The sequence below is a fragment of the Nocardia sp. NPDC004568 genome, assembly GCF_040609955.1.
Lineage (GTDB): Bacteria > Actinomycetota > Actinomycetes > Mycobacteriales > Mycobacteriaceae > Nocardia.
In genome coordinates, this window is record NZ_JBEXLL010000065.1 from 1 (window position 1) to 43,458 (window position 43,458).

45 protein-coding genes are annotated in these 43,458 nt (G+C 67.1%); 21 read left to right on the forward strand and 24 right to left on the reverse strand.

What is annotated here, in order from left to right; genetic code table 11:
• Positions 1 to 183: 183 nt before the first annotated feature.
• Positions 184 to 507 carry a hypothetical protein gene (locus ABZV91_RS24740; RefSeq protein WP_355246114.1) on the reverse strand — a complete coding sequence of 108 codons (324 nt, stop codon included), beginning with the start codon at positions 505 to 507 and terminating at the stop codon, positions 184 to 186.
• A gap of 67 nt (positions 508 to 574) precedes the next feature.
• On the reverse strand, positions 575 to 1,030 hold the full coding sequence (locus ABZV91_RS24745; protein ID WP_355246117.1) for a hypothetical protein: 456 nt from the start codon (positions 1,028 to 1,030) through the stop codon (positions 575 to 577).
• Positions 1,031 to 1,395: 365 nt separating this feature from the next.
• Between ABZV91_RS24745 and ABZV91_RS24750 the strand changes: the two genes are divergently transcribed.
• The gene (locus tag ABZV91_RS24750; RefSeq protein ID WP_355246120.1) at positions 1,396 to 2,631 is read left to right on the forward strand and encodes a helix-turn-helix transcriptional regulator; all 1,236 of its coding nucleotides are present in this window, start codon (positions 1,396 to 1,398) and stop codon (positions 2,629 to 2,631) included.
• 38 nt (positions 2,632 to 2,669) lie between these two features.
• Complete coding sequence (locus ABZV91_RS24755) at positions 2,670 to 3,269, forward strand: NUDIX hydrolase (protein ID WP_355246123.1); 600 nt, start codon at positions 2,670 to 2,672, stop codon at positions 3,267 to 3,269.
• A 458-nt stretch (positions 3,270 to 3,727) separates the two neighbouring features.
• Here the strand turns inward: ABZV91_RS24755 and ABZV91_RS24760 are convergent, their stop codons facing one another.
• The 5 genes from ABZV91_RS24760 to ABZV91_RS24780 all read right to left on the reverse strand — a co-directional run bounded on the left by ABZV91_RS24760 (position 3,728) and on the right by ABZV91_RS24780 (position 6,602).
• The gene (locus ABZV91_RS24760; protein ID WP_355246126.1) at positions 3,728 to 4,327 is read right to left on the reverse strand and encodes an exonuclease domain-containing protein; all 600 of its coding nucleotides are present in this window, start codon (positions 4,325 to 4,327) and stop codon (positions 3,728 to 3,730) included.
• Between the two features lie 100 nt (positions 4,328 to 4,427).
• Positions 4,428 to 5,018, reverse strand: a complete 591-nt coding sequence (locus ABZV91_RS24765) for a DUF4352 domain-containing protein (RefSeq protein WP_355246129.1) — start codon at positions 5,016 to 5,018, stop codon at positions 4,428 to 4,430.
• A gap of 252 nt (positions 5,019 to 5,270) precedes the next feature.
• The gene (locus tag ABZV91_RS24770; RefSeq protein ID WP_355246132.1) at positions 5,271 to 5,927 is read right to left on the reverse strand and encodes a hypothetical protein; all 657 of its coding nucleotides are present in this window, start codon (positions 5,925 to 5,927) and stop codon (positions 5,271 to 5,273) included.
• Positions 5,928 to 5,955: 28 nt separating this feature from the next.
• Positions 5,956 to 6,249, reverse strand: coding sequence for a hypothetical protein (locus ABZV91_RS24775; protein WP_355246135.1), 294 nt, complete (start codon positions 6,247 to 6,249; stop codon positions 5,956 to 5,958).
• 14 nt (positions 6,250 to 6,263) lie between these two features.
• Positions 6,264 to 6,602, reverse strand: coding sequence for a hypothetical protein (locus ABZV91_RS24780; RefSeq protein ID WP_355246138.1), 339 nt, complete (start codon positions 6,600 to 6,602; stop codon positions 6,264 to 6,266).
• 186 nt (positions 6,603 to 6,788) lie between these two features.
• Between ABZV91_RS24780 and ABZV91_RS24785 the strand changes: the two genes are divergently transcribed.
• From ABZV91_RS24785 to ABZV91_RS24805, 5 genes are read left to right on the forward strand one after another with little or no spacing between them, the layout of a single operon-like run.
• Positions 6,789 to 8,807, forward strand: a complete 2,019-nt coding sequence (locus tag ABZV91_RS24785) for an N-6 DNA methylase (protein WP_355246141.1) — start codon at positions 6,789 to 6,791, stop codon at positions 8,805 to 8,807.
• Positions 8,804 to 10,789, forward strand: a complete 1,986-nt coding sequence (locus ABZV91_RS24790; protein ID WP_355246144.1) for a class I SAM-dependent DNA methyltransferase — start codon at positions 8,804 to 8,806, stop codon at positions 10,787 to 10,789. The genes ABZV91_RS24785 and ABZV91_RS24790 overlap by 4 nt, the downstream gene beginning before the upstream one ends.
• 8 nt (positions 10,790 to 10,797) lie before the next feature.
• Entirely contained in the window at positions 10,798 to 12,030 is a 1,233-nt protein-coding gene (locus ABZV91_RS24795) for a restriction endonuclease subunit S (RefSeq protein ID WP_355246230.1), read from the forward strand.
• The gene (locus ABZV91_RS24800) at positions 12,027 to 15,236 is read left to right on the forward strand and encodes a type I restriction endonuclease (protein WP_355246147.1); all 3,210 of its coding nucleotides are present in this window, start codon (positions 12,027 to 12,029) and stop codon (positions 15,234 to 15,236) included. Before ABZV91_RS24795 ends, ABZV91_RS24800 begins: the two co-directional genes overlap by 4 nt.
• Before the next feature lie 52 nt (positions 15,237 to 15,288).
• Positions 15,289 to 16,872, forward strand: coding sequence for a protein kinase (locus tag ABZV91_RS24805; RefSeq protein ID WP_355246149.1), 1,584 nt, complete (start codon positions 15,289 to 15,291; stop codon positions 16,870 to 16,872).
• A gap of 463 nt (positions 16,873 to 17,335) precedes the next feature.
• Here ABZV91_RS24805 and ABZV91_RS24810 read toward each other — a convergent pair whose 3' ends face one another.
• Positions 17,336 to 17,839 (reverse strand): restriction endonuclease, encoded by a 504-nt coding sequence (locus ABZV91_RS24810; protein WP_355246152.1) that lies wholly within the window; start codon positions 17,837 to 17,839, stop codon positions 17,336 to 17,338.
• Between the two features lie 674 nt (positions 17,840 to 18,513).
• Here ABZV91_RS24810 and ABZV91_RS24815 point away from each other — a divergent pair.
• The 3 genes from ABZV91_RS24815 (at position 18,514) to ABZV91_RS24825 (ending at position 19,591) form a co-directional block, all read left to right on the forward strand.
• Positions 18,514 to 18,750, forward strand: coding sequence for a hypothetical protein (locus ABZV91_RS24815; RefSeq protein ID WP_355246155.1), 237 nt, complete (start codon positions 18,514 to 18,516; stop codon positions 18,748 to 18,750).
• 35 nt (positions 18,751 to 18,785) lie between these two features.
• Entirely contained in the window at positions 18,786 to 18,959 is a 174-nt protein-coding gene (locus ABZV91_RS24820) for a hypothetical protein (RefSeq protein ID WP_355246158.1), read from the forward strand.
• Positions 18,960 to 19,207: 248 nt separating this feature from the next.
• Complete coding sequence (locus ABZV91_RS24825) at positions 19,208 to 19,591, forward strand: VOC family protein (RefSeq protein ID WP_355246160.1); 384 nt, start codon at positions 19,208 to 19,210, stop codon at positions 19,589 to 19,591.
• 21 nt (positions 19,592 to 19,612) lie between these two features.
• On the opposite strand, the gene ABZV91_RS24830 is transcribed toward ABZV91_RS24825, so the two are convergent.
• The 3 genes from ABZV91_RS24830 to ABZV91_RS24840 all read right to left on the reverse strand — a co-directional run bounded on the left by ABZV91_RS24830 (position 19,613) and on the right by ABZV91_RS24840 (position 22,749).
• Entirely contained in the window at positions 19,613 to 20,992 is a 1,380-nt protein-coding gene (locus ABZV91_RS24830) for a prolyl oligopeptidase family serine peptidase (protein ID WP_355246163.1), read from the reverse strand.
• 6 nt (positions 20,993 to 20,998) lie between these two features.
• Entirely contained in the window at positions 20,999 to 21,580 is a 582-nt protein-coding gene (locus ABZV91_RS24835; protein ID WP_355246166.1) for a helix-turn-helix domain-containing protein, read from the reverse strand.
• Between the two features lie 419 nt (positions 21,581 to 21,999).
• Entirely contained in the window at positions 22,000 to 22,749 is a 750-nt protein-coding gene (locus tag ABZV91_RS24840) for an NAD(P)H oxidoreductase (RefSeq protein WP_355246169.1), read from the reverse strand.
• 73 nt (positions 22,750 to 22,822) lie between these two features.
• Between ABZV91_RS24840 and ABZV91_RS24845 the strand changes: the two genes are divergently transcribed.
• Complete coding sequence (locus ABZV91_RS24845) at positions 22,823 to 23,758, forward strand: AraC family transcriptional regulator (protein ID WP_355246172.1); 936 nt, start codon at positions 22,823 to 22,825, stop codon at positions 23,756 to 23,758.
• Positions 23,759 to 23,842: 84 nt separating this feature from the next.
• Positions 23,843 to 24,274 (forward strand): hypothetical protein, encoded by a 432-nt coding sequence (locus ABZV91_RS24850; protein WP_355246175.1) that lies wholly within the window; start codon positions 23,843 to 23,845, stop codon positions 24,272 to 24,274.
• A gap of 167 nt (positions 24,275 to 24,441) precedes the next feature.
• Here the strand turns inward: ABZV91_RS24850 and ABZV91_RS24855 are convergent, their stop codons facing one another.
• The 3 genes from ABZV91_RS24855 to ABZV91_RS24865 form a co-directional block, all read right to left on the reverse strand.
• A complete protein-coding gene (locus tag ABZV91_RS24855; RefSeq protein ID WP_355246178.1) occupies positions 24,442 to 25,467 on the reverse strand; it encodes an alpha/beta hydrolase family protein in 1,026 nt (341 codons plus the stop codon).
• Between the two features lie 271 nt (positions 25,468 to 25,738).
• Positions 25,739 to 26,278: a carboxymuconolactone decarboxylase family protein gene (locus tag ABZV91_RS24860; RefSeq protein WP_355246180.1), complete on the reverse strand. Its 540-nt coding sequence runs from the start codon at positions 26,276 to 26,278 to the stop codon at positions 25,739 to 25,741.
• A gap of 17 nt (positions 26,279 to 26,295) precedes the next feature.
• Complete coding sequence (locus ABZV91_RS24865) at positions 26,296 to 26,883, reverse strand: peroxiredoxin (protein ID WP_355246183.1); 588 nt, start codon at positions 26,881 to 26,883, stop codon at positions 26,296 to 26,298.
• A 131-nt stretch (positions 26,884 to 27,014) separates the two neighbouring features.
• On the opposite strand from ABZV91_RS24865, the gene ABZV91_RS24870 reads away from it, so the two are divergent.
• Together ABZV91_RS24870 and ABZV91_RS24875 are read left to right on the forward strand one after the other, a co-directional pair.
• Entirely contained in the window at positions 27,015 to 27,923 is a 909-nt protein-coding gene (locus ABZV91_RS24870; protein ID WP_355246185.1) for a hydrogen peroxide-inducible genes activator, read from the forward strand.
• 349 nt (positions 27,924 to 28,272) lie between these two features.
• Positions 28,273 to 28,881, forward strand: a complete 609-nt coding sequence (locus ABZV91_RS24875; protein WP_355246188.1) for a LysE family translocator — start codon at positions 28,273 to 28,275, stop codon at positions 28,879 to 28,881.
• Here ABZV91_RS24875 and ABZV91_RS24880 read toward each other — a convergent pair.
• Positions 28,790 to 29,134 carry a CAP domain-containing protein gene (locus tag ABZV91_RS24880; RefSeq protein ID WP_355246233.1) on the reverse strand — a complete coding sequence of 115 codons (345 nt, stop codon included), beginning with the start codon at positions 29,132 to 29,134 and terminating at the stop codon, positions 28,790 to 28,792. The two genes, ABZV91_RS24875 and ABZV91_RS24880, sit on opposite strands and share 92 nt — an antisense overlap.
• Before the next feature lie 29 nt (positions 29,135 to 29,163).
• Positions 29,164 to 30,606: an MFS transporter gene (locus ABZV91_RS24885; protein ID WP_355246191.1), complete on the reverse strand. Its 1,443-nt coding sequence runs from the start codon at positions 30,604 to 30,606 to the stop codon at positions 29,164 to 29,166.
• A gap of 100 nt (positions 30,607 to 30,706) precedes the next feature.
• On the opposite strand from ABZV91_RS24885, the gene ABZV91_RS24890 reads away from it, so the two are divergent.
• On the forward strand, positions 30,707 to 31,096 hold the full coding sequence (locus tag ABZV91_RS24890; protein WP_039828319.1) for a MarR family transcriptional regulator: 390 nt from the start codon (positions 30,707 to 30,709) through the stop codon (positions 31,094 to 31,096).
• Positions 31,097 to 31,277: 181 nt separating this feature from the next.
• On the opposite strand, the gene ABZV91_RS24895 is transcribed toward ABZV91_RS24890, so the two are convergent.
• Positions 31,278 to 32,168 carry a LysR family transcriptional regulator gene (locus ABZV91_RS24895; RefSeq protein WP_355246194.1) on the reverse strand — a complete coding sequence of 297 codons (891 nt, stop codon included), beginning with the start codon at positions 32,166 to 32,168 and terminating at the stop codon, positions 31,278 to 31,280.
• 79 nt (positions 32,169 to 32,247) lie between these two features.
• On the opposite strand from ABZV91_RS24895, the gene ABZV91_RS24900 reads away from it, so the two are divergent.
• From ABZV91_RS24900 to ABZV91_RS24915, 4 genes are all read left to right on the forward strand, one after another.
• On the forward strand, positions 32,248 to 33,198 hold the full coding sequence (locus ABZV91_RS24900; protein ID WP_355246197.1) for an EamA family transporter: 951 nt from the start codon (positions 32,248 to 32,250) through the stop codon (positions 33,196 to 33,198).
• Positions 33,195 to 33,827: an NAD(P)H-binding protein gene (locus ABZV91_RS24905; RefSeq protein ID WP_355246200.1), complete on the forward strand. Its 633-nt coding sequence runs from the start codon at positions 33,195 to 33,197 to the stop codon at positions 33,825 to 33,827. Before ABZV91_RS24900 ends, ABZV91_RS24905 begins: the two co-directional genes overlap by 4 nt.
• 17 nt (positions 33,828 to 33,844) lie before the next feature.
• Positions 33,845 to 34,765 carry a superoxide dismutase gene (locus tag ABZV91_RS24910; RefSeq protein WP_355246203.1) on the forward strand — a complete coding sequence of 307 codons (921 nt, stop codon included), beginning with the start codon at positions 33,845 to 33,847 and terminating at the stop codon, positions 34,763 to 34,765.
• Between the two features lie 107 nt (positions 34,766 to 34,872).
• Positions 34,873 to 35,664 (forward strand): metalloregulator ArsR/SmtB family transcription factor, encoded by a 792-nt coding sequence (locus tag ABZV91_RS24915; RefSeq protein WP_355246207.1) that lies wholly within the window; start codon positions 34,873 to 34,875, stop codon positions 35,662 to 35,664.
• A gap of 25 nt (positions 35,665 to 35,689) precedes the next feature.
• On the opposite strand, the gene ABZV91_RS24920 is transcribed toward ABZV91_RS24915, so the two are convergent.
• Positions 35,690 to 36,301 (reverse strand): TetR/AcrR family transcriptional regulator, encoded by a 612-nt coding sequence (locus ABZV91_RS24920; protein WP_355246209.1) that lies wholly within the window; start codon positions 36,299 to 36,301, stop codon positions 35,690 to 35,692.
• 76 nt (positions 36,302 to 36,377) lie between these two features.
• On the opposite strand from ABZV91_RS24920, the gene ABZV91_RS24925 reads away from it, so the two are divergent.
• Complete coding sequence (locus ABZV91_RS24925; protein ID WP_355246212.1) at positions 36,378 to 37,151, forward strand: nuclear transport factor 2 family protein; 774 nt, start codon at positions 36,378 to 36,380, stop codon at positions 37,149 to 37,151.
• Positions 37,152 to 37,158: 7 nt separating this feature from the next.
• Here ABZV91_RS24925 and ABZV91_RS24930 read toward each other — a convergent pair whose 3' ends face one another.
• The 6 genes from ABZV91_RS24930 to sucB all read right to left on the reverse strand — a co-directional run bounded on the left by ABZV91_RS24930 (position 37,159) and on the right by sucB (position 42,630).
• Positions 37,159 to 37,446 carry an antibiotic biosynthesis monooxygenase gene (locus tag ABZV91_RS24930; RefSeq protein ID WP_355246215.1) on the reverse strand — a complete coding sequence of 96 codons (288 nt, stop codon included), beginning with the start codon at positions 37,444 to 37,446 and terminating at the stop codon, positions 37,159 to 37,161.
• 123 nt (positions 37,447 to 37,569) lie between these two features.
• Positions 37,570 to 38,667, reverse strand: a complete 1,098-nt coding sequence (lipA, locus tag ABZV91_RS24935) for a lipoyl synthase (RefSeq protein ID WP_355246217.1) — start codon at positions 38,665 to 38,667, stop codon at positions 37,570 to 37,572.
• Positions 38,664 to 39,443 (reverse strand): lipoyl(octanoyl) transferase LipB, encoded by a 780-nt coding sequence (gene lipB, locus ABZV91_RS24940; protein ID WP_355246220.1) that lies wholly within the window; start codon positions 39,441 to 39,443, stop codon positions 38,664 to 38,666. Before lipB ends, lipA begins: the two co-directional genes overlap by 4 nt.
• Positions 39,440 to 39,964, reverse strand: a complete 525-nt coding sequence (locus ABZV91_RS24945) for an N-acetyltransferase family protein (protein ID WP_355246222.1) — start codon at positions 39,962 to 39,964, stop codon at positions 39,440 to 39,442. Before ABZV91_RS24945 ends, lipB begins: the two co-directional genes overlap by 4 nt.
• Positions 39,961 to 40,851 (reverse strand): TIGR01777 family oxidoreductase, encoded by an 891-nt coding sequence (locus ABZV91_RS24950; protein WP_355246225.1) that lies wholly within the window; start codon positions 40,849 to 40,851, stop codon positions 39,961 to 39,963. Before ABZV91_RS24950 ends, ABZV91_RS24945 begins: the two co-directional genes overlap by 4 nt.
• A 12-nt stretch (positions 40,852 to 40,863) precedes the next feature.
• Positions 40,864 to 42,630, reverse strand: coding sequence for a 2-oxoglutarate dehydrogenase, E2 component, dihydrolipoamide succinyltransferase (gene sucB, locus ABZV91_RS24955; RefSeq protein WP_355246228.1), 1,767 nt, complete (start codon positions 42,628 to 42,630; stop codon positions 40,864 to 40,866).
• 255 nt (positions 42,631 to 42,885) lie between these two features.
• Between sucB and ABZV91_RS24960 the strand changes: the two genes are divergently transcribed.
• On the forward strand, positions 42,886 to 43,239 hold the full coding sequence (locus ABZV91_RS24960) for an oxidoreductase (protein WP_355246236.1): 354 nt from the start codon (positions 42,886 to 42,888) through the stop codon (positions 43,237 to 43,239).
• The last annotated feature ends 219 nt before the right edge of the window (positions 43,240 to 43,458 follow it).

Sequence of the window (43,458 nt, forward strand, 5' to 3'; positions counted from 1 at the left end):
CGCATCGGTCACTACCTCGTCACCCACGCTGGGATTGTCAAACACGCTGCGGGGCAGCGCAAGCTGTCACCAAAACTCATTCTGAACTGATCTCTTATGGCTTGTCTCGGCGTTCGGGCAGTGTCACCGCCAGGATCAGCACGGCCAGTGGCAGGCCGATCGCGATGGCGAATCCGAGCGTGATCACTGTTCGAGCCTGGTCTGTGTGGTGGGTGCCGACCACAGGGGGTAGTGCTGTGTCGCGGTGATCAGGTCGGTGGCTTGGGTGACCACCCACCACGGGGTGCGGGGTTCGAGGGCGCCGAGGTGGGGGATCACGACCGCGTCCGCGGCGTGTTCCAGGGCGTGCTGGACGGCGATCAGCGCGGACACGACGGCGACGGCGTCGGTGTGGATGGTGTAGACGATGTTCAGGCGGTGTTTGCGCGTCAGTGCTTCGTAGGTGGCCGGGTCGTGGGTGCTGTGCAGCAGGGCTATAGCTCGTGTCGGTGGGTCCGGTTCCGTCACAGTGCCGGCCCTTCCCCGATTCGAGAGGGGTGGACCGCGACCGAGGCGCACGCCCTCGGACCGGCGGTCACTGGTGGGCCTCGATGTACTGTGCTGCGAGCTGGAAGCGGGGGCAGTTGTGTTTGGTGTGGTCGGCCATGAGGTGGATGGCGTGTGCTCGCCCGCGGATGGGGTCGGTGTTGGTGCAGGCTGCTGGGTGGTCGAGGTGGCGGAGGCCGGTGGCGACGCGTTCGAGGAGGTCGAGGTTGCGGGTGTGCCAGAGCCGCAAGGTGGCCGCCATCGACTGGTTGTGTGCGCGTCTGGTGGGGAGCTTTGGTAGTTCCTGACGGGGGTGGTCGTCGACCGGGGTGGTACTGACCGGGGTCGGATCCGCTCCGGTCGGCTCGCTGGCGCTGGATTCGGCCACGGTGTCGGTGTACAAGGTGTGGACGATCTCCCACTGGGGGGCGAGTGATTCGCGCTTCGCTGGGGCATCTTCGCTGTGCAGCAAGGCGACGGCTCGCCACGGACGGTCGAGGTACATTCCTACTCCTTTGCGCTCGAATGGCTCTCACCTTGACCGCGCCGGAGCGGAGGCTGTATGCCCAAATGGTTATGGGGGATACGGCTTGGGTTATATCCCCATCTCAGATCGCATGGTTTGCCTAGGCTCAGCAGACGGGAACGCGTACACCCGATCATCGCGATACAGGGGGAATGTTGGGAACGACCGAGGGCAACCCACGACCGTGCTGCCGCTCGTGCCGTCGGCAGTTGGCTGCCGACAATGCCACCGAATTGTGCGGATCCTGTACAACTGCGTCCCGCGACCGTCTATCCGAACCTCCGACCCTGTCGCCGGAATTCTGGGGCCATCCGCCGCTCAAACAGGCACTGGCGGAGAGGCATATGGGAAGGATCATCGCCGCCTACCGCCGGCACCCCGATCATGGTGCCGTTGTGCGTCAAGCCGACGTTGCACGCTGGGCCGGGATCAGTCAGGTTCGCGTCAGCCGCATCGAAAACGGCCCGCCGATCCGGCAAATAGACAGCCTCGCGTACTGGGCAAAGCTGCTCGGTATTCCATACAACCTGTTGTGGTTCCAGATGCCCGGACACACCTACCTGATGCCTGTGGCACCACACCCGGCGGCAGCATCTTCTCTGAGCACCAGTCCATATCGGCTACTGCGATTGGGTAGGCATCTCACGGCCGACCAACGCGATATAACGGTTGTCGAATCCTTACGGTCAGCAGATCTCACCATGGGCGGCGGCCATCTCTACGGCGAACTGACCCGCTACCTTACGAACGAACTCGGCCCTCGCCTGTTTTTCGGCGATGTCGATCCCGCGTTGTTCGTTGTTGCCGCCGGACTGGTTGAGATGTCCGGGTGGATGGCGCACGACGCAGGCCACGACGAGCGGGCTCACCGCCAATTCGCGCGAGCCCGCGAATTCGCCAAGCTGGGCTCCGACCGGCAGTTACCGGTGCACATCCATACCAGCCTCAGCCATCTCGATTTACACCGCGGTCATCCGAAGCGTGCGCTCCGGCACGCCTACGAAGCGGAATCTGCCCTGTCGAAAGCACCGGCCAGCCCCGAACTCCGGGCACGGTTGCTCGCGATGCAGGCCCGCGGGTTTGCCGCCCTCGGTGAAGCCCGCCAAACACACGCCACGCTCCAACGTGCGGCAGACGCGCTCGATGCTTCCGCGGAATACCCTCTGTCGCCATGGGTCAGTCGATTCGATCGCGGCAGCCTCGCGACGGAAGCCGCGCGATGCGCCAGGCAACTCGGTGAGCGGACCCGTGCCGCCGAGTATGCACAACAAGTGATCGACCTCCGCCCACCCGAGCGAGTTCGGTCGCGTGCTCTCGCTCAACTGATTCTGGCGATGACCCTCGCGGACCAGGGACATCCCGAACAAGCCTGTGCAATCGCATCCGATGTTATCGCCGATACCGCCGACCTGGCCTCTCATGTTGTCGTTCGCCACCTGCATGAGCTACATGAACGTCTGGAACCTTTCCGCGGGAACCGCACGGTCATCGCCTTCTTGGAACACTTGTGGGAAGCCATCCGCGCCCGGACTTGGATCCCCGCCATGGTCGCGAACCAGCCGGACCGCGTGCAGGGATAGGCTGAGGAACTCGGCGACGGCGAGATTCCGATCCCATCATGTGCGAAATCGAGCGGAAGAGTGATGTCATGAGTGGTGTGGAGAAGCCTCTGTACGAACGTGACCCCGATGCCTACGCGGCGCATATCGCCGAAGGCAACGCCACCTTGCCGCGCAAACTGGTCAGTGCCGACGTACTCCTGTTCGACCAGCAGGGGCGAATCCTGCTCGTTGATCCGAGCTACAAGCCCGGATGGGATTTGCCTGGTGGCAATGTGGAGGCGAACGAACCTCCGGACGTCGGAGCGTTACGTGAAGTACGTGAGGAACTTGGGCTCGAACTTCCGACGGATCAGTTGGACATGCTGTGTGTGGACTGGGTCTCGCCTCACAGCAGCTGGGACGACTGGCTTAAATTCATTTTCGGTGGCCCCGAACTGACAGAGCAGCAGATTCTACGGCTGCGGATCGGCAACGGCGAGCTCTCCGATTTCGAATTCTGCTCGCTCGGCCAGGCCCAGCAGAAACTTGGAAAGAAGCTCTGGGCTCGAGTCGACGCAGCTCTCGATGCCCGCCGAACCGGCCGAGCCGCGTATCTACACGACGGCGAGCCCTTGCTGAGTGGGTCCACCGTGAATCCGACACAACGGGCGATATAGCTGCTGGCTCACCGCCGGTTGACACGAATAGGAGCATCAGTTTCGGTCACGCGGCCTGACATCGCGGAACGTCGGCGCTCCGCGGGGCCACCATGGGACGCTCGGATTGCGTGGCCTGGGCGATGGTCGAACTCTCGATCATTGGGGAAGTCCGCCCCGATAGACGTGGACATAATTTGTCGAGAAGGGTGTTTCTGTTGGACGAGGTTTCCTCTTGGGCTTGCCCTTACATCGCTGGCAGACACCTGAACCTCGCCGAGGTAGCACTGAAATGTGGCATTTTACGCAGATTTTTCCAACGCTCAATCCGTGCGCTCCCTCTCGAGAAGTATGGCCGAAGGCAGATCAGCCAGTCCTAAGGGTGTGGGGTAACCCGTGAGTGCGAACTCATGGACATATCGATGATGCCGCCCAACATGTTTCAATGGAAACCACTGAGCGGCACCCTGCTTCGAGAGTCAGCGGCAGCCGGTGTTGCCGTTGGGGCCGAGTGAGCCGAGGCGGGTGCCGGTGGCCTTCGCCAGGGCTGCCAGATCGTGGGCGCCGACCCGGGTGGCGATCGTGAGGGCGATATCCGCGGCCGCGGCCGCGTCGGCGCCGGCCTCGTGGTGCCGGTCGAGGCGGGTACCGAGTGCTGCGGCCACGTCCTTCAACCCGTGCCGGGGCAGGTGCGGCAGGTGCTGCTTCGCCCACCGTCGGGTGCAGCCGTACTGCCAGCTCGGGACCGGTATCCGGCTGTGTCCGCACGCCTGTACCAGGGCTGCCATATCGAAGGCGGCATTGTGCGCGACCACCGGGAGTCCGTCGATCGCCGTCACCGCTTCCTGTAGTTGCTCGGCGAAGGATGGTTGGCCCGCGACCATTGCCGGGGTGATGCCGTGGATTCGGATGTTCACGGGACTGAAGTTGTGGACCGGTGCGGGCGGTCGGCAGAGCCATGTACGGGTATCCACGCGGATTCCGTTGCGGACGATCGCGATGCCGATCGCGCAGATGCTGCCGTATTTCGGGTTCGCCGTCTCGACGTCGAAGGCGGCGAAGTTCAGGGTGGTGGTCATCGACCTGCTTTCGGAGGTGATGGGCGTGGCCGTGCCGCGCCCAGCGGGATGGGTGTGGTGAGCGATTCGGTTGGTGTGTGAAGTCGGCCGGATCAGCAGGTCATCGCACCGCGACCTGGACGCCGCCGGAGAATGCCGAGTCGTGGAATTCCAGGGCTGCTGGTTGGGCGCTGGCGGGGACGTCGAAGGCGAGGATCACCGAGAACTTGTTGCCGGGGTTGATATCGGTGAAGACGTCGTCGTTCAGGTAGATCTCGGCCTCGGTGTCGTTGGTGAATTCGCGGCCCTGGGCGTCGATGAGTTTCTGGTTGCTGCCGAAGTAGGACTGCGGCTGGTCGCTGGTGTTGGTGACGTCGATGTGGACGAGGACGAATTCGCCCTGGGCGGCTTTGCCCAGGTAGTCGCCGCCGACAGACTTGACCGGCGGGTCCACCTGGGTGACGACGAACCCGAATTTGCCGTCGCGCACTTCCGATCCGGCGGGGGCGAGGCGGTCGCCGTCGTCCTGGGCGGGGCCGGCGGCGATGCTGGTGCCGGGGGAGTCCGCGTCGTCGGCGCTGGTGGCGACGAGCCCGGCACAGCCGCCGCAGAGCAGGATGAAGAAGCCGAGAATACCGAGGACGATCCAGAAGCCGGTGCGGCTCTTGCGCGGGGGCTGCGGGTGGGGGAGGGGATAGTGGGGGTTGGTCATCGGACCGGGCTCCTTGGTTCGAAGTGATTCGGGCATGCGGGATCTACGCCCCGGCGTGGACCGGCGGGCTTGTGTCTGTGATGTGGGATCGGGCCTGCCGGTGCCCGTGGTATGGGTGGCGCGCCGGTGCTCGGCGGCGGTAGGTACGGGAATCGACCCTGGGGCGGCACCCGCACGGGTCGGTGGCGGCGATACGTGCCGACCCGTGCGGAATCGCTGCTTGCTGCGGACTGATCCGGCATCGGCCGTGGCCTACCAGCAGTAGCGGTGGTCGCCGATGTACTCGCATTCCTCCTGGTAGTCCCACTGGTCCGGGATATCGGAGTTGGGGGTGGCGGCACCGGCAGCGCCGCCGAGCGCCATCCCGCCGAACAGGCCGGCGAGCAACCCGATCGGCAGGCTGATCGGGAGCAGCAGACCCCCAGCGGCGATTCCGACGACCATGCCGACGAACAGACCGGCGAGAGCGCCCGCCCCACCGCCGATCCCGACACCGGCTTCGATACTGCGCTGGCGCGGCGAGGTCTTGCGCCAGTAGCCGATGTCCTGCGTGGCGACATCGGCGATCAGTTTCGTACCGTTCGCTTCGACGCGCGGCGCCAGCGTGAGAACCTGCTCGCCGACCCGCACCGCCCGCGGGACGCTCGCGATGCGGTTGCCGTTCCCGGTGACGATGTCGATCGAATCCGCGGTGATCTCGAAAGATCCTCCGCTGAGTTCGGCGGCGAGAGTCCGCCCGTCGCGGCCCACGAGATACCCGACGCCCTGTTCGGTGTGCTGGGCGCTGCGCGGGACCGCGTGGGAGATTTCCGCGGTGGTGGGCTGCGGGGCGGCGACGGCAGTGTTCTCGACAACGCCCAGCGCGGCGACGGCGAGCGCGGCCGCGACGGTGAATTTCTTGATTATCATGGTGCTCGTTTCTCCGTGATCAGAGTGGCTACGAGAGCCCGTCGAAACTGCCCGTGGCCATCAGGGCCAGCAGGTGCAGCGGGATCTCGCCGTGGGGCACCACCGAGAGGCGGTAGCGGCCGTTGTTCAACCGGTCGCACAGCACGACCGCGCCGGGGACAGAGCCGTAGGCGGTTTTGTCGGCGTTGCAGGCCCATTCGGCGTCGTAGCCGGAGTAGTGCCGGACGTGGGTTTCGGCGTTGGCGGTGCCCGCGCCCAGGCCGGCGGTGAGCGCGGTGGCGGCGGCGAGGACGGAAGCGGTGATTCGAGTGCGTAGCGACACGCGGACTCCTGGGGTCAGGCCAGCGGCTCGGGGCCGGTGGCGGGGTCGTTTCCGCTGTTGCGGGGCTGGCTGGTGAGGTGCCAGCCGGCACATTTCGGGCATCGGTAGGCCCGCTGCTCCCGTCTTCTGGGGTTGTCGGGGTTGAGGCCGGCCAGGATCAGCTCGGCGGTTTCGGGGTCGAAGTAGCGGATCTTCCCGGTTTCCACGCAGCGGCTGCGCCGGGGGAGCGGCGGCAGGCCGCGGAGGTCGTCGCCGTGCCGGATGCGCAGCGGCCGGTGTCCGCGGGCCGCGAGGCGGCGCCGGTAGCCCTTGTCGCGGCGGTAGTCGATGAGCTGGTCGCGGTGATCGGACATAGCGGGACTCCTTGCAGCGCAGAGGGGTTGGGGTTGAGGGCCGGCGCTCCGGGATGTGGTCGCCGTGTGCCGAGAACGCTAGACGACATTCCGCGGCTGCGCAAGTGAAAACATTGTCAAACAACAAACTGACGGTTGACGAGTGTGCCCCAATGCCCTAGGTTGTTGTTTGTCGAAAGGAGGCGTATGCCCGAGACCGCCTCACTGGTTACCGCCGCGGAGATATCCCGGCTGGCCGGTGTTACCCGAGCGACCGTCAGCAACTGGCGTCGGCGGCATCCCGGCTTCCCGTCTCCGGCGGGCGGCAGTGAAGCACGACCGGTATTCGACCTGGCCGAGGTCCGGCAGTGGCTCGGTGAACACGGGAAAGAATCCACCGAATCCCCATTGCAGGAACTGCGCACAGTGCTGCGCGCCGAGGTGGCACCACAGGAGATTCCGCGGCTCCTGGAGGCGCTCGACCCCCACACAGGCGTGGTCGGCGCTCCCGGGGATGCCGATGAGAACGCCGAGGTGTGGCGCCTCGTACGAGCAGCTGTCGCCGAAGCCGGACTGGGCGCGACCGTCGATGCGCTGGCCGAGCGCGGTTTGGAAGAAGGTCCCACCACCGGCGTTTACAACACCCCGGACGAGGTCGCGGAACTGATGGCCGACCTTGCCCGCGCTACCGGACCGATCGAAGCGGTTCTGGATCCGGCGTGCGGTCGCGGTGGACTGCTCGCCGCGGCCGTCCATGAGGCGACCAAGGAGTTCTATGGTCAGGACGTTCTCCCCGTGCAGGCGCGACGGGCCGCCTTGACCGTCGCAGCGGCGGGCTCACCCGATATCGAGGTGGATACCCGGGTGGGGGACAGTCTCCTCGCCGACGCCTTCGCCGACCTGACGGTCCACGCGGTGCTGTGCAATCCCCCATCTGCACAACGTGATTGGGGTGCCGACGAGCTTGCCCTGGACCGCCGCTGGACCTACGGCGTGCCGCCGCGCGGTGAATCGGAACTGGCGTGGGTGCAGCACGCGTTGGCGCATCTGGAGCACGGCGGTACCGCCGTATTACTTCTTCCGCCTGCGGTGGCGTCCCGCGGTTCCGGCCGGCGGATCCGGGGCGAGCTGCTGCGGCGGGGGGTGTTGCGCGCGGTGATCGGGCTCCCGGCCGGTGCCGCGCCGCCCCGCCACCTGGGATTGCAGGTGTGGGTGCTCGTCGTTCCCGACCCGGGAGAAACACCGGACGAGGTGCTTTTCGTCGACACGGCCGCGCTCGCACAACCAGTGGACACGGGCGATCAGATCGACTTCGCGGCCGTGCGCGAGACGGTGCTCCGCGCCTGGCTCGTTTTCACAGGTAGCGAATCGGGCCCGCTGCCCGATGTAGCCGCTGCGGTTCGCGTGATGGACGTTCTGGACGAGGATGTCGACCTGACTCCGGGTCGGCATGTCCGGGCCGTCGTCGATGCCGACCGCACCGCCGATGCCGTCACCGCCGGGGTGCTCGAGCTGGCGGGTGAGATCGGCGAACTCGGTGTCGCCTACCAGAACCTGCCCGGGTTCCGCGGCGTCGAGGCACGCACCTGGCGCACCGCGACGGTCGCCGACCTCGCCAAGGGCGGTGCCCTGGAGATACTGATGCCGCGCCCGCGCCGCGACGAAGACCTGACCTCGGACGATCCGGATCGCGGCAGGGCCGTACTCACCACCCGTGACCTGCTCGCCGGCACCGCGCCCTCCGGAACCGCGGAAGCCGACAGGGCCATAACTTCTGTCGTCATCAAATCCGGCGATGTGGTGATGCCGACCCTGCGCGGTCTCCGCGACGAGCATCCTGGCGCCCGGGTGGCGGGCGCCGACGAGGCGGGTGCCCTGCTCGGGCCGAATATGTTCCTCCTGCGCCCGGCCCCCGGCCGACTCGACGCCTGGTTCCTCGCCGGTTTCCTCACCAGCCCGGACAACGCGGCCGCCGCGATGGGCGCGACGACGATCCGGGTCGTCCCCAGCCGCCTCCGCGTCCCCCTGCTGCCACTGGAACAGCAAGAGCACTACGGTGCAATGTTCCAGCGGCTGCACCGATTACGCACCGCCGCCCGCCGCGCCGAACGCGCCGCAGCGCAACTGACCGGCCTGATCCACACCGGCCTCACCGCCGGCGCCCTCGAACCACACGACCCACCCGCCGACGACACGCGAACCACCTCCCCGAAAGGCAGGAAGTGAACACCGATAAGCACACCGAACTGGCCAACCACGCATGGTCGGTCGCCGACCTACTGCGTGGCGATTACAAACAGTCCGACTACGGCAAGGTGATCCTGCCGTTCACGGTGCTGCGCCGGTTGGAGTGCGTCCTGGAACCGACCCGGGATCGGGTGGCCGAACAGGCGGCGCAACTGGCCGATACCGATATCGACCCCGACCCGTTCCTGCGCGCCGCCGCCGGAACCGAGTTCTACAACGCCACCGATATCACCTTGAAAAAGGTGCTCGCGGACGCCTCCCACGCCAGGAAGAACCTGCTCACCTATATCGGGGGGTTCTCGCCCAACGCCGCCGAGGTGCTGGAGAAGTACGAGTTCGCCCAACAGGTACGCAAACTCGACAGCGCGGGCCTGCTATACCAGGTGGTGGGAAAGTTCGCCGATCTGGATCTGCACCCGGACCAGGTGTCGAACCACAATATGGGTTACGTCTTCGAGGAACTGATCCGGCGCTTCGCCGAACAGTCCAACGAGACCGCCGGTGAACATTTCACCCCGCGCGAGGTGATCGAGCTGATGGTGAACCTGCTGCTCGCCCCCGACGAGAACAAGATCTACCGCCCCGGCGTCACCCTCCGCGTCCTCGACCCCGCCTGCGGCACCGGCGGCATGCTCAGCGCCGCCGAGGAACACATCACCAAGCTGAACGCGCAGGCGCGGGTAGAGGTATACGGCCAGGAACTGAACCCGGAATCCTGGGCGATCTGCCGCTCCGACCTGATGATCAAGGGCCAGAACCCGGACAACATCGTCTTCGGCAACACCTTCAGCAACCCCGGCCACGACGAGATCCGCGCCGACTACCTTCTCGCCAACCCGCCGTTCGGGGTGGAGTGGAAGAAGGTGAAGGACGAGGTCGAATGGGAGCACAAGAACCTCGGTGACGCCGGGCGCTTCGGTGCCGGCCTGCCTCGCGTCAACGACGGGTCGCTGCTGTTCCTGCAGCATATGATCGCCAAGATGAAACCGGCGTCGTCCGGCGGTAGCCGGGTAGCGATCGTCTTCAACGGGTCACCGCTGTTCACCGGTGCGGCGGAATCCGGTGAATCGAATATCCGCAAATGGATCATCGAAAACGACCTCCTCGAGGCCGTGGTCGCCCTGCCGGACCAGCTGTTCTACAACACCGGTATCTCCACCTACTTCTGGATCCTCACCAACCGGAAATCCCCCGAGCAACAGGGCAAGGTGATCCTGCTCGACGCCCGCGACTACTGGCAGAAGATGCGGAAATCCCTGGGCGACAAGCGCAAGATGGTGTCGCCGGAGCAGATCAAGGACATCACCCGTATCTACGGCAACGCGCTCTCCATCGCCGCCGACCCGGAGGATACCGACCACAGCAAGGTGAAGGTATTCGCCAACAGCGGTTTCGGATACCGCCGGATCACGGTCGAACGCCCTCTGCGCCTGCGCTTTGAACTCACCGAGGAAGCGTTGGACAAGCTCGCCGCGGCAGCACCGATCAAGAAGACGTACTTGGATCCTGGGATCTTCCGGAAACTGCTGCAACCTCTCGTCGGGTCGAAGTGGTCGGCCAAGACCGACGCGATCGCGGCACTGAAGGACGCTGTGGTAGGCGCCGGTGAACCGTGGCCTACGGGGGCACCGTTCGCGAAACTCCTTCGTGACGCACTCGGGATGCGTGATCCCGAGGGAGAACTGCAGTTGGTTAAAGGCCAACCGGAACCGGACCCCGAACTCCGCGACTACGAAAACGTTCCGTTGGACCAGGATGTGGACGAATATCTGGCGCGCGAGGTGCTGCCCCATGTGTCGGATGTGTGGATCGACTACTCGAAAACGAAGATGGGATACGAGATCCCGTTCACCCGGCAGTTCTATGTCTACACACCTCCGCGACCGTTGTCGGAAATCGACGCCGAGCTTAAGGCGCTGGAGTCGGAGATTCAGGAGCTCCTGGGTGAGGTGACAGGGTGACGAACACCATGGCGATCCGCCGGGTATTTAGAGTTGTCAATGGTGGAACCCCGACGGCTGACGCAGAAAACTGGGGAGGGGCAATCCCCTGGGCAACTCCGGTAGATTTCGGCGAAACTCTAACTGAACTCACCGCGACTAGACGAACTTTGACAGCCCGTGGAGTCAAATCGGGGTCTGTCAGTGTTCCTGCTGGATCCATCTTGGTATCCACTAGAGCGCCAATCGGTTATGTAGCCTTGGCGGGTCGTGAAATCGCATTCAATCAGGGCTGCAAAGCCCTCGTGCCTACCAGGGCGATAGTCTCAAGATTCTTCGCCTACCAGATCGAATCTTTGAGAACGGAACTGCGGTCTCGGGGATTCGGTGCAACATTCACAGAACTATCTTCAGAGAACCTGGCCTCCGTATCGATCACGGTGCCGGACGTGGAGGAGCAGCGCCGAATCGCCGATTTTCTCGACGCTGAAACCGCCCAAATAGATATGCAGGCGGCGAAGCTGAACCAGTTCGACAGTCAACTTGTTGAACGTGAAGGTGCAGTACTTCAAGATCTCTTAGGCTGCGATGCGGTTGCTCCAGGGAATGCCCTTCCTGATGGCTGGCGTTGGACACCGCTACAGCATCTGACTGACCCTGTCCGGCCAATAATGTACGGGATCGTGCTGCCGGGTCCGAACGTCGATGACGGGGTGCCAATTGTAAAAGGCGGCGATGTAGCAGGACGTCGGCTGTCCGTGGAAAAACTGAACAAGACAACGCGCGAGATCGAATCCCGCTACACGCGCTCTCGCCTGAAGGGTGGTGATCTGGTTATCGCAATCCGAGGCAGCGTCGGCGAAGTCGAGTTTGTTCCGAATGAGCTTAGCGGAGCTAATCTCACCCAAGACGCCGCTCGAATTTCCGTTGGTAGCCGCACGCATCCGAGCTGGCTTCGTCTGGCCTTAGAGATACCGGTTGTCGTGCACCAGATTCAGGCACGCGTTACCGGTGCGACCATCAAGGGAATCAACATATGGGATCTCAAGCGGATTTATATTCCAACGCCCACCCGTGCGCAGCAGCAACGTCTAGCGGAAACTGCGCAACGGTCTGTCGATAGGCATGAGGCGATTAGGTCGCGGGTTGCGCAACATCGCATCCTACTGGCCGAACGCCGCCAGGCCCTCATCGCCGCCGCCGTGACCGGCCAGTTCGACGTCTTCACAGCTTCAGGCAGAAACACCACTCAGGGGGTATGACAACGATGAGCCCGGTCCACCACGAGATCGTCTTCGGCGATGCCATTGTCGCCTCCATGCTGGAATCCGGCTGGCGGCAGGGCAACCCGCACGAGTACCGCCCCGAACTCGGTGTGGACGCGGGCGAATTGTTCGCCTTCATCGGCGCGACCCAGCAGCCGGAGTGGACCGATCTGTGCACCTACTACGGCGAAGACCCCAGCGACGAATACGACGACGCCAACCCGAGCGACGCCCAGCGAGGTTTCCTGAAAGTCCTCGACCAGCAGCTCAGCAGTAAGGGGCTCATCGAGGTGCTGCGGTCGGGCGTGAAGGATCACGGCGTCCGCATTCACCTCGCCTATTTCAAACCGAACCTGGTCACCTCCGAGGCCGCCCTCGCCGATTACCGCGCCAACCGGCTCACCGTGGTTCGCGAACTTCCGTACGCCACCAAGTACACCGATCAGCGCCACCGTCTCGATCTCGCGCTGCTGCTCAACGGCATCCCCGTCGCCACTGCCGAACTGAAGAACCCCCTCACCGGCCAGACCGTCGAACACGCCAAGAAGCAGTACCGCGAAGAACGCGACCCCACCGAACCCATCTTCCGCAACCGGGTGGTCGCCAATTTCGCCGTCGACCCGAACCTCGTCTTCGTCACCACCCAGCTGCGCGGCAAGAACACCCGGTTCCTCCCGCTCAACACCGGGTCGGAAGGTCCGGGGCAGCCCGGCGGCGCCGGCAACCCGCCACCCACCGGCGGCCACACCTATGCCACGTCCTATCTGTGGGAGCAGATCTGGCACCCGGACAACTGGCTGGACATGCTGGAACGGTTCGTCCACACCAGCACCACCAAGGGTCCGTCGGGCAAATCCACCCGCACCACGATCTTCCCCCGCTACCACCAGTGGGATGTGGTCAAGAAACTCACCGCGCACGCCGCGACACACGGCGCGGGCCACAACTATCTCGTGATGGCGTCCGCCGGTTCGGGTAAGTCGAACACCATCGGCTGGCTTGCCCACCGTCTCACCGATCTGCACACCCCCACCGATCCGGACGAACTCGACCCCGCAGCCCGAGCGGCCGGCCTCCAGCCGGGCACGCCCGTGTTCGACAAGGTCATCATCATCACCGACCGCCGCAACCTGAATTCTCAGCTCCGCGATACCGTCGGTGGCTTCGAGCGGGTGCAGGGCCTGGTGGTGGAGATCGACGAGAAGCGTGGCGCCAAATCCGCGCAACTGGCCGATGCCCTATCGAAACAGCAGGGCAAGATCATCCCGATCACCCTACAGACCTTCCCCGCGCTGATCGATTTCCTGAAGAAGAACCCCGCCGAACTGCTGGGCGGCCGGTTCGCAATCATTGTGGACGAGGCGCATTCCTCGCAGTCCGGTGACGCCGCGACCGCGGTCCGGGCGGTCCTGCGCGATTTCGGCCTGGACTCCGACGACGAGGAGGGCGGCGCGGTCGAACTCACTGTCGACCAGCGGCTCGAGCGCAAAGCCGAAGCGCGGGGGCAGGCGAAGAACCTCTCCTATTTCGCATTCACCGCCACCCCGAAGGCGAAGACCCTGGAGGCGTTCGGTACCCGCGACGGCGACCGCTACGTCCCGTTCCACACCTACTCCATGCGCCAGGCCATCGAGGAAGGTTTCATCCTCGACCCGCTGCGCAACTACGTCACCTACAACACCTACTACCGGCTCGTGAACGAGAACCCCGACGACCGGGAGGTCCCGGAGTCGAAGGCGAAGGTGCTGCTGGCACGGTTCGCGATGACCCACGACGCGACCGTCACACAGCAGGCCGAGGTGATCGCCGAACACTTCGTGAGCCACACCCGCCCGCTGCTGGGCGGGCGCGCGAAAGCGATGGTGGTCACCGATTCCCGGCGCAGCGCGGTCGCCATGGCGCGAGCCATCCGGGAACACCTCGATATCAGCGGGCACGCTGCCGCGTATCCGGATGTCGGTGTGCTGGTGGCGTTCTCCGGCACCCTCGACTACAAGGGCGAGGAGACCAGCGAGGAGAAAGAGAACGGGCTCGCCGAAAGCGAACTGCCCGCCGCCTTCGCCTACACCCGCGCCGACGATATCGCCACCCGCTCCGGCGGTAAGGGGCAGCGGGAGTACCGGATCCTGGTGGTCGCGGAGAAATACCAGACCGGCTTCGATCAGCCGCTGCTCACCACCATGTATGTGAACAAGAAGCTGAAAGGGATCGCCGCCGTCCAGACCCTGTCGCGGCTCAATCGCACCCATGAGCGCAAGGGCCAAGACGATCTGGTGGTGCTGGATTTCGTCAATGACGGCGAAGACATCCAGAATTCGTTCCGGCCGTACTACGAACTGGCCGAAGCGATGCCGACCGACCCCAACCTGCTCTACCTCGCCCAGGACCGGGTGCTGGCCGCGCCGATCCTGCTCTCCCACGAGATGCGGTCCTTCGCCGACGCCTACACCCGCGCCGAAGAGAAGGCCGCCGGCTCCGCCACCGCCTGGCAGAAACTGCACGCCGACCTCTACCAGCACCTCGAGCCCGCCAAGATCCGGTTCGCCGCCCTGCTGCACAGCGACAACACCGACGACTACGACACCGCCGAGGAGTTCCGCTCCGGTCTGCGCGACTACGTGCGCAAATACGGGTTTCTCGCGCAGATCGTGCCGTATCGGGACGCCGAACTCGAAATGCTGCACCTGTTCGGCAAGCATCTGCTGAACGTCCTGCCGCGGCTGGCGGACGGCGGAGTCGATATCGGTGAAGTCGACCTCAGCTATCTGCGGGTGCAAAAAATGGGAGAGCAGGACCTCAGCCTGGTGCCCGAGGGCGCTCAGACCCTGCCCGGTTTCGGTGACGGTTCCGGCGGGCCGCAGGAGCCGGAGAAATCGCTACTGTCGGAACTGATCTCGGCGTTCAACGACCGGTTCGGCACCGAATTCACCGAAGCCGATGTGGCCAAACAGTTCCAGGAAACCGTCGAGGACGAGGGCGTGCAGCTGGCCGCGGCCGGCAACGAGAACCAAGAGGATTTCCAAGGGAAGTTCGCCGAAGTTTTCCAAAAGAAGATGATCGAGAACTACGCCACCCAGCAGGACCTCGGCCGTCGCTACTTCAGCAAATCCGATCCCGAGTTCAAGGAAACCCTGAACAAACAGCTCGGTCGCGCTGCGTGGCGACTGCTCAGAAAGCAACACGGCATCGGCGGGGCAGCCTGAACGACGAACGGACCGCGCTCGCACAGTGCGGTGAACGACAGCAGGGGACGATATGGGGAAACTGATCGCCGGACGCTATGAGCTGACCCAGCCGATCAGCTCCGGCGGCATGGGTTCGGTATGGCGCGGCTACGACAGCGTGCTGGACCGCCCGGTCGCCATCAAACGGATCCGGGTCGACCAGGTGGACACCGGGGAAGAGGCCGAGGAATTCGCCGACCGCTTCCGGCGCGAAGCCCGGGTGACGGCCCGCATCCGCCACCACGGCGTACCGCAGGTCTTCGACGCCGGGCTCGACGTCTCCTACGAACACGTCTTCCTCGTGATGGAACTGATAGACGGCGTCCCGCTGCTCGACTACCTCGACCCCGGCTCCGGCCTGCCGCTGTCGTGGGTGGCCTCGGTCGCCGCCCAGATCGCCACCGTCCTCTCCCACGCCCACGCGCTGCCGGTGGTGCACCGCGACCTCAAACCCGCGAACGTGCTCATCACCCGCGACGGCTCGGTGAAAGTGATCGACTTCGGTATCGCCGCCATCCTCGACCCCAACGCCCGCAAACTCACCAAAACCGGCGCGGCGATCGGCACCCTGCGCTATATGGCCCCGGAAGCGATGCACGGCCACGTGGTGACCCCGCGCGCCGACCTCTATGCCCTCGGCTGCCTGATTCACGAAATGGTCAGCGGTACACCGGTCTTCGACAACGACTCGCCCTACTTCGTCCAGCAGGCACATATGGATGAGCCGCCGGTGCCCCTGCGTGAACTCCGCCCCGAGGTGCCGCCCGAATTCGAGCGCCTGGTCCTGGACCTGCTGGAGAAGGAACCCCAGCGGCGACCGGCCGACGCCTACACCGTGTACGAACGCCTGCTGCCGTTCCTGCCGGTTCCGGGCGCCGAAATCGAACCCGCCGCGGTGTACCTGCCGGGGCTGCCTGATCCCACGCGCATTTTCCGCCGCCCCAACGCCCCCTTGGAAACAGCGCAGGTCGAACCGACCCGGACCCACGCACTCGACGTTCCGCCCACCGCCCCGCTCACGGCCACCCACCTGGACACCGCTGTAGCCAAGGCCCGCGGCCGGTATTCGGAGCTTTTCGAACTCCAGCGTTTCGCCCAGGCCGCCGACGCACTCGCCGCGGTCCTCGAACAGGCCGCCGAAGCCCGCGGCGTGGACAACGCCGACGTCCTGGAACTGCGGCGCGAAATGGCAGCCGCCTGGGCACTCGGCGGCGAATACCGCCGCGCACGCAACGAGCTGGAGGCGCTCGCGGAGGCATACCGCCGGGTCGAGGGCAGGTTCAGCGAGTCGGCATGGGCAACCCGGGCCGCCGCGGTGCAATGTCAAATGCAGCTCGGTGATATCGACGGCGGGCTCACCGCCATGCGCACGCTCATCGCCGAAGTCGCCGCAGCCGACAGCGACAGCAGCGACCTCGCCCTCGAACTCCGCCTCGACCTCGCCGAGCTCCTCGCCGCCACCGGCGATACCACCGGCGCGCTCGAGCTACTCGAACCGCTCCATACCGACCTCTGTATTCTCCGCGGGCCAGACGACGACATGACCATTGCTGTTGCCGAGCGGGTCGGCGAGTTACGCGGCGATCCCGAAGGGGATGGCGAGAAGGTGAGGTAGAAGCCGCCGGTACCGGCTGTGCCAGGAGGTGCCGGGCAATGGGGAGGACTCGGCCCATTTCTAAGTGCGGATGTTCGCAGTCGAGAATTCACTACCCGTCTCAGAGGCCATGACGGGCCTTGAACCATAGAACCTAAGCGCGACTGTACCTCTGTACCATCCGAGCACCGACCCGAGTAAGCCAGAGAAAGAAGACCACGCAGGCAAGCGCAAAACCCACCGCCACGGGCCTCCCGGGGATATCCGGACTGAAGCTGTAAACGAGAAGGCCGATCGTCCAGAACAGTGTGGCGATACCAGACAGGCACGCCAGCGTCACCCCGAAAACGACCCGCACGCCCTTACCCCAATCCATGTGCGGAGCATTTCGCTGCGCCAGAGGGCTCGATGCCGAAGCAGGTGAAAGCAGCGACCGCCCCGCCGCCCGGGCAGCCACAGGCTTCGAGGAGGAGTGTCGCAAGGCTTACCAGGATGCCCGTTCAGCAGCGTTCCGCCGTTCGTACTCTGCCTTCGCCGCCGGCGTTTGGGCGGCTATCCTGCGGGCGGCCTCTTGTCTGGCCGATGTCATGCTGTCGCTCGCATTCTGTGCTGCCGCGGTGCTCGCCGCGAGTTTGACAAGCTTGCGTGCGTTTTCGTTCTCCGGGGTCGCGCTGCCATCCAGTTCCAGCCTGAACAACATGATCTCCGCGGTCTGCGCGTATGCGACAGCTTTCGGGCTGTACCCGGACAGGGAGTAGAACAGCATCTTCCGGTGGTGATGCACCCCCCGCGCACCATACAGGCGTTGAAGGTCCGGCGCCCCGACGGTTTTCACATGCGTTTTCACCTGAGCGACAGCTCCATTGGCGACGACATCGAGCCCGCCGTCGGAACCGCGTTTGGTTGCCCGAGCATCCCGGTAGCCGAGGGCGCGCATGTGCGCGGCGGCGTGGTGTTCAGCCGCCTCGTGATACGGCATTGCGTTCATCGAACCTCCTGGCATGGACTCGATTTCATGTATCGATGCCGGCGTCAAACCTGTTTCGAGCACAGCGACGGCCAATTCAACTTCGGATGGGGCGGTGAGTCGTCGGGTGTGGTTATTGCCCTCGCGTTCCGGGACCATTGGCCGAGAAATTGCAGGTATGTAGGCGAATCCTGGAACGTGATCTTCCGCAGATTCGAGCCGAAGTCGTGTCCTCGCTGCCACACCGATCGGAGCGGGAGAGCGCCGACACCCAGCGCCTCCAATCCGAGGTTTGCCGCTTCCTTCACCTCGCTGGCGTGATGGAGCAATGTAGCAGTAGCTACGTTGAGCGGTTATCGGTGGCCGGCACCCGGAAGGCTCTGATTGTTTAGGACCGCGCCCTGGTCCTGCCGGGCTCTTTGAACGTGGTTCTGTGGTGGCCGCCGTGCGACGCTCGATCGAGCGGCACCAACAAGTATGGGGACTATGGAAGAGCGGGGGTGTCCGAGGACGGCCTTCGCCGAGAACCTTCGATCCGGCGCAGTGATACATCACCATCGAGGAGAGCAGTGGCACGCGCCGACCGTTCGTAGCCCCCCATCACGCTGTACGCCTTCACGTCCGACGCGGAGGGCTATAACCGCGGTCTCGGGAAGACGTGCCCCTCGTCTACGCGGAGTCGGAGGAGGAAGCGCGTGAGACTCGCCGAGGTGAACTCGCTAGTCGAGCGAGGGGCTCACGAGAACGAAGCGGGCGAGGACATCATCCTGACCCCCAGAGCGGTCATCGATGTCACTGCGGCACCGACCGACGACCTGTCCGAGGGCGGGGACCTCTATTCTCGTCACTTCCGTGTTTTCGACGCCTATTCGAAGTGGGACACGCTGCTCGGCCCCCGAGCCACAGACAGGCACTCGACTCCGGCGATGTAACGGCAAGGCTCTGGACTCCGCAAGTACGGTGGGCTGTGTCGACCTACGACACAGTGAAAGGGTCAGTTGATATGAATTCGGGTTCCGCAGCAGCAATGGAAAATATTCGTCAGGGTTACCTCAACGGCGACCCTGTCGCCACCGCCCTCTTCATCCCCTTGTTCTTCATCGCGGGCGCGTTCGCGCTCTTGCAGGGGCAGCCGTTCTGAGCCTTCCGCCGCAGAGGTAGCCGACTACCCCAGGATGGGCGTGTCTCGCGTGGTAACGCGCGGGGCACGCTCCACCCTCGGCCGTGGGCCCTGCCTCCCGGACGCTCGTTGTTCTCGGAGGTACCGCACCTGTGCGATGAGCCGTGACCAGGTTGTTCACCGTGCGAACACCTGTCGTCCGCCACCGTCCGCGCCTCAGGAGACAAATCTCCAAGTCGGTGCGTGGCGGCTCCGCACATACTCCACTCATGAGCATCGAGCAGATCACCCCGAAACTGATCATCGAGGGCGCCGACGCGGCGATCCGCTACTACACCGACGTATTCGGTGCCACTCTGCAACAGCGGCACGAGGCAGAGGGCAGGGTGGTTTTCGCCGCGCTCGGACTTCCGTGCGGAGCCGTATTCGAGGTGAAGGACGCCGACGATTTCGATACCGACCCGCTACGGCTCGGCGGTCGCGGACTACTTCTCACTGTGGTGTCGGCCGATCCGGACCGCCTCGCCGAGCGGATGGCGGAGGCCGGCGGCGAAATCGTGTTCGAGGTGGCGGATCAGCCGTATGGCGCGCGTCAAGGGCGGGTTCGGGATCCGTTCGGTCACGAGTGGATCGTCGGGAGGCCGCTCCCGTAGGGGGCCAGGGGTGCGATGTGGTCACGGAAGTAGCAAGCCCCAGTAGATCGCCCAGAGCACGAACCCTGTTCCGCCGACGACCGATAACGTCCATCGCATCCACGCCCCCTTCGACATTCCGGCCGGTGCGCGGGGTGCGCGGACAATCAGGTAGCCCAGCGCGACCACGGCACACACGGCGACGCTCTGCAGCACCAGCCACGGCAGGGTGCGTCCGAACAGCAAGGGGCCGAAGGAGGTGGCGCGGGAGGTGAGGATATAGCCGAGCTGGACGACCGCGCCGACCATGCCGATCACCGCCGTCGAGATGAGTATTCGCGCGGGTCGTCGGTCCGGTAGCTGCCAGGCCCGGACCGCGCCGGTCAGCGCGTAGCCGCCGAACGCGAGCACGATCCCCGCCAGTAACAGCAGGTTGGCGAGAGCCGATTCCCACCGGGCCAACGCGTCGAGTTCCCGCACCGGATGTCCCTGCACCGCGGGCGGATCCACTCGCGGGACGGCAGCCGAGCCGGGCAGCCCGGTGATCCACTCACTCATGAGTTCCCCGTATCCCGGCGCCAGTCCGGGCAGCTTGTCGAAGCCGTCGGTGGTCGGTTGCCCGCCGTGCTGGGCGCCGGCCAGCGTGACCAGTGTGTAGTTCTCCTTCCCTGCCCGGTCGAACGCGGCCCGGAAACCGCGCAGGCTGTCGCCCGGAGGGGTCAGCCGGTCCTTGTCACCCCAGATGGCGAGGACCGGCTGCGCGATCTGTTCCAGCACCGGAATCGGATCGTAGTCGGCCTGTGCGAACAGTCCGGCGCCGACGAGCTGCCGGATCCCGTTGCGTGCCAATGTATCGATCATCGAACCGCGCACGCCCGCCGCGCCGAACCTGGTCTCGTTCGCCCATGCCTGCTGGGCGGCCGGCGCGCCCGAGTTCGCGCCGATCGTGATCAGGAATGCCGCGTCGGCCGACCGTGAAGCGGCCAGCGGTGCGACCCAGCCGCCCTCGGACAACCCCCACAGACCCACCCGGGCGGGGTCGACTTCCGGCCGGCTCCGCAAAGCCGCGAGACCGGCCAGCGCGTCGTCGGCGAGCAGCGAATAGTCGCGGTGTGCCGGGGTGTATCCCTCAGTGCGCTTGCTGTAGGTCAGCGCCACGATGCCCGCGCGGGCGAAGGCGGCGGCGGTGAGGTCGTAGTGGGTACTGCGGCCGTCTCCCGAACCGTGGACCAGCACGACGCCCGGACGGCCGGTGGCGCCGGGCGGCGCGTGGACGGTGCCGGTGGTCGTGGTGCCGTCGCCGCGAGTGAATGTGATACCCACCGCGGTGGTGTCGTCCTGGGCGTGGGCCTGCGGTATCCCGCAGCAGGCAGCGGCGAGCACGGTGGCGAACAGTGCGATACGTCGAACGATCGAGAACATGGTGGGCTACTCCGCCGAGGTGCTGCCGGGCGCCGGGAAGGCGAGGAAACGGGTCAGCACGCGGCGGGTGCCGGGCCGGCCCTGCCGATGGGTCGCTTGGAAACGTTTGAGCAGTGCCAGGTAGTCCTCGAAGAATTCCTCGATTTCCGCGGGCGTCGCATAGACCGCACCGCGCGAGAAGGGCAGGATTTCGGCCCACTCGCCCAGCTCGGTCCGTTGCGCCTCGTACTGCCGGAACATCTCGATGTCCTCGGCGAGGTGCTGCGCGAACAGTCCCTCCAGGAGTTCGCGTACCTCCGGTGACTGTTCGCGGTCCATTCGGTATCGCAGATCCTTGGGCGGCGAACGCCACCACCGCTCTTTCCCCTTGGCCAGTTCCAGGGCCTCCTCGATGAATCCGTGTTCGGCCAGCTGTCGCAGGTGATAGCTGGTAGCGCCGGTGTTCTCCCCGAGCAGAGCGGCGAGCGCGGTGGAGGTCGACGGGCCGTTCTCGGCGAGGGCGCGCAGGATGCGCTGGCGCAGCGGGTGCGCCAGCGCGCGCAGCGCGGCCGGATCGGTGATTTCTCTGGGCGGTATGTCAGCGGGCACGATCACAGAATATCCTTTGCAAACAAACTTCTGCAAAGGTTTCTTTGCAACTCTTGCCGCCGGTCCGCTCGCTCGGCTCCGGCGGGCGGCTGAACGGGGCATGGGCGACTGGCCGGCGAGTCGGTGAGGGAGCAGGGCGCTGGGCTGCGAGTGGGTCGATAGTCGCCGAGGGCTTCCGATTCCGCGATGGCCGGGTGTTCGGGGCGACAGTGGCGGGCGGGCGGCGAACCGGCGATATGGCCGATGTCTCCTGTTGTCTGGCGTTCGTACGGCCGTGGTGGATGTAGTCGGAGAAACTGTCGCGGATCCGCCCATTCTATCCCGATCCGTAACGCCCGCGCGCCCGGGTTCGCGTCCAGGCGGAGGAACCCGGCCCGGTGCACGAGTGCGTGCGTACGCCGGGCGGGAACCTGTACCGGTCAGGCGGGGACCCGGACGCCGACCAGGAAATCATCGACGAAGCGCCGGGCCCGGTCCTCCAGCGCCGCGTAGTGGGCGTCGCGTACCGCGCCGGTGAGTGCCTCGTCGAGCAGCAGATTGCCGTCGGCGTCCACCCGTTGCCGTTTCTCCTCCGCGCCGGGGAGCAAGCCCACCGACGATTCGGTCAGGCCGCAGTAGTACGCGATGCCATCGTTGAGCTGCATGCCGAGCGACTGCTGCATGAGGTCGACGACGCTGTCGTCGTCGGCCGCGCCGGCCAGACCGAGCCACAGCATCCGTTTGCCCGCGAGCCGGGGTTTGCTGCGGCCGTAGGCGAATCCGTAGTTCCAGACGCGGTCGATCCAGCCTTTGAGGATCGCCGGGACCTGCACCCAGTACACCGGGAACACCGCGACGATGACGTCGGCGGCGAGGATGCGCCGCATATGGTTTTCGACCTCGGGAGAGTAGGTCTTCTCCCGGTTTCCCCACTCCGGAAGGTCGGCGGCGTTCATCCGGGGGTCGAAGTTCTCGGCGTGCAGGTCGAGGAGGTCGATGCGGTAACCGGCCGCGGTGAGTCGCTGGGCGGCCAGGTCGGCGATATGGGCGGTGAGCGAGTCGCGGCGCGGGTGGGCGACGACGACGAGGGCGGTGCGGGTGGTCGTGGCGTCGTCGATCGTGGTGTGCGACACGGGGTCCTCCATCTCGATCCGGTTCTTCGGATGCTCGGTTGTGCGGTCTGCTCTCATTCCACCTGGCATTCGGTGGACGATCTATGGGTAAAGATCTACATCTGATAGGAGTTCGTCTACCCTCGATCGGGTGGATCCATTGAGCACACTGCTGAGCGGCATCCGTGCCGAAGGTGCCGTACTCACCAACGCGGTCCTGGAAGCACCGTGGAGTATCCGGTTCGCCGACCGCGCACCGCTCACCATGATCACCGTGCTGCGCGGCGGGGGCGCGCTGCTGCTGCCCGACGGGACCGAACGCCGGATCGTGGCCGGAGACACCGCGATAGTGCGGGGTCCGGAACCGTTTCTCTTCGCCGATCACGCGGACACGGTGGGCCTGCCCCACGAAGAGTACGAGATCGCCTGTTTCGCACCCGACGCCAAATGCGATGCCGCGCTGGACGACGGCCGCTGGGGTGACGGCCCGGCCGGCGAGACCGCGCTGATCGTCGGTGCCTACCGGGCGTCGGGCCGGCGACACGAACGCTTGCTGCGCGCGGTGCCGCCGGTACTTGTGGTCTCCGACGATGTCGAGGTGTGCGCGTGGATGGAATCGGTCGCCACGGATGCGGTGCGCCGGCCGGCGGGCGCGCAGGCGATGATGGACCGGCTGCTCGACTGGGCGCTGGTGTGCACGCTGCGCGATTGGTTCGACGGGCAGGACGCGGGCGCGCCGGGCTGGTATCGCGGGCCGGCCGATCCGGTGGTGGGGCCGGCGTTGGAGGCGATGCACGGAAAGCCCGCCGCGGGGTGGACGGTCGCGTCGCTGGCTTCGGAAGCGGGGGTTTCGCGGGCGTTGTTCGCGCGGCGGTTCTCCGAGGTCATGGGGCAGTCGCCGCTGGCGTATCTCACCGAATGCCGGATGGATGAGGCGGAAGAACTGCTCGCCGATCGCAGTCTGACGGTGGCGCAGGTGGCGAAGGCCGTGGGCTACGCGGACGCGTTCGGTTTCAGTGCCGCGTTCAAACGGCACCGGGGTATCCGGCCGAGCGATTTTCGTGCCTCCGCCGAACTCGGAGCGTGAGCCGCCTCCAGCGCCCGATCGGCGGGCGGCGGCCGGATGTGGGAGGGTCGGAGGGGTCCTACCGAAGATGACGAAAGGTTCGATATGCACAGCAATATCCGACATTTCGGCTTCGCCGCGGTGCTGAGCGTTCTGGGGGTCGCGGCAGCGTACGCGGCACCGGGTGCGGGCGCGGCCGTGACCGGAGTGGATGTGGCCGCCGGACCGGAGGGGCTGCGGTCCGGATGCGCGTATACGGTGACCGCGACCGTCGACGCGCCACCCTCCGAGGCGGGCGAGGTCACCATCATCAACAGCGGTGGCGCGGTTCCGGGTAATGGAGAACGCCTGGGCCGGGCCGTCTACCACCCGGAGAACGGGACGGCGACCTTCGAATGGACGCCGAAATACACGGGCCGTCAGAACATCACCGCACAGCAGTTCACCCCGGGGCAGTACACCTCCGCGAAGTACATCGAGGTCGATGTGCGGGGGCCGGGGCTCGACGCCGGTAGTTCGTGTCTGCCACTGCCGTAGGCATTTTCACGCACTGCCGCCGCTGAGCGGTCTGCCCGGGCCGGGACCGGCTCGAGGCCCCCGCGGATGGCATTGTGCTGCCGACGCGGCCGGCGCCGAGCCGAGGTATTGCCCAGTGACCGGCGGTGAGCGCGGCTCGGGCGGCGCTCACCGCCGACGCCGAAGACCTAGCCGATCCCGATCGACTGTGCCAGGAACGGCCAGGAGGTGCGCAGATCGTCCTCCCAGTAACCCCAGGAATGCGTGCCGACCGGCCGATCGTCCAGCGTCACCGGGATGTTCAGCTCACGCAGCCGGTTCGTCAGGTTCACCGTGCAGTACCGGATCGCCGCCTCGATCGGTCCGCCGAACGCGAGCTGCACCGGCAAGGGGATCCGGCCCTCCCGCACCCGGCGATCGAACGGCGTGTCGTGCGGGGCCGCCGGAATACCGCTGCCTGTACTGAGATAGATCCGGGTGCCGCGCAGCCCTTCCGCGTTCACCAGCGGATCGTTGGCGCGCCACAGCGGCCCGTTCGCCGGACCCCACATGTTCTCGACGCTCTGCCCGCCACCCCACAGTTCCACGGTGAGCCGGACGAATTCGTGGCCGACGGGGTCGGAGGTCTGGGCGCATCCGCTGTAGGAGGCCACGCTCTTCCAGAAGCCGGGCTTGGCGATGGCCAAATTCAGCACGGAGGTGCCGCTCATGGATACACCCGCCAGCGCCCGGTTGCCATTCGATCCGAGGTACTTCTCGATCACGGGCGGTAGTTCCTCGTTGAGGAAGGTCTGCCATTTGTTCCGGCCGAGGGCGGCGTCGTCGCGGATCCAGTCGGTGTAATAGGAGTTGGCGCCGCCGTACGGAGTCACGACGTCGACGTCCTTACCGCTCAGGAATTCGAAGGCATCGGTCTGCTTGTCCCAGCCGCTCTCGTTGGGACCGCCACCGGAACCGTTGAGCAGATACAGCGTCGGCCGGGGCCGCGACGTATCGGCCGCGCGAACGACCTGTATCGGGATCGGCCTGTTCATCGCGGGGGAGAAGACCGTGACGGTCTGCTGCCGATCGGTCACGTTCTCGGCCGAGACTACGTGCGCCGCCTCGGGTGCCGCGGCGGCGGGGCTCGCGGTCCCCGCCAACCCGGCCGCGGCCAGCGCGCCCGCCAGTCCCCAGCGCAATGCGCTCGTCCGTGTCCATCGCCGTGCATTCACAGTCGCGAACCTCTCGTGTCGTCGGCCGAGGTCTCGGGGCCTCGGCGCCTGGAACGGCATCGGGAGGGAGTTCGCGTGGGTCCTGCGTTCGGTTTGGTGAGGGACTCAACTTTTCCGGAGCCGACGGTGCGCTGGGGGTATCGCACCCGGCTTCTCCGGGTCGTCCGGCGCGCCGTCCCAAGAGACCGGCGACGCGAAAAGCCGGGGTGCCGAGGAGATTCCTCGCCACCCCGGCTCCGGGTCGTGCGGTCCGCCCGGCCGGGCGAACGGGTCAGACCGCGGCCGTCGCCAGGGCCTCGGTGGCCTGCACGGCCTGTCCGACTCCCGCCACGATCGCCGCGGCGCGCAGCGCCTCGAAGATCACCTCGCGCGAGACACCCGCCTCACGCAGGGTGTGCTCGTGTGCTTCCAGGCAGTGCTGGCAGCCGTTGATCGAGGAGACCGCGAACGACCAGAGTTCGAAATCGGCCTTGTCGACACCGGGAGCGCCGATGATCTGCATGCGCAGACCGGCCCGCAGATCGTCGTACTTACCGTCCAGAAACGCCTTGCCCCGGTAGAAGACATTGTTCATGCCCATGATCGAGGCGGCGCCCAGCGCGGCGTTGTAGGCCTCGGCGGACAGCACGTCGGCCGCTTCCTGCGCGATCTCCCGCAGAGTGGCCGTGGACCTGGTCGCGGCGGCCGCGGCCAGCAGGGTGCCCCACAGCTGCTGCTCGTTGAGTACCGTCGTCCGCGAGATGGACGACAGGTTGAGTTTGAGGTCCTTGGCGTACTCGGGTAGCGAGTTCTTCAGGTTGTCGATGCTCACCGGTTCTCCTTCCGCTCTCAGACGCTCGCGGCCAGCAGCTCGCGCGCGTCGATGGTCGGGTCGCCCTTCTTCCAGTTGCAGGCGCACAGCTCGTCGGACTGCAGCGCGTCCAGGACGCGCAGCACCTCGTCGACATTGCGGCCGACCGACCCCGCGGTCACCGAGACGAACTGGATCTCGTTGTTCGGGTCGACGATGAAGGTGGCGCGATCGGCGACACCGTCGGCGTTGAGAACGCCGGTGGCGGTGGCCAGTTCGCGCTTGAGGTCGGACAGGATCGGGAAGGGCAGCGTCTTCAGGTCCTCGTGCTGGGCCCGCCACTGGAAGTGCACGAATTCGTTGTCGACCGACGCGCCGAGCACCTGGGCGTCACGGTCGGCGAACTCCTCGTTCAGCTTGCCGAACGCGGCGATCTCGGTCGGGCACACGAAGGTGAAATCCTTCGGCCAGAAGAATACGATCCGCCACTTGCCCGCGTGATCGGCGCTGGTGATCCGGGTGAAATAGTCATCCGGCTGCTGAGCGTCGACCTTGGACAAGTCACCACCGATCACCGCGGTGAGGTCGTAGGCGGGGAACTGGTCGCCGATGGTCAGCAGGGGCATGCCCGAAACTCCTTCTCGTATACGTGGTACCGGTCTGGTCGATTTCCAGCCGGTAAGGCGAAAGCTCGTAAGTAATCTTGCCGAACGACCGGCAAAAGGCAAAAGTGATGAGTGGCACTAGACTCATAGGCGTGCCCGATCAGTCTTATCAGCCCACCCTGTCACAGCTGCGTGCGTTCGTAGCGGTCGCCGAATACCGGCACTTCGGCACCGCCGCGGCCCGGCTCGAGGTGAGCCAGCCCACGTTGTCGCAGGCGTTGGCCTCACTGGAGAGCGGGCTCGGACTGCAGCTCATCGAGCGCAGTACCCGACGCGTCCTGGTGACCGCGGTCGGCGCGCGGCTGCTCCCCGCCGCCACGGCCACCCTGGAAGCCGCGGACCGTTTCGTGGCCTCGGCGACCGGGGACGTCCTCGCCGGCGTACTCCGTATCGGGATCATTCCGACCGCGGCCCCCTACATACTCCCCGCCCTGCTACCCACCCTGCACCGCAAACTCCCCGCGCTGGCCCCGCAGGTGATCGAGGACAAAACGGCTCGCCTCATCGATGAGCTGCGCGCCGGAGTGCTCGACGTCGCGGTGCTCGCCCTGCCCGCGGAGGCGGCGGGGCTGGTCGAGATACCGCTCTACACCGAGGAATTCGTTCTGGTTGTCCCCGCCGGCCACCCGCTGGCCGGTCGAACCGATATCGAACCCGCCGCGCTGGGCGCACTACCGATGCTGCTGCTCGACGAGGGCCACTGTCTGCGGGATCAGACCCTCGAACTGTGCCGTTCCACGGACGTCCATCCCGGCGGAGCCGGGGACACCCGCGCGGCTTCGCTGTCCACGGTGGTCCAGTGTGTGGCCGGCGGGCTCGGGATCACCCTCGTCCCGGAGATGGCGGTCACGGCCGAGACCGGCCGCGGCGCACTCGATACCGCACGGTTCGCGAATCCGGCGCCGGGGCGCACCCTCGGCCTGGTCTTCCGTGCGTCCAGCGGCCGGGCCGACGACTACGCCTACCTCGCCGAGATCATCCGCACCCAGCGGCCGTTCTGACCACTCGGGCGACCACGCTCTAGGCTCGGGCCGGTGGCGGAGTTCTGGCGCGACGACGCGTTCCCTCATCTCGAGAGCAGGCGGGCGTGCCGCACCGTGTCGTGCTACAAACCGCACTCGCACGACGCGGTATCCATCGGCGCAGTCGACGAGGGCGCAGTGTGTTCACCGGCGCGTCCGACGGTCCCGTGCCGCTCACGGCGAAGAGCCTCGTGGTGATTCCCGCTCACCGAGTCCACGCGTGCAACCCCGTGGAGGGCCGGTGGAGCTATCAGATGCTCCATGTGGACCAGGCGTGGCTCGGTCCCTATCCGCCGAGCACAGAGGAAGCAGAAATCAATTCGCTGCCGTGGCCGGAGCCCACTTCCTCGCCCTGCTGTCGCCGGGCCCCGATTTCTTCCTGGTCGCGCACTCGTCGATGACCAGAGGATGGCGTCGCGCGACCGGAGCGTGTGCGGGCATCGCGGCCGCGAACGCCGTCTTCATCGCGACAGCGTTCGCGGGCCTGTCGATCCTGCGGCCGGGCGCCATCGGGTTCACCGTTGTGCAGATCGCGGGCGCCGGATTCCTGCTGTACCTCGGCATACGGTTTCTGCGCGCGGCCGGCGCCGCCCCGCTCGAGCCGGCACCGGCCGGCGAAACCGTTCGCCGTACAGGCGGCTGGTGGCAACTTGCCGCGATGGGGTTCGGATCGGCCGCGCTCAACCCCAAGAACGCCCTTTTCTATGCGGGTCTCGCCGCTGTGCTGGTTGCCGGGACGCGCCCGGGACAACTCGTCGCCTATGGCATGTGGATGTTCGCCGTTGTGCTGATCTGGGACCTGCTCGTCGCTGTCCTCATCGGCAACCGTGTCGTCCTGACCCGATTCACCCGAGCGCTTCCGGCACTCGAACGCGCGTCCGGCGTGGCGCTGATCGTGCTGGGCTTCGGCGTTCTGCTGACGGCGACGATCCATTGAGCACCGCCCGGTCGACGGTGACGTTCTCCCCGCCGCCGGCGTACGGGTTCTCCCCGTATCTCCCGCCGGCCTGCGAGTGGGTGAACCCGCAGCGGTGCGCCCACTGCTGTGTTTCCGCCGCGAGCGTGGCGTCCCACTGCGGCGGCGCGGCGCCGTAGTCGGCGCGATGCTGGTTGTGCAGGGCCGGCGCCCGGTCGGCGAATGCGTCCGCGTGTGCCGCAACAGCTGCGCGCCGAGAACGGGGCCGCCGAATCGGCGACCCCGTTCTCGATACGGAAACCGTTACGCCAGTTCGGCGACCGGCTGTTTGCGCGCCAGCAGCGCCGTCGCCGAGGCCAGCAGACCGACCACCGCCACCGCGGTGACCAGGTAGAGCCCGGGCCGGTAACCGTCGATGCCGCCCGTGGCCGCACCGCTGATCAGCCCCGTGGCGATGGCGAGGACCACCGCGCCGCCGATCTGGAACGAGGTCTGCACGAGACCGGAGGCCAGGCCCTGCTCGTGGTCGGCGATACCTTCGGTGGCCTGCGACATGACCGCGGAGAAGCCGAGCGCGAAGCCGAGGCCGAGCAGCAGGAAGGCGGGCAGGTAGTCGACCGCGTAGACGGGGTCGGGGCTGCCGCCGCGGGTCAGGAACCAGAGGTAGCCGGCGACGAACGAGGTGAGCGCGGCCAGGATCATCGGGCCGGTGCCGAAGCGGTCGATGAGCTTACCGGCCATCGGGGACAGGATGGCGACGATGATGCCGGTGGGCGCCATGGCCAGCGCCATCTGCAGGGGCTCCCACTGCAGGGTGTTCTGCAGGTACAGCGAGACGATGGTCTGGAAGCTGAGGTAGGAGCCGAAGATGGCCAGGGCCGCGAGGTTGGCCCGCACGATCGACTTCACCCGGAAGATGCTGAGCCGCACCAGCGGGTGGCTCACCCGCTTCTCCGTCACGAAGAACGCGCTGAGCAGTCCGACCGCCAGTACGGTCGTCGCGACGACGGTGGCCGTGAAACCGGTTTCCGGGGCGGTGACGATGGTGTAGACCGCCGCGAGCATACCGCCGGTCAGCAGGGCGGCGCCGGTGAAATCGATCCGGCCCTCCTCTTTTTCGCTGTTGCGCGGCACCACGAAGTAGGCCGCGACGATGACCGCGGCGACGACCACCACGGGCATGTAGAAGGTGAGCCGCCAATCGATACCGGTCAGCAGGCCCGAGACGATCAGGCCGGAGGCGTATCCGGTGGCGCCGAAGATGGTGAAGATGGACAGTGCCCGGTTGCGGTCCGGGCCCTCTTTGAACGTGGTGGTGATGATCGAGAGGGCGGCCGGGGCGGTGAAGGCGGCGGCCACGCCCTTGACGATCCGGGTCGCGATCAGCAGCCAGCCGGCGTCGACGAGTCCGCCGACGAGCGAGGCGATCCCGAAGACCACCAGGGCGGTCAGGAACACCTGGCGGCGGCCGAGCAGGTCGGCCGCGCGTCCGCCCAGGAGGAGCAGGCCGCCGTAGCCGAGGATGTAGCCGTTGACGATCCATTGCAGGGCGGAGGTGTCGAGGCCCAGGTCGTGGCCGATGGAGGGGAGTGCCACGCCGACCATGGAGACGTCGAGCGCGTCGAGGAACATCGCCAGTCCGGCGACGAACAGGATCGCCCACAGCTTCGGTCCCCAGCGGCCGGCGGCCGGTGCGGCAGACGTTGCGGCGGCGAGGTTCTGCGGGGTTGGTGCGGTGAGGGTCACCCGAGAGAACTTAGATGCGCGAGCATTGAATGTCAACGCATGTAATGCCGTGGCATGTAATGCATGGGCATAAAATGACTTGACATGCTAATCTCGGGTCATGTACCACGACTCCGACAACGATGTCTGCGCGAAGTGGTCCGAAACGCTGCGTCGCTACCACGTCACCTCCTGCGAACTCGAGAACGCGCTGCAGGCACGGCATCGGCTCGGGCTCAGCGAATTCGAGTTACTGCAGGTCCTGGGCGGGCGCTGCGGTGCGGAGCAGGCGGAGAAGGTCAAGATGAAGGACATCGAGGCCGAGATGTACCTGAGTCAGAGCGCGCTCTCGCGCACGGTGACCCGGCTGGAGAAGGCGGGGCTGGTGGAGCGTGCGGCCTGTGATTTCGATCGCCGCGCGAATTTCCTGGCGCTCACCGCCGAGGGCCGCGTCCGGCTGGAGGACGCGCGCCCGACCCACCAGGAAGTGCTGCGCAAGCACCTGGTCTGACGGCCGGGTCCCGGCCACGGCGGGACGGAGGGCGGCCGATCGGCGTCGCTGACGCGTTCGAGCGCGGCACCGCGGGCCGGCCGCCGGAGCCGCGCGCTGTCCGCGGGCTCGAATACCGAGGCGTTCGACATCGGGCGAGGCGACCGCCTGTCGGCCGACCCTCGGGTGCTGCGGGCAGGTGTCACCTGCTGCTGTCCGGCGGGTCGGGAACATCGAGAATCGCGAGGAACGCCGCGGCCGCGGGGGTTCGCGAGAGGCTGTTCCAGACGAGGTACTCCACCCGGGCGGGGGCGTCGGAGACCTCGACGGTGGCGATGCCGGTGAGCTGCGGAACGTAGGCGGAAGGCAGCATGGCCACGCCAAGGTCCTGTTCGACGAGACGGGCGATGTACTCGGCGGAGGACACCTCGAAGGCGACCTCACGGTCTATCCCGGCCGCGGCGAAGGCCTGGTCCGATTGCGCGCGTCCGGCCGTCCCGGCCGGCAGGTCGACGAAGGTTTCGGTGGCCAGGCGTGCCAGGTCCACCGAGGCCTCGCCGGCGAGCGGATGTTCGGGGGCGACCACGGCGACGAGACGATCCCGGCGGAGTTCATGGGCGGTCACGCCGTGTGGTCGCGCGGTGGTCGGAAGTCCGAGAAAGGCGATATCGAGCGCGTTCTCGCGGACCTGGTCGGTGAGTTCGTCGCTCGCGCCCACTCGCAGACTGATCCGGACATGGGGGTAGCGGCGGCGGAAATCGCGCAGCGCGGCGGGCAGATCGACCCCGGTGACGGAGGGGATCAGGCCGACGGCGAGCCGGCCGCGCACCTCGCCCACCGCGGCGGCGGCCGCGGCGGCGGCACGTTCGGCGGCCTCCAGACATTGGCGCGCGGCGGGTAGGAACGCGACACCCGCGGGCGTCAGCCGGACTCGGCGGCTGGTGCGTTCGAACAGTCTCGCGCCGAGTTCGCGTTCCAGCCGGGCGATCTGGTGACTGAGCGCGGACTGGACGACCAGGCAGCGCTGGGCGGCCCGGGTGAAGTTGTTCGTCTCGGCGACGGCCAGCACATAGCGCAGCTGTTGCAGTTCCATGGATCAATCTTATATCGAGATCGATCGAGTGACAAACATGTGTTGGACTCATCAATGTACGCGGGGTGAAACTTCCAGAGTGAAAAGTCCAGTTGCACAGGAGGTCCCCGCGGGGGTCGGGGGACCCCGCCGGGGCGATCTGCCCCGGACCGCGCTCACCGCGTTCGCGCCGGTCGCCTGGGGTACGACCTATATCGTCACGACCGAACTGCTCCCACCGGGGCATCCGCTGTTCGCGGGTCTGCTGCGCGCACTGCCGGCCGGACTGATCGCGCTCGCGATCACCCGGACCCTGCCGCGTGGTGTGTGGTGGGGCAGGGCCGCGGTACTCGGGATCCTCAATATCGGTCTGCTGTTCCCGCTGCTGTTCGTGGCGGCCGAACGGCTTCCCGGCGGAGTCGCCGCCACGCTGGCGGCCGCGCAACCGCTGGTCGTCGCGGTACTGTCGGTGGCCGTACTGCACGAGAGCCCGTCGGGATGGCGGATGACCTGGGGTGCCGTTGGATTCGCGGGGGTCGCTCTGGTGGTGCTCGGACCGGCCGCGGCCTTCGACCCCGTCGGGGTGATTGCCGGACTGGGCGGCGCGGCCTCGATGGCACTGGGTCTGACGCTCACCAAACGCTGGGGCCGGCCCACCGGGGTGGGGCCTACTGCCTTCGCCGGCTGGCAGCTCACGGCGGGTGGGCTGTTCCTGGCGCCGCTCACGGTTCTGGTCGAGGGGCCGCCGCCGGCGATCGGCCTGTCCGCTGCCCTCGGATATCTCTGGCTCGGTCTGTTCGGCGGACTCATCGCCTATGTGCTGTGGTTCCGCGGTGTCACCGCATTGCCGGTGAACTCCGTGGCGATCCTCACGCTGCTCTCGCCGCTGGTCGCCGCCGTTCTCGGTGCCGTCCTGCTCGGCCAGACACTCGGCCCGGTCCAGTTGACGGGCTTCGGGCTCTCGCTGGCGGCGATCGTCGCGGGCCAGCTGCCCGCACCCGTCCGGCGGCGCGGCGCCGTGGTCGCCGTGGCGAAGGAGATGTCGCGATGAAGATCGTCGTGGTGGGAGCCGCCGGGATGGTCGGTTCCCGGGTTGTCGCCGAAGCCGCGCAGCGGGGGCATGAACCGCTGGCCGTCTACCGCACCGGGCAGCCGTCCGGCCTGCCGTCCGGGGTGGTCGCCGTGCGGGGTGACGCCGACGACCGCACGCGGATGAGTGAGCTGTTCAGCGGTACCGACGCCGTGGTGGGCGCGACGCGTGCTCCCGCCGGCCGGGAACACACCGTAGCCGCGAGTACGACCGCGCTGCTCGACGCGGCGAAGGGGAGCGGGGTGCGCATTCTCGTGGTGGGCGGTGCCGCGCCGTTGTGGAATCCGCGAGACCCCGGCCGGCTCGTCCTCGACAGCCCGGAGTACGTGCCCGAGTCGATTCGGGCCGTCGCGCAAGCGAGTGTCACGCAGCTGGAGGTGTGCCGCGCGCATCCGGCCGACTGGGTCTACCTGAGCCCGCCCGCCCTGCTCCGGCCCGGATTACGTACGGGAAGTTACCGGCGCGGCACCACCACACTCGTCGCCGACGCGGCCGGACTCTCGGAGATCTCCGCCGAAGACCTCGCGGTCGCCGTTCTGGACGAACTCGAGAATGCCGGTGGTGACCGGCAGTTCACTGTCGGCTATTGACGGGCCGGAGGTATCGGATGCGCTGTGTGTTCGGTCTCGCGACGGCTCTGGTGATCCTCTGCGCCGCGTGCGCCGGGGCCGGGCCGGCCGCCGGCATCCGGTTCCCGGACGTCATCGGACTACCGGCCGGATTCGCGCCGGAGGGTATCGCGATCGGGTCCCGCCCTGTCGCCTACCTCGGATCACGGTTGGACGGGACCATCTACCGGGTGGATCTGGCGACCGGCGCTGGTGCTGTGCTCAGCCCCGGCCCGGGCACACCGTCGCTCGGCCTCGCGGTCGACGGCGACCGGCTCTTCGTCGCGGGCGGGGCGGCGGCGGATGCGCGCGTCATCGATATCGGAGCCGGGTCGGTGTCGGCGACCTACCGCCTGGGCTCCGCGGATTCGTTCGTCAACGATGTGGTGCTCACGCCCGCGGGCGCGTGGTTCACCGATTCCCATCTGCCGGTGCTGTACCACCTTCCCTTCGGTCCCGGCGGCTCGTTGCCGCGGGAGTCGGAGGTGGTGCGGTTACCGCTGACCGGCGCGATCGAGTACGTGGCGGAGGCGATCAACGCCAACGGCATAGTGCGCACACCGGACGGTGCCGGGCTGATCATCGTGCAGTCGGTGACCGGTCTGCTGTTTCGCGTGGATCCGATGACCGGCGCGACGAAGCGAATCGCTCTGGGGACGGAGTCGGTGCCATCCGGGGACGGGTTGCTCTGGTACGAGGGCGGATTGCTGGTCGTACAGAACCGGCTCGGCACCGTCGCCCGGGTCCGGCTCGACGGAGCGGCCGAGCGCGGCACCCTCGAGCGTCGCTACCGGGACCCCCGCTTCGATGTGCCCACCACGATCGCGGCGTTCGCGGACCGTCTCTATCTGCCCAACGCGCGATTCACCACGATCCCCGGCCCGAGTACGGCCTACGACGTGGTCGCGATCGGCCGGTGATTTCCACGGCCGGGTGATCGGCGCACGCCGGGTGCGGCCCTCCGCTTGACATGCCACCAATTGGTTGCCTATTTTTAAAAGGCAACCAATTGGTTGCGGGAGGTGAGATGGACGACGTGTTCAAGGCGCTGGCCGACTCCAGCCGCAGACAGCTGCTGGACCGGCTGCACGCGCGCAACGGGCAGAGCCTGGGCGAACTCGGCGACGGTCTGGGAATGACCCGCCAGGCGGTGACCAAGCATCTGTCCGTGCTGGTCGAGGCCGGAGTGGTGACCACCGTGCGGGACGGCCGGCGGCGGTTGCACTATCTCAACCCCGTACCCATCAACGAGATCGCGCAGCGCTGGATCGGCAAATACGACCGGGGCCGGCTCATCGCCCTCGACGATCTGAAACGAGCACTGGAGGAACCCGTGAGCGCACCGCAATTCGTCTACGTGACCTATATCCGGACCACCGACCGGAAACTGTGGCAGGCCCTGACCGATCCGGCCTTCACGCAGCGCTACTGGGGTGCGACGTTCGAGAGCGATTGGCGGCCCGGCTCGCCCATGGTGTGGCACGAACAGGGCTGGACCAGTAGCGATCCCGAGCAGGTGGTGCTGGAGTCCGAACCGTACACGCGACTGTCCTACGCGTGGCACACGTTCGATCCGGCATTCGCCGACGCGTTCGGCATGGACCCGGACACGGTCGAGGCCTGGGGCCGCGAAGTGCGCTCGAAGGTCACCTTCGAGCTCGAGGTGCAGGGCGAAGTGGTGAAACTGACCGTCGTGCACGATGGTTTCCAGCCAGGTAGCGGAGTGCTGGAGGGGATCAGCTCGGGGTGGCCCGGGATCCTCGCGGGGCTCAAGACATTGCTCGAGACCGGCGAGACCTTGCCGCAGCCCGTCGGCTGATCCGCGCGGGCGGTCCGTCCGCGGATCAGGCGCGGGCCAGCGACAGTACGACAGCGGTGGCGGTGTCGACGAGCAGATCCCGGGGGACCGGGAGGAGGCCGTCGATCCAATCCACGTAGAGGGCGACCAGGGCGCCACCCAGGGCGGTGCCGACAACGGCGAGCGTCTCCTCGTTGTCGGGCAGTAACGCCCCGACCTCCGCGCCCAGCGCCGGGACCACGGTGCGGAGGAAGGCCGGGAGCCGACCGGCGCTGTGCGCGCGCAGGGTGTCGTCGGTGAGTGGTTCCCGGAGCAGGACCCTGGCCCGGCGCGGGTCCTCCTCGAAGTAGGTGGCGCAGATCCGCAGTGCCGCACGGACCGTCGTGTGCGGGTCGCCGCCGGGATCGACCGTGCTCAACTGTGTCAGCAGCTCGGTTTCCAGGCGGTCGTAGACGGCGACGAGCAGGGCCCGGCGGTCCGCGAAGCTCTCGTAGAAATAGCGGGGGCTCAGATTCGCCAGCCGGGTCACCGCCCGCATCGTGACGGCGGCCGAACCGTCGGTGCCGAGCAAGGCGAAACCGACGTCCACGAGTTGCTCGCGCCGTTCCGCGGATCTGGCGTCCAGCGTCCGGCCGCGCCACAGCCTGGGTGCGTTCACCGATTCATCCTCGCATCGGGTTTCCAGGTCGTGATTGACATCACCTGATTCAACATAAATCATACGATACAAGTTGATGTTCGACCGCGACCCCGGGTCGCGCTCGTCGAAAGGCCGTGCCGTGTTCAGTGACGAACAGTTCCAGCAAGCCCTACGCCGACCCCGCCTCGCCCGGCCGGCTCCCGAATACCTCGACGCGAACCGCGCGGTGCCCATCCGGGTGATCCCGGAACCGGAACTACAGGCCACCACCGAGAAGTGGTTCGTCGAATTCGATCGGAAACTGGAGCTCTACAGCCGGCTCGGTCAGGATCTGTCCTGGCTCATGGAGTGGGCGAAGAAGTATTGGTGGAGCTTCCTGGTGCGCGATATGAGCCTCAACCACGAGCTGTACGCGCCCGACGTCCGCTACACCGACGTGACCACCTTCGGGCGCACCATCGTCGGCATCGACGAATTCGTGAAATACAATTTCGCCTTCTTCGACGCCATCCCGGACTGGCGCTACGACCCGCTGCCCGGCCAGGTCTACCTCGACGTCACTCCGGAGGGACGGGTGCGGGTCGTCATCCGCTACATCGGCAGCGGCCACTGGGACGGACCGCTACGCCTCTACCCCTACGACAGCAGCGCCCCCGTGCTCCACGGCAACGGTCGCTTCATCCAATGCCCGGCGGTCGACCGTTATCACTTCGACGCCGAAGGGCTGATGGAGGAGGGCGAAACCCTCTACGACGCCTTCGATGTCACCCAGCGCGGCGGGATCCTCCCGCGCGACGACAGCTGGCAGTTCAAGGCGCTCATGTCGGCCTCGAAGATCCCGGCGCTCCTGCAGCGACTGAAGTTCTAGCCGTCGCTCAGGTCAGCGAACGGATTTCGGCGATCTCGTACTCGGCCACCGAAGCGTCGCGAATCGCCGCATCCTGCCCGTCGCCGGTGCCCGAGCCGCGAAACGCCTCCACCGATCCCCGGTCCGTCCAGCACTCGAAGATATTGATGCGCGCGGGATCGGTGAGATCGGGGCTCAGCGCGAAATCCGGACAGCCCGGCGTCGAGCGGGCCCGGTCGACCACCTCGACGCATCCGTCGAGATAGGCGGCGCGGGCCGGTGGATCGACGACGAGATGTCCGGCGACGATGAGCATGCGGGATCTCCCTGGGTTTCCGATGGTGTCACCGTTGAGATTCCTCGACCAGTGCCACTTCGGGCAACCCGCCGGCGGGTGTTCCGATCCGTCGGGAGTACCGGCGAATCGGAGCGGAAAGCCTCAGACCCGCGACCCGAACCGCGCCAGGACGGCGCTGGCCTCCTGGGTGGCGGTGCCCTCGGTGGCCAGGTGCGCCATGGCTTCCGGGATGGGGCGGCCGTGGTGGGCCATGGCCTGGGCGTACAACCGGCCCGCGCGGTAGGAGGAACGGACCAGCGGGCCCGCCATCACTCCGGCGAAACCGATCTCCTCGGCGACCTTCGAATGTTCCACGAACTCCTCGGGTTTCACCCAGCGGTCCACCGGATGGTGGCGCGGCGAGGGGCGCAGATACTGGGTGATGGTGAGGATGTCGCAACCCGCCTCGTGCAGGTCGCGCATGGCCTGGGTGACCTCGTCGGGGGTTTCGCCCATACCGAGGATCAGGTTGGACTTGGTGACCAGACCGTCGGCGCGGGCCGCGGTGAGGACCTCCAGGGACCGTTCGTAGCGGAACGCGGGGCGGATCCGCTTGAAGACCCGGGGCACGGTCTCCAGGTTGTGCGCCAGCACCTCGGGGCGGGAGGAGAAGACTTCGGCGAGCTGATCGGGCTTCGCGTTGAAATCGGGGATGAGCAGTTCGACGCCGGTGGCCGGGTTGAGTTTCTTGATGGCGCGCACGGTTTCGGCGTAGAGCCAGGCGCCGCCGTCCTCGAGGTCGTCGCGGGCGACGCCGGTGATGGTGGAGTAGCGCAGGCCCATCGCCTGTACGCTCTCGGCGACCCGGCGGGGCTCGTCACGGTCCAGCGGGGAGGGTTTGCCGGTGTCGATCTGGCAGAAATCGCAGCGCCGGGTGCACTGTTCGCCGCCGATGAGGAAGGTGGCCTCGCGGTCCTCCCAGCATTCGAAGATATTGGGGCAGCCCGCTTCCTCACAGACCGTGTGCAGACCCTCGCGTTTCACCAGGCCTTTGAGCTCGGTGTATTCCGGGCCCATGGTGGCGCGGGTGCGGATCCAGCCGGGTTTGCGTTCGATCGGGGTCTCGGCGTTGCGGGCCTCGATGCGCAGCAGTTTGCGGCCGGCGGGGGCTTGGGCGGAGGTCGTGCTGCGTCCACTGGGCGTGAGCGAGGGCCCTCCGTGGTTACGCTGCGCTGCCGCCTCCGGGCCTGACTCGCTCATGCTGTTGCACCTTTCGGATCGCGTGCCGCGGTGGCGGCGGCGGGGTCCGCGTCGGCCGGGGTGGCGGCCCGCGGGATATCGTGCTCGGTGACCGGTATCCCACCGTCGAGCGCGGCCGGAATGTTCTCGGCGATATGCGGCGTGACCTCGGCGACGGTGACCTCGCGGCCGAGTTCCTGGCTCAGGCTGGTCGAACCCACATCGCGGATACCGCAGGCGACGATGGCGCCGAACGCGCCCAGATCGGCATCGCAGTTCAGCGAGATGCCGTGCAGGGTGACCCCGCGCTGCACTCGGATCCCGATGGAGGCGATCTTGCGCTCGGGCAGCATCCCGGACTCGGGCAGCCAGACGCCGGAGCGCCCGGGCACCCGGCCGCATTCGACACCGAGATCGGTGACGGTCCGGATCAGGGCCTGTTCGAGGCGCCGGACGTAGTCGACCACGTCGATCGGTTCGGCGAGCCGGATGATGGGGTAGCCGACGAGCTGTCCCGGGCCGTGCCAGGTGATCTTGCCACCCCGGTCCACATCGATCACGGGACTGCCGTCGGTGGGCCGATCGGCCTCCTCGGTACGGCGGCCCGCGGTGTAGACGGGGGGGTGTTCCAGGAGGAGCAAGGTGTCGGTGCCGGCGCCGTCCGCTCGGCGGGCGGCGAGTTCACGCTGCAGATCCCACGCCTGCTGATAGTCGATGAGACCCAGTTCACGCACGTCGACGGGGGTGCTGTCGTAGCGAGCCGACCGGGTTGCGGTGCGGGTGTTGTTCACCTTCATGACGTTACGCTCATCTCCAGGGTGAGCTGCATCAGCGTCAGATCCATCCAGCGGCCGAACTTGCGGCCCACCTCCGGAAGCACGCCCACCGTGCGGAAACCGAATCGTTCGTGCAGGGCGATCGAACCGGTATTGCCGGACTCGATGGCCGCGACCATGGCGTGGATGTCACCGGCCTGCTCGGCACGAGCGATCAGCTCGGCCAGCAGGGTGGCACCGATACCGCGGCGCTGGAATCGGTCGGCGATATAGACGGAGTTCTCCACGGTGTGGCGATAGCCGGACTTCGGCCGCCACGGCCCGTAGCTGGCGTAACCGGCGAGTGCCCCGCCGACTTCGGCGACCAGCACGGGGCGGCCGTGCTCGGTGCGGTTGCGGAACCAGGCGATGCGCTCGTCGAGGGCCACGGGTTCGTCGTCCCAGATGGCGGTGGTCTCGGCGATGGCGCGGTTGTGGATCTCCAGGATCGCGGGCAGATCCTCGGTCCGCGCCGCCCGGACCGAGATGACGCCGGCGGTCATCGGCCTACCGCGGCGGCCAGAGCCGCGCCGACGGTGGCGTGCCGGAACTCGTAACCGGTTTCCTCGAGTACCCGCGGCAGCGCGCGCGGACTGTGCAGGATCGCTTCCTCCGCGAACTCGCCGACCACCAGGCGCAGCGCGATACCCGGGACGAACAGCGGTGTCGGCCGATTCAGGGCCTTGCCGAGCGCGCGGGTGAACGCGGCATTGGTGACCGGGGCGGGGCCCACGGCATTGAGCGGGCCGCGGACCGATTCGTGGGTGAGCGCGTGCCGGATCGCGCCGATCTCGTCGTCGAGCGAAATCCACGGCTGGTACTGGCGGCCGCTGCCCAGCCGGCCGCCCAGACCCAGCAGGAACAGCGTCCGCAATTGCGGCAGCATGCCACCGGCCCCGGTGAGTACGACCGCGCTGCGCAGCAGCACTGTGCGGGTCCCCGCCTCGGTCGCGGCGTGTGTCGCGGCCTCCCAGTCACGACACAGCGTGGGCAGGAAACCGGTCCCCAGGGGTCCGCTCTCGTCCACCGCGCGCACACCGGTGTCACCGTAGTAGTGGACGCCGCTGGCATTGATCAGCGTCGGGACCCCGGCCCGGGCCACCGCCGTCGCGAGGACATCGGTGGGGGTGATCCGGCTGTCCCGGAGCAATTGCTTGTACGCGCCGGTCCAGCGTTTGTCGCCGATACCTGCCCCGCACAGGTTCACCACCGCGTCGACGCCGTCGAGGATCCGCGGGTCGAGTTCGCCCTGGGCGGGATCCCAGCGACGTTCGTCGGGTGCGGCGGCCGGTCGCCGGACCAGCCGGATCACCTGCTCCCCGTCGCGGCGCAACGCCGCGACGAGCGCGGTTCCGATCAGTCCGGACGAACCGGCCACCACAACCGACATGGTCGTCGTCCCTTACAGGCCGAGGTCGGCCTCGAACGCCGCCTCTTCCAGGCGGTGCCGGATGGTCGTGAGGAACCGGCCGGCATCCGCACCGTCGATGAGGCGGTGATCGTAGGTCAGCGGCAGGTAGCACATCGAGCGGACGCCGATGAACTCGCTCCCGGACTCGTCGGTGACCACGGTCGGGCGCTTCACGATGGCACCCGTACCCAGCATCGCCGCCTGCGGCGGGACCAGGATCGGGGTGTCGAACAGGGCACCCTGGCTGCCGATATTGGTGATGGTGAAGGTGCCGCCGGCCAGCTCGTCCGGCTTGAGTCCGCCGGTGCGGGCGCGGTTGGCGATATCGGCGATCGCCCGGGCCAGACCCGCCAGCGACAGGTCGCTGGCGTTGTGGATCACCGGGGACAGCAGACCCTGCTCGGTGTCCACCGCGATACCCAGGTGCACCGACGCGTGGTAGGTGATCTCCTTGCTGTTCGCGTCGTAGCTGGCATTGACATTCGGGTGCACCCCGAGCGCCTCCACCACGGCCTTGGCGAAGAAGGGCAGGAAGGTCAGGTTCACGCCCTCGCGCTTGGCGAAATCGGCCTTGGCCTGCTTACGCAACGCGGCGATCTTGGTGACGTCGGCCTCGTGTACCTGGGTGAGCTGCGCGGTGGTCTGCAGCGACTCCAGGGTCTTGGTCGCGGTGATCTGCCGGATCCGGTTGGCCTTCTGGGTGGTTCCGCGCAGGGCGGCCAGCGCGGGGCTGGGCGCGGCGGCCGCCTTGGCGGGTGCCGCGGCGGGCGCGGCGGCCGCCGGTGCCGCGGCGGCCGGAGCCTTCTTGGCCTCGGCGGCGGCGAGCACGTCCTGCTTGCGGATCCGGCCGCCGACACCGGAACCGGTGACCGACGCCAGGTCGACGCCGTTCTCCTCGGCCAGTTTGCGGACCAGCGGGGTGACGTACGGAGTGGCGCCGTTACCGGAAGCGGCGGGAGCCGGAGCCGGAGCGGCGGGAGCCGGAGCGGCAGCAGCGGGCGCGGGGGCCGGAGCCGGTGCGGGGGTCGGAGCCGGAGCGGGGGCCGGAGCCGGAGCGGGGGCCGGAGCCGGAGCGGGGGCGGGCGCGGGAGCCGGTTCGGGAGCGGGAGCCGGCGCCGGTGCGGGGGCCGAACCGCTCGCGGGAGCGCCGGAGCCGATCACACCGAGCTGACCGCCGACCTCGACCACATCGTCCTCGTTGGCGGTGATCTCCAGCAGGGTGCCCGCGACGGGGGACGGGATCTCGGTGTCGACCTTGTCGGTGGAGACCTCGAGCAGCGGCTCGTCGACCGCGACCTCGTCGCCGATCGCCTTGAGCCACCGGGTCACGGTGCCCTCGGTGACCGATTCGCCGAGCTCGGGCATCTTCACCGAGGTGCCGGAGGCCGCGGAGCCGGCGGCGGGAGCCTGGGCCGGGGCGGGCTCCGGTTCCGCGGGAGCCTGCTCGGTCTGCTCGGCGGGGGCGGACGTGGGTTCGGCGGCGGCCGGTTCGGGAGCCGGGGCGGGCGCGGGGGCCTCGCCGGCGTCACCGATGACACCCAGTTCGCCACCGACCTCGACGACATCGTCCTCATTGGCGACGATCTTCGTCAACACACCCGCCGCGGGGGACGGGATCTCGGTGTCGACCTTGTCGGTGGAGACCTCGAGCAGCGGCTCGTCGACCTCGACCGTGTCTCCTTCCTGCTTCAGCCACCGTGTCACCGTTCCCTCGGTGACGCTCTCACCAAGAGCGGGCATCTGGACGGAGAAGGCCATGTCCGTTGACTCCTCTAACTGCTCGACGGGTCTACAACAGTTCGTTCCGGTGGATCCCGTCGCGGGTCGCGGCGGTGTTCCAGCCGGCGTTCATTCTGCGCGGCGCCGGAGATCCGTGTGGTTGTTGTTCCGTCCACCATCCTTGCATTCGCCGCGCGACGCGTTTACCGGAGGGCATCCAATTTTGGTAGCCGGCACCATGGAATCACCGCCGGATCCGGCGGGATTCGGGTGGTCGGCAGGAGGTCGGCGGCAATGGGTTTGCTGGACCGTTTCCGTCGTGTCAGGGCCGGGCGCAGCGCAGTTTCCGGAGGTCGGGACGTGGAGACCCGCTCCCTGCGGGAGTGGGTGCGCACGCATGCCGGGGTCGAGGGATTCGTCGAACCCGAGACCACTGTGACAGATGTCACGGCGGTGTTGGTTGCCGCAGATGGTGAATGGACCCGGCGGGTCGTCGGCGAAGGCGGTGGCGGCCGCCTCGCCCGAGATCTGAACATCCCGGTGTACGACGTCGAGCGCACCGGATACCCGCAGCGTATGCGTGATTACGACGCGCTCCGGCGGATCGTGCGCAAGCGTGCCGGCGAGCGTGAACTCGGCGAGCCGTGAGCGCGCACCGTCGAAGGGACTCCGCAGGCGTGTCACCGCACGCTTCGGAGCGCCCGGGTGGCGTGGAGCAGCCCGGGTCCGGGCGATCCGGCGGCGGCTCGGCTGCCCGGAGGATCGGCGATATCCGGGACGACGAGAACCGGTGAGTCCGGAGCGCCCGGGCGAACGCTCGTGCACGCCGACGGTCGGCGGAATCACCGGCGTCGCGCCGCCGCGGGC

Bases quoted from the DNA above. Each gene is read 5' to 3' on its own strand.
- ABZV91_RS24745 (WP_355246117.1), bottom strand. From the start codon at position 1,030: ATGTACCTCGACCGTCCGTGGCGAGCCGTCGCCTTGCTGCACAGCGAA.
- ABZV91_RS24750 (WP_355246120.1), top strand. From the start codon at position 1,396: ATGGGAAGGATCATCGCCGCCTACCGCCGGCACCCCGATCATGGTGCC.
- ABZV91_RS24755 (WP_355246123.1), top strand. From the start codon at position 2,670: ATGTGCGAAATCGAGCGGAAGAGTGATGTCATGAGTGGTGTGGAGAAG.
- ABZV91_RS24760 (WP_355246126.1), bottom strand. From the start codon at position 4,327: ATGACCACCACCCTGAACTTCGCCGCCTTCGACGTCGAGACGGCGAAC.
- ABZV91_RS24765 (WP_355246129.1), bottom strand. From the start codon at position 5,018: ATGACCAACCCCCACTATCCCCTCCCCCACCCGCAGCCCCCGCGCAAG.
- ABZV91_RS24770 (WP_355246132.1), bottom strand. From the start codon at position 5,927: ATGATAATCAAGAAATTCACCGTCGCGGCCGCGCTCGCCGTCGCCGCG.
- ABZV91_RS24780 (WP_355246138.1), bottom strand. From the start codon at position 6,602: ATGTCCGATCACCGCGACCAGCTCATCGACTACCGCCGCGACAAGGGC.
- ABZV91_RS24785 (WP_355246141.1), top strand. From the start codon at position 6,789: ATGCCCGAGACCGCCTCACTGGTTACCGCCGCGGAGATATCCCGGCTG.
- ABZV91_RS24795 (WP_355246230.1), top strand. From the start codon at position 10,798: ATGGCGATCCGCCGGGTATTTAGAGTTGTCAATGGTGGAACCCCGACG.
- ABZV91_RS24800 (WP_355246147.1), top strand. From the start codon at position 12,027: ATGACAACGATGAGCCCGGTCCACCACGAGATCGTCTTCGGCGATGCC.
- ABZV91_RS24805 (WP_355246149.1), top strand. From the start codon at position 15,289: ATGGGGAAACTGATCGCCGGACGCTATGAGCTGACCCAGCCGATCAGC.
- ABZV91_RS24810 (WP_355246152.1), bottom strand. From the start codon at position 17,839: ATGAACGCAATGCCGTATCACGAGGCGGCTGAACACCACGCCGCCGCG.
- ABZV91_RS24825 (WP_355246160.1), top strand. From the start codon at position 19,208: ATGAGCATCGAGCAGATCACCCCGAAACTGATCATCGAGGGCGCCGAC.
- ABZV91_RS24830 (WP_355246163.1), bottom strand. From the start codon at position 20,992: ATGTTCTCGATCGTTCGACGTATCGCACTGTTCGCCACCGTGCTCGCC.
- ABZV91_RS24840 (WP_355246169.1), bottom strand. From the start codon at position 22,749: ATGAGAGCAGACCGCACAACCGAGCATCCGAAGAACCGGATCGAGATG.
- ABZV91_RS24850 (WP_355246175.1), top strand. From the start codon at position 23,843: ATGCACAGCAATATCCGACATTTCGGCTTCGCCGCGGTGCTGAGCGTT.
- ABZV91_RS24865 (WP_355246183.1), bottom strand. From the start codon at position 26,883: ATGCCCCTGCTGACCATCGGCGACCAGTTCCCCGCCTACGACCTCACC.
- ABZV91_RS24890 (WP_039828319.1), top strand. From the start codon at position 30,707: ATGTACCACGACTCCGACAACGATGTCTGCGCGAAGTGGTCCGAAACG.
- ABZV91_RS24895 (WP_355246194.1), bottom strand. From the start codon at position 32,168: ATGGAACTGCAACAGCTGCGCTATGTGCTGGCCGTCGCCGAGACGAAC.
- ABZV91_RS24905 (WP_355246200.1), top strand. From the start codon at position 33,195: ATGAAGATCGTCGTGGTGGGAGCCGCCGGGATGGTCGGTTCCCGGGTT.
- ABZV91_RS24910 (WP_355246203.1), top strand. From the start codon at position 33,845: ATGCGCTGTGTGTTCGGTCTCGCGACGGCTCTGGTGATCCTCTGCGCC.
- ABZV91_RS24915 (WP_355246207.1), top strand. From the start codon at position 34,873: ATGGACGACGTGTTCAAGGCGCTGGCCGACTCCAGCCGCAGACAGCTG.
- ABZV91_RS24925 (WP_355246212.1), top strand. From the start codon at position 36,378: ATGTTCGACCGCGACCCCGGGTCGCGCTCGTCGAAAGGCCGTGCCGTG.
- ABZV91_RS24930 (WP_355246215.1), bottom strand. From the start codon at position 37,446: ATGCTCATCGTCGCCGGACATCTCGTCGTCGATCCACCGGCCCGCGCC.
- lipA (WP_355246217.1), bottom strand. From the start codon at position 38,667: ATGAGCGAGTCAGGCCCGGAGGCGGCAGCGCAGCGTAACCACGGAGGG.
- lipB (WP_355246220.1), bottom strand. From the start codon at position 39,443: ATGAAGGTGAACAACACCCGCACCGCAACCCGGTCGGCTCGCTACGAC.
- ABZV91_RS24945 (WP_355246222.1), bottom strand. From the start codon at position 39,964: ATGACCGCCGGCGTCATCTCGGTCCGGGCGGCGCGGACCGAGGATCTG.
- ABZV91_RS24950 (WP_355246225.1), bottom strand. From the start codon at position 40,851: ATGTCGGTTGTGGTGGCCGGTTCGTCCGGACTGATCGGAACCGCGCTC.
- sucB (WP_355246228.1), bottom strand. From the start codon at position 42,630: ATGGCCTTCTCCGTCCAGATGCCCGCTCTTGGTGAGAGCGTCACCGAG.
- ABZV91_RS24960 (WP_355246236.1), top strand. From the start codon at position 42,886: ATGGGTTTGCTGGACCGTTTCCGTCGTGTCAGGGCCGGGCGCAGCGCA.